Origin of the sequence: Marinoscillum sp., from assembly GCF_040222955.1 — a bacterium.
Lineage (GTDB): Bacteria > Bacteroidota > Bacteroidia > Cytophagales > Cyclobacteriaceae > Marinoscillum.
This window is the reverse complement of sequence record NZ_JAVKCA010000021.1, coordinates 173,015-230,685: the sequence shown is the minus strand read 5'-3', so window position 1 is coordinate 230,685 and position 57,671 is coordinate 173,015. Positions and strand designations below refer to the sequence as shown.

Annotated in this window: 55 protein-coding genes and 1 other RNA gene (1 of these 56 cut by a window edge); 29 read left to right on the top strand and 27 right to left on the bottom strand. The window is 45.7% G+C overall.

The features are described 5' to 3' along the window. The 4 genes in view from RIH33_RS18730 to RIH33_RS18715 are tightly spaced (at most 33 nt apart) and all read right to left on the bottom strand, a layout consistent with a single transcriptional unit that may run on beyond the window. Positions 1-483, bottom strand: partial view of a response regulator gene (locus RIH33_RS18730; RefSeq protein ID WP_406652860.1) — the 5' portion only. It extends 159 nt beyond the left edge of the window; the window shows 483 of its 642 coding nt (coding positions 1-483); its start codon is at positions 481-483; the stop codon falls past the left edge of the window. A 6-nt stretch (positions 484-489) separates the two neighbouring features. Beyond that, a complete protein-coding gene (locus RIH33_RS18725) occupies positions 490-2,235 on the bottom strand; it encodes a PAS domain S-box protein (RefSeq protein WP_406652859.1) in 1,746 nt (581 codons plus the stop codon). Between the two features lie 26 nt (positions 2,236-2,261). Beyond that, positions 2,262-2,711 carry a response regulator gene (locus RIH33_RS18720; RefSeq protein WP_406652857.1) on the bottom strand — a complete coding sequence of 150 codons (450 nt, stop codon included), beginning with the start codon at positions 2,709-2,711 and terminating at the stop codon, positions 2,262-2,264. 33 nt (positions 2,712-2,744) lie between these two features. Continuing rightward, on the bottom strand, positions 2,745-3,917 hold the full coding sequence (locus tag RIH33_RS18715) for an ATP-binding protein (protein ID WP_406652855.1): 1,173 nt from the start codon (positions 3,915-3,917) through the stop codon (positions 2,745-2,747). Between the two features lie 782 nt (positions 3,918-4,699). Here RIH33_RS18715 and RIH33_RS18710 point away from each other — a divergent pair. The 12 genes from RIH33_RS18710 to RIH33_RS18655 all read left to right on the top strand — a co-directional run bounded on the left by RIH33_RS18710 (position 4,700) and on the right by RIH33_RS18655 (position 18,363). Continuing rightward, a complete protein-coding gene (locus RIH33_RS18710) occupies positions 4,700-5,131 on the top strand; it encodes an HYC_CC_PP family protein (RefSeq protein ID WP_406652854.1) in 432 nt (143 codons plus the stop codon). A 79-nt stretch (positions 5,132-5,210) separates the two neighbouring features. Beyond that, positions 5,211-9,080, top strand: coding sequence for an efflux RND transporter permease subunit (locus RIH33_RS18705; RefSeq protein ID WP_406652852.1), 3,870 nt, complete (start codon positions 5,211-5,213; stop codon positions 9,078-9,080). Next, positions 9,077-9,751: an acetolactate decarboxylase gene (locus RIH33_RS18700; protein WP_406652850.1), complete on the top strand. Its 675-nt coding sequence runs from the start codon at positions 9,077-9,079 to the stop codon at positions 9,749-9,751. Before RIH33_RS18705 ends, RIH33_RS18700 begins: the two co-directional genes overlap by 4 nt. 73 nt (positions 9,752-9,824) lie before the next feature. After that, positions 9,825-10,193: a four helix bundle protein gene (locus tag RIH33_RS18695; protein WP_406652848.1), complete on the top strand. Its 369-nt coding sequence runs from the start codon at positions 9,825-9,827 to the stop codon at positions 10,191-10,193. Positions 10,194-10,281: 88 nt separating this feature from the next. Next, the gene (locus RIH33_RS18690; RefSeq protein WP_406652847.1) at positions 10,282-11,502 is read left to right on the top strand and encodes a TolC family protein; all 1,221 of its coding nucleotides are present in this window, start codon (positions 10,282-10,284) and stop codon (positions 11,500-11,502) included. A 12-nt stretch (positions 11,503-11,514) separates the two neighbouring features. After that, positions 11,515-13,314: an efflux RND transporter periplasmic adaptor subunit gene (locus RIH33_RS18685; protein WP_406652845.1), complete on the top strand. Its 1,800-nt coding sequence runs from the start codon at positions 11,515-11,517 to the stop codon at positions 13,312-13,314. A gap of 25 nt (positions 13,315-13,339) precedes the next feature. Continuing rightward, positions 13,340-13,912, top strand: a complete 573-nt coding sequence (locus tag RIH33_RS18680; protein WP_406652844.1) for a DUF3347 domain-containing protein — start codon at positions 13,340-13,342, stop codon at positions 13,910-13,912. Positions 13,913-13,919: 7 nt separating this feature from the next. Continuing rightward, on the top strand, positions 13,920-14,081 hold the full coding sequence (locus RIH33_RS18675; RefSeq protein ID WP_406652842.1) for a hypothetical protein: 162 nt from the start codon (positions 13,920-13,922) through the stop codon (positions 14,079-14,081). A 106-nt stretch (positions 14,082-14,187) separates the two neighbouring features. Then, on the top strand, positions 14,188-16,674 hold the full coding sequence (locus RIH33_RS18670) for a heavy metal translocating P-type ATPase (protein WP_406652841.1): 2,487 nt from the start codon (positions 14,188-14,190) through the stop codon (positions 16,672-16,674). A 46-nt stretch (positions 16,675-16,720) separates the two neighbouring features. Further along, on the top strand, positions 16,721-16,933 hold the full coding sequence (locus RIH33_RS18665) for a GDCCVxC domain-containing (seleno)protein (RefSeq protein WP_406652840.1): 213 nt from the start codon (positions 16,721-16,723) through the stop codon (positions 16,931-16,933). Between the two features lie 606 nt (positions 16,934-17,539). Beyond that, a complete protein-coding gene (locus tag RIH33_RS18660) occupies positions 17,540-17,950 on the top strand; it encodes a DoxX family protein (RefSeq protein ID WP_406652838.1) in 411 nt (136 codons plus the stop codon). Then, positions 17,947-18,363 carry a sulfur reduction protein DsrE gene (locus RIH33_RS18655; protein ID WP_406652837.1) on the top strand — a complete coding sequence of 139 codons (417 nt, stop codon included), beginning with the start codon at positions 17,947-17,949 and terminating at the stop codon, positions 18,361-18,363. Before RIH33_RS18660 ends, RIH33_RS18655 begins: the two co-directional genes overlap by 4 nt. A 207-nt stretch (positions 18,364-18,570) precedes the next feature. Here RIH33_RS18655 and RIH33_RS18650 read toward each other — a convergent pair whose 3' ends face one another. The 4 genes from RIH33_RS18650 to RIH33_RS18635 form a co-directional block, all read right to left on the bottom strand. Then, positions 18,571-19,887 carry a TolC family protein gene (locus tag RIH33_RS18650; RefSeq protein WP_406652835.1) on the bottom strand — a complete coding sequence of 439 codons (1,317 nt, stop codon included), beginning with the start codon at positions 19,885-19,887 and terminating at the stop codon, positions 18,571-18,573. 11 nt (positions 19,888-19,898) lie between these two features. After that, positions 19,899-22,985, bottom strand: a complete 3,087-nt coding sequence (locus tag RIH33_RS18645; protein WP_406652834.1) for an efflux RND transporter permease subunit — start codon at positions 22,983-22,985, stop codon at positions 19,899-19,901. A 7-nt stretch (positions 22,986-22,992) separates the two neighbouring features. Further along, positions 22,993-24,054 carry an efflux RND transporter periplasmic adaptor subunit gene (locus tag RIH33_RS18640; protein WP_406658721.1) on the bottom strand — a complete coding sequence of 354 codons (1,062 nt, stop codon included), beginning with the start codon at positions 24,052-24,054 and terminating at the stop codon, positions 22,993-22,995. Between the two features lie 64 nt (positions 24,055-24,118). Further along, on the bottom strand, positions 24,119-25,537 hold the full coding sequence (locus RIH33_RS18635; protein WP_406652830.1) for an MFS transporter: 1,419 nt from the start codon (positions 25,535-25,537) through the stop codon (positions 24,119-24,121). A gap of 224 nt (positions 25,538-25,761) precedes the next feature. On the opposite strand from RIH33_RS18635, the gene chrA reads away from it, so the two are divergent. The 13 genes from chrA (at position 25,762) to RIH33_RS18570 (ending at position 37,695) form a co-directional block, all read left to right on the top strand. Next, on the top strand, positions 25,762-27,087 hold the full coding sequence (chrA, locus tag RIH33_RS18630; RefSeq protein ID WP_406652829.1) for a chromate efflux transporter: 1,326 nt from the start codon (positions 25,762-25,764) through the stop codon (positions 27,085-27,087). 104 nt (positions 27,088-27,191) lie between these two features. Further along, the gene (locus tag RIH33_RS18625) at positions 27,192-27,779 is read left to right on the top strand and encodes a helix-turn-helix domain-containing protein (protein WP_406652828.1); all 588 of its coding nucleotides are present in this window, start codon (positions 27,192-27,194) and stop codon (positions 27,777-27,779) included. Between the two features lie 75 nt (positions 27,780-27,854). Beyond that, the gene (locus tag RIH33_RS18620) at positions 27,855-28,427 is read left to right on the top strand and encodes a helix-turn-helix domain-containing protein (protein ID WP_406652827.1); all 573 of its coding nucleotides are present in this window, start codon (positions 27,855-27,857) and stop codon (positions 28,425-28,427) included. Positions 28,428-28,454: 27 nt separating this feature from the next. Next, positions 28,455-29,030 (top strand): Crp/Fnr family transcriptional regulator, encoded by a 576-nt coding sequence (locus RIH33_RS18615; protein WP_406652826.1) that lies wholly within the window; start codon positions 28,455-28,457, stop codon positions 29,028-29,030. A gap of 96 nt (positions 29,031-29,126) precedes the next feature. Beyond that, entirely contained in the window at positions 29,127-29,480 is a 354-nt protein-coding gene (locus tag RIH33_RS18610; RefSeq protein WP_406652824.1) for a SnoaL-like domain-containing protein, read from the top strand. An 11-nt stretch (positions 29,481-29,491) separates the two neighbouring features. Then, a complete protein-coding gene (locus RIH33_RS18605) occupies positions 29,492-29,932 on the top strand; it encodes a DoxX family protein (RefSeq protein WP_406652822.1) in 441 nt (146 codons plus the stop codon). Between the two features lie 243 nt (positions 29,933-30,175). Beyond that, complete coding sequence (locus RIH33_RS18600; protein WP_406652821.1) at positions 30,176-32,425, top strand: heavy metal translocating P-type ATPase; 2,250 nt, start codon at positions 30,176-30,178, stop codon at positions 32,423-32,425. Positions 32,426-32,439: 14 nt separating this feature from the next. Beyond that, positions 32,440-33,480, top strand: coding sequence for a 2Fe-2S iron-sulfur cluster-binding protein (locus RIH33_RS18595; protein WP_406652819.1), 1,041 nt, complete (start codon positions 32,440-32,442; stop codon positions 33,478-33,480). 95 nt (positions 33,481-33,575) lie between these two features. Continuing rightward, positions 33,576-33,788: a heavy-metal-associated domain-containing protein gene (locus tag RIH33_RS18590; protein ID WP_406652817.1), complete on the top strand. Its 213-nt coding sequence runs from the start codon at positions 33,576-33,578 to the stop codon at positions 33,786-33,788. Positions 33,789-34,167: 379 nt separating this feature from the next. After that, on the top strand, positions 34,168-34,500 hold the full coding sequence (locus tag RIH33_RS18585; protein ID WP_406652815.1) for a type II toxin-antitoxin system HigB family toxin: 333 nt from the start codon (positions 34,168-34,170) through the stop codon (positions 34,498-34,500). A gap of 1 nt (position 34,501) precedes the next feature. Beyond that, positions 34,502-34,945, top strand: a complete 444-nt coding sequence (locus RIH33_RS18580) for a type II toxin-antitoxin system HigA family antitoxin (protein ID WP_406652814.1) — start codon at positions 34,502-34,504, stop codon at positions 34,943-34,945. A gap of 207 nt (positions 34,946-35,152) precedes the next feature. Continuing rightward, positions 35,153-36,157, top strand: coding sequence for a hypothetical protein (locus RIH33_RS18575; protein WP_406652812.1), 1,005 nt, complete (start codon positions 35,153-35,155; stop codon positions 36,155-36,157). A 5-nt stretch (positions 36,158-36,162) separates the two neighbouring features. Beyond that, positions 36,163-37,695: a hypothetical protein gene (locus RIH33_RS18570; RefSeq protein WP_406652810.1), complete on the top strand. Its 1,533-nt coding sequence runs from the start codon at positions 36,163-36,165 to the stop codon at positions 37,693-37,695. Positions 37,696-37,830: 135 nt separating this feature from the next. Here the strand turns inward: RIH33_RS18570 and ssrA are convergent. The 5 genes from ssrA to RIH33_RS18545 form a co-directional block, all read right to left on the bottom strand. Further along, positions 37,831-38,228, bottom strand: a transfer-messenger RNA (tmRNA) gene (ssrA, locus tag RIH33_RS18565). Positions 38,229-38,301: 73 nt separating this feature from the next. Continuing rightward, positions 38,302-38,439, bottom strand: coding sequence for a hypothetical protein (locus RIH33_RS18560; protein ID WP_406652808.1), 138 nt, complete (start codon positions 38,437-38,439; stop codon positions 38,302-38,304). Then, entirely contained in the window at positions 38,426-39,379 is a 954-nt protein-coding gene (locus RIH33_RS18555; RefSeq protein ID WP_406652806.1) for a mechanosensitive ion channel family protein, read from the bottom strand. Before RIH33_RS18555 ends, RIH33_RS18560 begins: the two co-directional genes overlap by 14 nt. Before the next feature lie 65 nt (positions 39,380-39,444). Further along, positions 39,445-40,584 carry a class I SAM-dependent RNA methyltransferase gene (locus RIH33_RS18550; protein WP_406652804.1) on the bottom strand — a complete coding sequence of 380 codons (1,140 nt, stop codon included), beginning with the start codon at positions 40,582-40,584 and terminating at the stop codon, positions 39,445-39,447. 81 nt (positions 40,585-40,665) lie between these two features. Beyond that, a complete protein-coding gene (locus RIH33_RS18545) occupies positions 40,666-41,280 on the bottom strand; it encodes a DUF1684 domain-containing protein (RefSeq protein WP_406652803.1) in 615 nt (204 codons plus the stop codon). A 58-nt stretch (positions 41,281-41,338) separates the two neighbouring features. On the opposite strand from RIH33_RS18545, the gene RIH33_RS18540 reads away from it, so the two are divergent. Continuing rightward, positions 41,339-42,520 (top strand): thioredoxin family protein, encoded by a 1,182-nt coding sequence (locus RIH33_RS18540; RefSeq protein ID WP_406652801.1) that lies wholly within the window; start codon positions 41,339-41,341, stop codon positions 42,518-42,520. Here RIH33_RS18540 and RIH33_RS18535 read toward each other — a convergent pair whose 3' ends face one another. From RIH33_RS18535 to RIH33_RS18505, 7 genes are all read right to left on the bottom strand, one after another. After that, a complete protein-coding gene (locus tag RIH33_RS18535; RefSeq protein ID WP_406652800.1) occupies positions 42,521-43,798 on the bottom strand; it encodes a chloride channel protein in 1,278 nt (425 codons plus the stop codon). A 121-nt stretch (positions 43,799-43,919) separates the two neighbouring features. Beyond that, positions 43,920-44,372: a hemerythrin domain-containing protein gene (locus RIH33_RS18530; protein WP_406652799.1), complete on the bottom strand. Its 453-nt coding sequence runs from the start codon at positions 44,370-44,372 to the stop codon at positions 43,920-43,922. An 11-nt stretch (positions 44,373-44,383) separates the two neighbouring features. After that, entirely contained in the window at positions 44,384-44,764 is a 381-nt protein-coding gene (locus tag RIH33_RS18525; RefSeq protein ID WP_406652798.1) for a group III truncated hemoglobin, read from the bottom strand. A gap of 39 nt (positions 44,765-44,803) precedes the next feature. Continuing rightward, positions 44,804-45,238, bottom strand: coding sequence for an RrF2 family transcriptional regulator (locus tag RIH33_RS18520; RefSeq protein WP_406652797.1), 435 nt, complete (start codon positions 45,236-45,238; stop codon positions 44,804-44,806). Positions 45,239-45,329: 91 nt separating this feature from the next. Continuing rightward, positions 45,330-45,977, bottom strand: coding sequence for a hypothetical protein (locus RIH33_RS18515; RefSeq protein ID WP_406652795.1), 648 nt, complete (start codon positions 45,975-45,977; stop codon positions 45,330-45,332). A 4-nt stretch (positions 45,978-45,981) separates the two neighbouring features. Next, positions 45,982-46,200, bottom strand: a complete 219-nt coding sequence (locus RIH33_RS18510; protein ID WP_406652793.1) for a hypothetical protein — start codon at positions 46,198-46,200, stop codon at positions 45,982-45,984. A gap of 9 nt (positions 46,201-46,209) precedes the next feature. Next, complete coding sequence (locus tag RIH33_RS18505) at positions 46,210-46,617, bottom strand: GreA/GreB family elongation factor (RefSeq protein WP_406652791.1); 408 nt, start codon at positions 46,615-46,617, stop codon at positions 46,210-46,212. Between the two features lie 200 nt (positions 46,618-46,817). Between RIH33_RS18505 and RIH33_RS18500 the strand changes: the two genes are divergently transcribed. Then, positions 46,818-47,930: a sensor histidine kinase gene (locus RIH33_RS18500; protein ID WP_406652790.1), complete on the top strand. Its 1,113-nt coding sequence runs from the start codon at positions 46,818-46,820 to the stop codon at positions 47,928-47,930. Next, positions 47,927-49,261: a sigma-54-dependent transcriptional regulator gene (locus RIH33_RS18495; RefSeq protein ID WP_406652788.1), complete on the top strand. Its 1,335-nt coding sequence runs from the start codon at positions 47,927-47,929 to the stop codon at positions 49,259-49,261. The genes RIH33_RS18500 and RIH33_RS18495 overlap by 4 nt, the downstream gene beginning before the upstream one ends. 13 nt (positions 49,262-49,274) lie before the next feature. On the opposite strand, the gene RIH33_RS18490 is transcribed toward RIH33_RS18495, so the two are convergent. Then, a complete protein-coding gene (locus RIH33_RS18490; RefSeq protein ID WP_406652786.1) occupies positions 49,275-49,790 on the bottom strand; it encodes an N-acetyltransferase family protein in 516 nt (171 codons plus the stop codon). 115 nt (positions 49,791-49,905) lie between these two features. Here RIH33_RS18490 and RIH33_RS18485 point away from each other — a divergent pair, with 115 nt between their 5' ends. After that, the gene (locus tag RIH33_RS18485) at positions 49,906-50,466 is read left to right on the top strand and encodes a DUF2179 domain-containing protein (RefSeq protein ID WP_406652785.1); all 561 of its coding nucleotides are present in this window, start codon (positions 49,906-49,908) and stop codon (positions 50,464-50,466) included. 3 nt (positions 50,467-50,469) lie between these two features. Here the strand turns inward: RIH33_RS18485 and RIH33_RS18480 are convergent, their stop codons facing one another. The 6 genes from RIH33_RS18480 to RIH33_RS18455 form a co-directional block, all read right to left on the bottom strand. Further along, positions 50,470-50,778, bottom strand: coding sequence for a hypothetical protein (locus RIH33_RS18480; protein WP_406652784.1), 309 nt, complete (start codon positions 50,776-50,778; stop codon positions 50,470-50,472). A 100-nt stretch (positions 50,779-50,878) separates the two neighbouring features. After that, complete coding sequence (locus tag RIH33_RS18475; protein WP_406652782.1) at positions 50,879-51,883, bottom strand: pirin family protein; 1,005 nt, start codon at positions 51,881-51,883, stop codon at positions 50,879-50,881. A gap of 46 nt (positions 51,884-51,929) precedes the next feature. Continuing rightward, positions 51,930-52,808, bottom strand: coding sequence for a cysteine synthase CysM (gene cysM, locus RIH33_RS18470; protein WP_406652781.1), 879 nt, complete (start codon positions 52,806-52,808; stop codon positions 51,930-51,932). A gap of 3 nt (positions 52,809-52,811) precedes the next feature. After that, positions 52,812-53,648: a serine O-acetyltransferase gene (locus tag RIH33_RS18465; protein WP_406652780.1), complete on the bottom strand. Its 837-nt coding sequence runs from the start codon at positions 53,646-53,648 to the stop codon at positions 52,812-52,814. Positions 53,649-53,744: 96 nt separating this feature from the next. Further along, positions 53,745-54,668, bottom strand: a complete 924-nt coding sequence (locus tag RIH33_RS18460; RefSeq protein ID WP_406652778.1) for a polysaccharide deacetylase family protein — start codon at positions 54,666-54,668, stop codon at positions 53,745-53,747. Positions 54,669-54,748: 80 nt separating this feature from the next. Beyond that, the gene (locus tag RIH33_RS18455; RefSeq protein WP_406652777.1) at positions 54,749-57,121 is read right to left on the bottom strand and encodes an ABC transporter permease; all 2,373 of its coding nucleotides are present in this window, start codon (positions 57,119-57,121) and stop codon (positions 54,749-54,751) included. Between the last annotated feature and the right edge of the window lie 550 nt (positions 57,122-57,671).

The following is a 57,671-nucleotide window of genomic DNA, read 5'->3' as shown; positions in this document are numbered from 1 at the left end:
GAGGATCTCCCGCTCTCGTTCTGAAAGAGGTACATCGATGGTAAGCCTTTGCTTGGGGGCTTTGCGGGCGATGCTGTTCACTATGGTCTTATACACCGCGTCAGCGTAGTAGTCTTCACCCTTCATGATCTTATTGAGGGCTTCACGCATTTCCGCTTTAGACGTGTTTTTCAATACGTATCCGGAGGCGCCCAGTGCAATCATCTTGTTGATATAGCTGGCTTCATTGATCATGGAAAGCACGAGTACTTTCAAATCTTTGTGATTTTGGCGGACACTTTCCATCAGCTCTATGCCATTCATTTCCGGCATATTGATGTCAGTTAGCAAAATATCCACTTTTTCAGATTTGAGGATTTCCAGTGCTTCGAGCCCATTCTGGGCCTCATAACATATTTCATAATCGGGATCATCCTTAAAGTAGAACTTTATGGCGTCACGGATCATGTCATGGTCATCTACGAGAAGTATGGTTGTTTTCATTATACGTTATTTGATAGGCAGTTTTATGTCAATGAAGGTTCCCTCATTGATTTTTGAATCTATATGGATCAGTCCGTTACATTTTTTTACTCTTTGCTCCATGTTGCGCAGGCCATTTCCCCTTACTCCTTTGTTCATATCGAAACCCTTGCCATTGTCCCTGATTTTGAGTGTGATCACACTCTGGGCCTGCGCCAGGTCGATCTCTATTTTTTTGGCCGCACTGTGTTTTTGAATGTTATTGATGGCTTCCTGGACGATGCGGAAGGTCTGTGTGCTAACAAACTCAGAGATCGTGCTTTCATCCAGGGAGTAGTGGAGGTCAAATTCAATCGAGAGCGGGATTTGATCCTGAAGCTGCCTGAGCGAATTTTCAAGACCGAGCTGTTTGATTCCACTCAGCGACAGTGTGTTGGAGAGTGACCTGATTTCCGTAAGGGAACTGTTGATCATATTGGCCACTTTGGTCAGCTCAGTATCTTCAGGGTACTTGGTGACCAGGCCGTCCAGAAAGAGTGCCGAGGCACTCATTTTCTGACCTAGATTATCATGCAGCTCCTTCGAGATGTTGCTTCTTTCCTGCTCCTGTATATTGAGGAGGGCCATGTCGTTCTCATAGTCGGAGGTGGTGTCTACAATGGTGCCATAGAAGATGTTATCATCACCGCCGCTATAGTCCGGACTGATGGTGGTGCGGCCGTACCTTATTTGCTTGGAGCCGTTGGGGATGTACCGGTGGTCAATGGTCACAGTCACTTTCTTATCCAGTACCTTGTCTATTTCATCATTAAAGATCTTATGGTCATCTTTATAGATGAGGCCCAGAAACTTCATCAGCGAGATCCTGTTGATATTGCCGGATATGCCCATCATCTTCACAAAATGTGGCGAGCAGTTGAGAATATCCACTTCAGCGTCGTACTGAAAACTTCCTGAATAGGTGAGCTGCTCTGCCTGATTAAGGATGTACTGGTTTTTGGCGTTTTTCTCCTCGAGCATTTTGCGCTCCGTGATGTCTCTGGATGAGCCGACCACACCGGTCACCACATCTCCGTCCATCACGGGGTATTTCACCACTTCCAGAATTCGTCCTACGCCATCTATCCCCATGAAGGAAATTTCGTAGGTAGCTGAACGCTTATTTTTGTGAACGTATTCGTCGGTTTCGTCAGCTTTACGGGCTATATCATGATCGAAGAGATCCCCGTCTTTCATCCCGAGAATTGCTTTTTCAGTGAAGCCAAAAAAACGGGAGAAGGCTTTGTTGACTTTCAGATAGGCGCCGTTGTTATCCTTCAGGAAGACCATGTCCTCAAAGCTGTGAAAGAGGGAGTCGAGAATCAGGTTTTTATTAATGAGCTCCTTTTGAAAGTTTCGACGCTCATCATCGATCATTTTATTTCTGAAAGCCCTTTCGATAATGATGGGTAGTTTCCTCACATTTTTCTTAAGTAGGAAATCACTTGCCCCGTAATGAAGCAAAGAGACCGCCTGCTCTTCACCCACTGTGCCTGAAATCACCACAAAAGGAATCGACTGATCTTTTTCCCGCAGCATTTTCAGGGCGTCGGTACCCGTGAAACCCTGTAGATTGTAATCGGAAATGATAATGTCGTAGGGCAATTCCAGCGCTTTTTGAAACTGTGCCTTGTTTTCGGCGCGATCCAGTGTGAAGTCCAGGCTACTTTTGTCAAGCGAGAGCTTGAGCAACTCAAAGTCACTGATATTATCTTCTAAATAAAGGATCTTCATGCCAACTGATTTTCTTAGTGAGTACATTAGTCCGGTGTCTGGTTGACGAGAAGCCAATAAAGGCTTACGTTTTTGGTGACTTCTATAAATTCTTTATAGTTGATGGGTTTGGTAACAAAACTATTCGCTCCCAGTTCATAGCAGGTTTTGAGGTCTATGGGCTCTTTGGAAGAGGACATGACTACTACCGGTATTGTTTTCAGCTCCTGGTCAGACTTGATTCTTCTGAGCACTTCTATCCCATCCACTTTCGGGAGCTTCAGGTCCAGAAGGATGAGCTTTGGCTTATCGTTTTTTTTGTGGTTTTCAGAGGGTAGCTCACCGAACAGGTATTGAAGGGCAGAGGCCCCATCTTTCAGCCAGACCAGTTCATTCTTCAACTGGAATGAGTTGAGAGACCTCATGGCTAGCTCAGCATCGTCAGGATTATCCTCGATCAGTACTATTGTAATATCCTGGTGTTCATTTTGGCTCATGCGAATGCCTTTGTATTTAAATATAGCTGATAATCATTGACTTCTCTTTGGAAGAGATACATAAAAGGTAGCTCCGTCCCCAATTTTACTTTCTGCCCAAATCTTTCCCTGGTGGCGGCTTACTATTTTTTGACAGATGGCCAGTCCTATACCAGTTCCTTCAAATTCCTGCTCTGAATGCAGCCGTTGGAAAATTTCAAACAATTTGTCGTGATAGGCCATGTCAAACCCTGCGCCATTATCGGATAGGATGATTTCATCAGTATTCTGATGGGAAATTTGCCTGATGTGAATTTTGGGAACACTTTCACGGGATGAATATTTGATGGCATTGGAGATCAGGTTTTGAAGCAGCTGTTCCAGTAGCATTCTGTCTCCATAGATTTCGCTTAACCCTTCAGTGGTGATCTGGTAGTGCTCCGGGGGATTTATTTCCCTCAGCACTGAGGCAATTCTATCCCCCAGATCGAGGGACTGAAAATGCACTTCGGATCGGGAGAGTCTGCTGAAACTCAGCAAAGAATCGATCAACTCACCCATGCGCGTACTGTTGTTGGTGATTCTGGTCAGATAGTGTTGTGCGGTCTCCGGAAGTTCGTTCAGATAGTCCTCCATCAGTGCGTTGGAGAAACCATCAATGGCCCTTAATGGAGCCCTCAGGTCATGCGAAATGGAGTAAGCAAAAGCCTCCAGTTCGGTAATCACCTTTTCTAATTGCTCCGTACGATCCTTCACAGTCTGCTCCAGATTGGCGTTGTACGTGGCCAGTTTGATGTTGGCCTCCTTCAGTTCTTGCTTAGCTTTTTCCTGCTGGGAAATGTCCTCAATCATCACAAGACTGTGCCAGTTTTCATCTTTTTGTCCTTCTATCCGGGTCAGGTTCAATTTCAGATAGCAAGTCTTTCCAGCTTTGGAAATAAATCTTTTCTCTATGGCGTATTGGTCAATGTCATTTTTTGTGAGCTGCTCATACAAATCTGAGTCCTTATCCACGTCCTTAGGATGAGTACACTGATCAAGTGTCGTAGTGGCCAACTCTTCCTCTGAGAAGCCCAGGATCTGGCAGAGCCTTGTATTCACCAGAAGTGGCCGGCCGGAATCCTCCACCAGTGCGATACCCAGCGGGGAGTGATCAAAAATACTCCTGAGGTATCTGAGGGTGTTTTTTTTGGCAAGACGAATCAATTCTGTGTTGGAGTATTCCATATTGACCGTTAGCAGTTAATGCTCGTTGCAGGTGAATGAAACGATAATGAAAGAGTTTGATGTAATAAATTACGAAAAATGAACGTGATTATGTCCTATTGAGTTTTTTAATTTATGAGAGTCGGCTGTCCGTTCCAACCACCCTGACTCAGTCTGTTATTCATGGAGGCCCATTTTCAAGAAAGGTGATGACAATGGTGAGAATGATCATGGCCCCAATCAGGAAGTCGATGACCCTGACGGCCGTGGTTTTGTTAAATCGATTCATCGGCGAATGAATTTTTTGGTGATCCATAAATTTAGATCATTGTGTTATCTGTTATAAGGGGGATATACGCATTGTGAAAAATGCGTGATTCACGTAGTGTAGGTACATTGTCTAAACTCATAGGGCAAATCTTTATGACTGAACAGGGTATTTTCGGATTTTCCATGTTGCAAATAGCAACTTATCTGCACTGTGTGTGTTGGAAAGTCGTTGAGTGCAGGAGAATAAGCGTTGAAAATACTGCTTTGGTCTTTGGGTGCAAAATGGAGAGCCGAGCGCCATCCCGATTGTTCATCCTGTGGCGCTGTTAAATAAACTGTCTTGTCTCTCCAGGGGATGAGATTGGAGGCGGAAAGAAATTGAAATTATTATTAATACTTGTTGATTTTCAGTGGGTTATAGCGGATATTACTTGATTTTAGAAAGAATTGACACTTGTGGACCCTAACAATCATGTAACACTCTCCATGAATTATGTAAACCTCTGTTTCCAGCTTTCCGTATATTTGCTTTGTTGAAAAGTATCATTTCCATATCGCTTATCTTCATTCTGCTGCTGGGGAATCTGGGCATCACCTTTGGTACTCACTTCTGTGGTGGGCATGCAGTAATTAGTGAATTCATGCTCGGAGAGAAGCACCTGGATTGTGGAATGGGTATGATGGATATGCCCGAAAAAAAGGAAGAAAAGGAAGAAAAATTCGATTACCCTCAGTTCTCCGAACTTCCATGCTGTGAAAATAACTACGTGTCAGTGGAGGCAGACGAGCTTTTCAAAAAGGAAATCTCCAATGAAGCAGCTCAGTTTTTTGTAGCAGCAACCATCGCAACTATCCTCTATTCTATAGAATTTGAGGAGCCTTTGGATCACCCTATACCAGTAGACACCTCACCCCGATTTGAGAGGCAGGATTACCAGGTTCTGCATCAGGTATTCCAGATATGATTTGATGATTTGATTCATGTTCCCGGCGCTCGTGGAGTGCTGAGGTAGTCATGTTTATTCAGATCAATCAAATCATAGTATGTTAAATCGAATTATAAAATATTTCCTCGAGAACCGTCTGGTGACGGTGCTCTTGCTGATCATGCTGATAGCATGGGGAATGGTTACCTCGCCATTCAATTGGAATACAGGGTTTCTCCCGAAAGACCCTGTTCCTGTAGATGCTATTCCGGATATCGGTGAAAATCAGCAGATTGTATTTACCCAATGGCCGGGACGTTCCCCTCAGGACATTGAAGATCAGATTTCCTACCCTATGACTACCTACTTGCTAGGTATCCCGGGAGTGAAATCGATCCGAAGTTCGTCTATTTTCGGCTTTTCCATGATCAATATCATCTTTGATGAAGCCATCGAATTTTATTGGTCGCGTTCCAGAATTCTTGAAAAGTTAAATTCAATCCCTTCCGGGTTACTTCCGGACGGTGTCCAACCTACATTAGGGCCAGACGCAACGGCCTTGGGTCAGGTGTACTGGTACACAATCGAAGGTCGGGACAGAGAAGGTAACGTGACCGGGGGTTGGGATCTTCACGAAATCAGAACGGTTCAGGATTTTTATGTGAAGTATGGACTGAATGCGGCCGAGGGTGTTTCTGAAGTAGCTTCCATTGGCGGATTCGTGCAGGAATACCAGATTGATGTAAATCCTGACGCCCTCAAGGCCTACAACATTCCATTAATGAAAGTGATGGATGCTGTTCGCAAATCCAATCGCGATGTGGGCGCCAAGACCATAGAGGTCAATCAGGCTGAGTACCTGGTCAGAGGACTTGGCTACATCAAAAGTGTGGAAGACATTGAAAAGGCCGTGGTGGCGGTTCAGGACAATGTCCCTATCCGGATAAAGGATGTGGCTGTTGTTGCTTTAGGGCCAGCAAGCCGAAGAGGAGCTCTGGACAAAGAAGGTGCAGAGGTGGTTGGTGGGGTTGTGGTAGCCCGATATGGCTCTAACCCCTTAGAGGTCATCGATAATGTGAAAGCCAAGATCGCTGAGATTGCTCCCGGCTTACCAAAGAAAACACTTGCCGATGGTACCGAATCTCAACTGACCATAGTCCCCTTCTACGACCGTACCCAGCTGATACATGAGACCATAGGCACACTCGAGACCGCTTTATCGCATGAGGTACTTATCAGCATCATTGTGGTGTTGGTACTACTGCTCAATCTTCGTGCGTCAATTATAATTTCAAGCCTGCTACCGGTTGGGGTGTTGATGACCTTCATAGTGATGCGCTATACCGGCGTGGATGCCAACGTAGTGGCCCTCTCGGGAATAGCCATTGCCATTGGCGTGATGGTGGATGTGGGAATTGTTTTCGTCGAGAACATCATTCGCCATCTGGAAATGCCTGATAATCACGGGGCGACAGGTAAAGGCTTGCTGAAGGTTATTTATGTAGCCACTAAGGAAGTAGCTTCTGCCATCACTACCGCCCTGGCCACTACAGTGGTCAGCTTCGTTCCTGTCTTTGCCATGGAATCGGCAGAAGGAAAGCTTTTCAAACCTTTGGCATTCACGAAGACCTACGCCCTGTTGGGGTCATTTGTGCTGGGATTGGTAGTGCTTCCCACCCTGGCGTATTTCGTTTTCGGCATTCGGTATGATAAAAAGAGTGTAAGAAACATCTGGAATTTCACCTTCATTTCCGGAGGGATTTTGCTTGCCGTTTACACACAAATGTGGCTTCCGGCAGTCTTGTGCCTTGTTGGTGTCAACAACATGCTGGAAAACAGGTGGTCGAGCCGATTCAGGAAATTCCCTGAGTACATCAATATGGCACTGGCATTATTCATTGCCAGTTTCTTTCTGGCTGAAGAATGGATGCCTTTGGGAGCTCAGACCTCACTGATAGTGAACTATCTATTCGTATTGGCACTCATTGGACTCATTTTGGGCGCACTGTTATCTGTCGTTTATTTTTATGAGCCAATACTCAAATGGTGCCTGGTCAACAAAGGCAAGTTTCTATTGCTTCCGCTTTTCACCATTCTGCTAGGTGTGGTCATCTGGATTGGGTTCGATCAATCCTTCAGCTTTTTGGGAAATGGGATAAAGGAGACGAAGACCTGGAAATCTCTCGATAAAACCTTCCCTGGGATAGGATCGGAATTTATGCCTTCATTGAATGAAGGAAGCTTTCTGCTCATGCCAACCTCTATGCCGCATGCCGGGGTAGCGCACAATCGCACCGTGGTAAGTCAGCTGGACATGTTAGTGGCTCAGATACCGGAAGTAGACGTGGTGGTAGGTAAGCTGGGTCGGGTGGAATCAGCACTTGATCCGGCGCCAGTTTCCATGTACGAAAATGTCATCAACTACAAACCGGAATATGTCATTGATGAGGAAGGTCACAGGGTGCGGTTTAAGGTGGATCGATCCGGGAATTATCTGTTAGAAGCCAGGGATGGGAAGTTAGCAGCGAGTGAGGTTGTGGACAGGGACAAGAAGTGGTATTATAATGGCCAGGACACTCTGGAGATCGCTAATGATTTTCTCCTCCTGTCCTCATTGGAGCAAAGACTCATTGAGGACAAAAGCGGCCAATATTATCGCAACTGGAGAGCGCACGTCAAATCACCTGATGACATATGGGATGAGATCGTGCGGGTGACTAAAATTCCGGGGGTCACTTCAGCGCCAAAATTGCAGCCCATTGAAACCCGTTTGGTCATGCTCCAAACCGGGATGCGGGCACCGATGGGTGTCAAAGTGTATGGGGGCGACCTGAAAACCATTCAGGATTTCGGCTTTCAATTGGAAAACATCCTTAAGGAAGTACCATCGGTGAAATCAGAAGCCGTTTTTGCCGATCGAATAGTGGGTAAACCATACCTGCATCTCAACATCAATCGGGATGAAATTGCCCGGTATGGACTTAGCATTGAGGACGTACAGCAGACCATCGAAACAGCTATTGGTGGAATGAAAATCACCTCTACGGTGGAGGGAAGAGAGCGATTCCCAGTCCGGGTGAGGTACCCGAGAGAATTGCGTGACGATCCGGAGGCATTGGGTAACATATTGGTTCCAACGCCTACTGGCGCTCAAATCCCTATGAAGCAATTGGTGGATTTCGAGTATGTGCAGGGACCACAAATGATCCGCAGTGAAGAAACATTCCTGGTGGGTTATGTGCTGTTCGATAAAAGAGCAGGCTTTGCCGAGGTGGACGTGGTGAATGCCGCTCAGCAAGCCATCAGAGATAAAATTGATACCGGCGAACTGATTGTTCCGGCGGGAATCAGCTATAAGTTCTCAGGATCTTATGAGAATCAGGTACGGGCCATTCAGCGCCTCTCGATTGTGATCCCGATTAGTTTACTGGTGATCTTCCTGCTACTCTATTTTCAGTTCAAAACGGTTATCGCATCATCTATTCACTTCTCAGGGGTGTTTGTGGCCTTTGCGGGTGGGTTCATCATGCTTTGGCTGTATGGACAGGACTGGTTTCTGAATTTCTCCATCTCAGATACCAATATGCGAGACCTTTTCCAGATGCACCCGATCAACCTGAGTGTAGCCGTGTGGGTAGGTTTTATTGCGCTATTCGGAATTGCCACAGATGATGGTGTGATCATGGGCACCTACATTCATCAGGTGTTTGAAGAGCGCAAGCCTGGAACCATAGCAGAAGTAAGATCGGCCGTGTTGGAGGCAGGAAAGAAACGTGTGCGTCCGGCCATGATGACTGCTGCCGTGGCGATAATCGCTTTGCTTCCGGTACTTTCTTCCACAGGCAAAGGTTCGGACATCATGGTTCCTATGGCCATCCCGACATTCGGAGGAATGGCGATTCAGATCATGACCATGTTCGTCGTACCAGTGCTACAAGCATTTTGGCGTGAGACAGTGATTACCAATCAAAACAAGAAACTGCAATGAGGAATTTTATTATACCATTTCTGATACTCGCAGTAGCTGCATGTCAGGTAAAGAAAACTCAAGAAGTGGAAGTGAAAGTCACGGGTGCATTAATGGAAATAATGCATCAGGGCAAAATAGGAGCAACCATTGATACCGATACCCTGTCACATGAAAATCTGTTTGGGTTGGGAGCCGCCGAAGCGCTTTCCGGCGAAATTTTGATCCTTAATGGTGTTGTTTATCATGCTTTCGTCTCTGATTCAATTGCCATGGTAAATCGAATGGAAGCAAAAGCCAGCCTTCTGGTCTATGCACATGTTCAGAAGTGGGACACCTTGAAGGTCAGCGAATTTGAAGATGTTTCGGAATTGATCAAAGAAAAACTGCCAGACGGATCGTTTCCTTTCCTATTGATTGGTAGTCCTGCTTCGGTGAAATACCATGTGATCAATTACGATTCCAAGACCACTGATATCTCAAACCATAAAGAAGGCGCGTTCAGGGGGGAGTTCAACAATGAAGCGGTTACGATCCTTGGCTTCTACTCCACAGAGGCAAAGGGCATTTATACTCACCACGATAGTGATGTGCACATGCATGTGATCACTGCGGAAGGATCGATGATGGGCCATGTGGATGAGTTGGAGACTGGAGATGGCGAGTTTAATCTTTTAATTCCTAGGCAGTAGAGCTGGAGGTTAGAGGATTAGAGGTTAGAAGATTAGAGGATAGAAGATTATAAGGATTAAAGAAAATATCGAAATGATAAAGTCATATAAAGATTTAGAAGTTTATAGCCGTTCGTTTAAGCTGGCAATGGACATTTTTTGGATGTCAAAAGACTTTCCGAAGGAGGAAATTTATTCACTCACTTCTCAGATTGTCAGGTCATCCAGATCGGTTAGTTCAAATATTGTTGAGGGATGGGCCAAGCGGAATTATGAGGCAATTTTTAAGCAACACCTGATCACCTCTTTAGGCTCTAATGCCGAAACGGAGAACTGGTTAACGTTTGCATTGAAATGTCAATATATCAGTCAAGAGGCCTTTGATGCCATGGCCAAAGAAATCGATGAGATAGGAAAAATGTTGACCACACTTCATCAAAACTGGAAGAGTCATGGAAAATAGAGAATTAGAGGTTAGATGGTTGGAGGTTGGAGGATTAGAGGCTAGAGGGCTAGAGGTTAGAAGTTGGAAGTTGAAGATTAGAATTTTTTTGATATTTCTAGTCTCTACCTTCTACCTTCTAACATCTACCACCTTAGAAGCACAGACGCTGGAAGAATATCAGCAATATGCGTTGGAAAACAACCCAGCTCTCCAGGCCAAATACAAGGAATTCGAGGCTGCCATGCAGCGCGTGACTCAGGTGAAAGGCCTTCCCGATCCTACACTTTCGATCAGTGCCTTTGGGCGAATGACAGAAACCAGGGTGGGGCCGCAAGTGGCAAGATTTTCACTCTCTCAGATGTTTCCATGGTTCGGGACCTTGAAGGTGCAAGGTGAAGCCACCACGCTCATGGCGGAGGCTGCTTTCGAACGGTTCATTGACGAGCAAAATAAGCTACGGTTTCAGGTCGCCAGGGCTTACTATCCATTGGTGGAGCTGGAGGAGATTTTGTCGATACAGCGCGAGAACCTGGACATCCTGAAATCATGGAAAACGCTGGCCACCTCGAAATATGAGCATGGTAAAACCAGTCTGGCAGATGTTCTTAGAATTGAACTCATGATTCAGGACATGGAAACGGAGATTTTGCTTCTGGAAGAAATGAAGCGGCCATTGGCATCTTCCTTCAATCAGTTGCTTAATCGACCTGATTCAATGGAGGTTCACATTTCTCCCTTTGATGCTGTGAATGTGCCCGTCTATGCTGAAGAGGTAAGCTGGGATGATCACCCACTTTTGAAGGAGCTGACCCTGAAAAAGCAGTCAAACGAAAAGCAGTTTACAATGATCGAAAAGCAGTCCATGCCCAAGCTTGGTGTCGGGTTGGATTACATCATCGTGGCAGAAAGAAGTGATATGAACGTCCCTGGAAATGGACAGGATGCCATTATGCCCATGGTTTCCATTACTCTCCCGGTTTTCCGCAAGAAGTACCAAGCGGCTTTAAGGGAGAATGAACTTCAGACAGAACGAATCGACCTCATGGCTCAAGGCACAAGAAACGATTTGAATGTTTCCTTCGAAAATGTGAAATATGAGGTGAGGCGTGAAATTGAATTGCTGAATCTATATGAGAGACAAATCGAAGAGACGAAGCGAATTCAGTCGCTACTGGTTGTGGAGTTTGGTAATTCAGGAAAGGATTTGGTGGAGCTGCTGCGCATTCAGCTGCAGCTGCTCAACTACCAGAAACAAGAAATCAAGTCAAAAACGAAGCTATTCACTGCCCTTGCCCAAATGGATTACATCCAGGGCCGGGCTCAATAAAATATACCTGCAATGAAAAAGTTACTTCAAAACAAATATGCACTGATAGGCCTTACATTGGTCATTGGTGCGCTCATCGGGTGGGTGCTGAAGCCATCCGCACCTGCGTCAGAAATGAGTGAAAATCACGAGCATGTGGCTGATGAAAACGGTATATGGACTTGCTCCATGCATCCGCAGATTCGCCAAAACGAGCCTGGCTCATGCCCTATCTGTGGCATGGATTTGATTCCCCTTGAGGCTGATATGGGAATGGAAGATCCCTTGGCCATCACCATGTCCCCAACTGCCCTCAAACTGGCCAATGTGGTTACCCAAAAAGTGGCATCAGGTGAAATCACCAGGACGATTCGGTTAAACGGGAAGGTCATGGAAAATGAGAAGCTGGTGTATACGCAGGCATCACACATTCCCGGACGGGTGGAAACACTGAACGTGAATTTCTCCGGGGAGTTTGTTCAAAAAGGTCAGGTGATAGCCGCCATCTACTCGCCGGAGCTGGTCACTGCCCAGCAGGAATTATTCGAGGCTCAAAAGATCAAAGACAGGCAGCCTGAACTCTTTGCTGCAGCCAAAAGGAAGCTTTACAACTGGAAGCTTACAGAGGCACAAATTAACCAGATTTTGGCCAATGGCACACCCTTAGAGACGCTACCTATCCGGTCTGAGCGATCAGGATATGTAAAGGAAAAACTGGTCATGCTTGGAGATTACATCAAGCAGGGAGCCCCTATCTACATGATCGCCGATCTGTCCAATGTGTGGGTGCTGTTTGATGCCTATGAATCAGATATGGCCTGGGTGAGGGAAGGCGCCCCGGTTTCATTTACCATCAGTTCACTTCCGGGTGAAGAATTTACCGGCAATATCACCTACATCGATCCCACCATCGATCCTAAGACCAGGGTATCCAAACTGCGGGTGGAGGTGAACAACCCTGATTACCAACTAAAGCCGGAAATGTTTGCTTCCGGTGTGCTGAGTGTCGCTGGTCAAGCCAGGAAGGAAGGGCTTATCGTCCCTAAAACCGCTGTGATGTGGACTGGTAAAAGATCTGTGGTCTACGTGAAAACAGCGAGCGATCAGGGTATATCCTTCCGAATGCGCATGGTAACACTGGGCCCATCCCTGGGAGATAGCTATGTGGTGAAGGAAGGTTTGGAAGCTGGAGAAGAGATAGTGGTAAATGGCACCTTCAGTGTGGATGCAGCAGCTCAGTTGGCGGGAAAGCCCAGCATGATGAGTCCCCGGATGGCTAATTCGGAGGGTGGCGTGACAAGTCATAACCATGGCGGTGAGACACACATAGCATCCGGTCAGCAAACCGATCATCCTGAAATCAACACCTCAGGTAGAGTATATGATGCCGACAAAACTTTTCAAAACCAGATCAGGTCGGCTTTTGAGAGCTACCTGCCTGTAAAAGACGCACTTGTCGCCTCAGATCCAGCCCAGGCTTCAGTCACTGCCAGCGCATTACTACAATCACTCGAGAAAGTGGACATGAAGCTGGTCAAAGGAGAAGCCCACACCGAATGGATGAAGGACCTGGCCGTCTTAAAATCAGTGACAAGTGCCATTCAGAAAGGAAACAATCTGGAAACCATGCGCATGATGCTTTCTCCGCTGAGTGATCAGCTTTATCACACGATCAGGAAATTCAACGTTGAAACGAGCGGATTCAGACTGTTTTGCCCCATGGTAATGAACAACAAAGGAGCTTTTTGGTTGAGCGGTTCAGATAAAATCGGGAATCCTTACTTTGGGGATGCCATGCTCACCTGTGGGAATGTAGAAGAAAAACTTAAATGATTTAAACCTCATAAACTTTAGAAAAATGAAAACAACACTTTTAACACTCGGATTTGCATTGGCGATTGCCTCATGTAGCTCTGCAAAAAAGGAAGAACAACCAGCTGACAACACCACAGAGATCGCTGCCAAAGGAGAGCAGACAGCTATCAGTGATCAACAGCCGGAAAATGCATTAACACCAGTTCTTGATGCCTATCTGATGGTGAAAGATGCCCTTGTAAATGACCATCAAGAGGGAGCAGCCAACGCCGGAGCAGCACTGGCAGCAGCTTTGGGGAGTCTGGATCTGACGCAATTTGCATCGGACAAGCAAGCTGAATTGGAGGAGATCGTGGAGGTAGCCAAAAATCACGGTGAGCATATCTCTGAAAGTGAAATTTCTGATCAAAGAGCGCATTTTGAAGCCATGAGCAGTGACATAAAAGATCTGGTGACGATCATAGGCACTGATCGAACCCTTTACCATCAGTATTGCCCAATGTACAGCGGAGGCAAAGGTGGTATGTGGCTAAGCGTCAATCAGGAAATTAGAAACCCTCTTTTTGGAGCCAGGATGCTCAAGTGTGGCAAAGTAGAGGATGTGATCAGCCTGTAGAGCGGTCATGAAAAAGGCCATTGTAATTATTTTGATTTTGGGCATGGGGATACAATTCATTCCTGTGCCCAAAAATCAGAGTGATGAAGTACCAAAAACGGGCTTTTTACAAACCATTGAGGCACCTGTTGCCATTCAGAAGATGATAAACGTGTCTTGCTATGATTAAGACGGCTGTACTAACATGAACTCGGGGAATGATATAAGAGAATCTTAAAATTGTGTAACACGAGCGATAATTTATTTGAGATTTTAGCCTACTAAATACAATCAATATGGAACACACATATAAGATCGCAGGAATGACGTGCTCCGGGTGCAAAAACCATGTACATCAGACGTTGAGCAAAGTATCGGGTGTCACTTCCGTTGCTGTTGATTTGGAGCAAGGTGAAGCCATTATTAAAATGGATCATCACGTTCCATTGGATCAACTCAAACAGGCACTGAAAGAAGACGGAGGTCGCTATGACATTCACCTTCCAGGGTCTCACGAGCATCATCACCATCCCATGCCGGAAATAAAAAAGAAGGACACTGGAGGATCTGGCAAATACTATTGTCCAATGCTATGCGAAGGAGATAAGAAATATGACAAACCAGGTGATTGTCCCAAGTGTGGAATGGATTTAGAAAGGGAAGAAAGTTCGAAAACCATTTACACCTGCCCGATGCACCCGGAAGTAGCGCAGGATCATCCGGGCTCATGCCCTAAATGCGGAATGGACTTGGAACCGATAAAAGCTTCTGCTGATGATGGTTCGGAAGAACATCAAGCCTATAAGAAAATGCTGACCAGGTTCTGGATTTCGGTGGCTTTTACTGTACCTGTCTTCTTCATCGCCATGAGTGAGATGATAGGTGTTTCCTTATCCGGAATCGCAAGCGAAAAGACCTGGGGTTGGGTGCAGTTTGCGTTAAGTACACCGGTGATCTTTTACTCTTGTTGGAATTTCTTTGTGAGAGGGTACAAATCCATCATCAATCGCTCGCCAAACATGTGGACACTCATCACACTGGGAGCCGGCGCAGCTTACCTGTTTAGCATTTTTGCCTTGCTGTTTCCTGATATTTTCCCTGATCAGTTTAAATCTGAGGGAGGGGCTGTTCACTTATATTTTGAAGCTGCGGTTGTCATTCTTACCCTAATATTATTGGGTCAATTATTGGAAGCCAAAGCAAGAAGTCAGACCAATTCTGCCATCAAGGAGCTGCTCAACCTTGTGCCACCTGAAGCAACGGTAATTAGAGATGGCGAGGAGATGACGATTCCGTTAGAGCATGTGAAGCTGGATGACATCATTAAGATCAAACCAGGTGAAAAGATCCCTGTGGATGGAGAGATAACCGAAGGAAAAAGCAGCATCGATGAGTCGATGATCACAGGTGAACCTGTTCCGGTTGAGAAAACGGAAGGAGACCATGTGATTGCCGGTACAATCAATGGTACCAGCTCCTTTCAAATAAAAGCACAGAAAGTGGGGAGTGACACGTTGCTGTCACAAATCATCGAGATGGTCAACAAGGCCAGCCGAACGAAAGCACCTATTCAGAATCTGGCTGATAAAGTGTCGAGCTATTTTGTACCCATCGTGGTAACAATTGCCCTCATTTCCTTTGCCGTTTGGGCCGTTTGGGGGCCTGATCCTAAGTTGGTTTATGCCTTTACCAGTGCCGTAACGGTGCTAATCATTGCCTGTCCATGTGCATTAGGCCTGGCTACTCCCATGTCGATCATGGTTGGAACAGGAAAAGGGGCAAAGCAGGGAATTTTGGTAAAGGATGCTAGTGCCATTGAGGAAATGCACAAAGTGACCACACTGGTCATTGATAAAACAGGAACCATCACACAGGGCAAGCCATCACTTCAGGATGTACAGTCCATCAATGAAAAGTATAGTACGGATGCCATTCTGAAAAATGCTGCTTCACTGGAGTCAAGTAGTGAACATCCATTGGCTCATGCCATTGTGGAAGGTGCTGAAAAGAAAGGATTGAAACCTCAGAAGGTAGACGATTTTAACTCCATTACTGGCAAAGGAATTACCGGCAAAGTGGATGGGCTCCAGATAGCCATTGGCAATAAAAAACTCCTGGAGGAATTTGATTTAACACTGGAGCAAGAGCATGATAAAGAGGTGAAGCAACGACAGCTGGAAGGGCAAACGGTCATGTTTGTTGTGATTGATAAGGAAGTGGCTGGGTTCATCAGCGTAGCTGACCCCATCAAAGAATCATCGGCTGATGCTATCAAGGATTTACAAGACCAGGGACTTGAGGTAATTATGCTCACAGGTGACAATAAGCATACAGCCAAAGCGGTTGCAGATAAGCTTGGATTAGATGGATATGAAGCGGACCTCTTGCCGGAAAACAAATACGAGAAAGTCAAAGCGCTCCAGAAAAAGGGGAAAATTGTAGCTATGGCAGGAGATGGAATCAATGATGCCCCGGCACTTGCCCAGGCCAATGTAGGAATTGCCATGGGAACAGGTACTGATGTAGCTATTGAGAGTGCAAGTCTTACGTTGGTTAAAGGGGAGCTGGATGGAATTGTGAGAGCTCGGAAGTTGAGTACAGATGTGATGAGAAACATTAAGCAGAACCTGTTCTTTGCTTTCGTTTACAATATGCTCGGTGTGCCGATTGCCGCAGGAGTACTGTTCCCGGTTTTTGGCCTTTTGTTGAGCCCGATGCTTGCGGCATTGGCCATGAGCCTCAGCTCCGTTTCTGTCATTGGGAATAGTTTGAGGTTGAGGTGATAGGGACTTTCAGGCATTCTAGTTGAGAAGCCAAATGATCAATAGCATGGAGAAAGGAATAGCGTTAGAATCCACCATTACCTGTCCTAACTGCGGACATCGGAAGGAAGAAACCATGCCTATGGATGCATGCCAGTACTTCTATGAATGTGAAAATTGCCACCAGGTGCTGAAGCCCAAATCAGGTGATTGCTGCGTGTATTGCAGTTATGGAACTAAGAAGTGTCCACCGGTACAAAATGGAAGTTGTAACTGTTAGTCGTCTTAGGTGCTCATTACAGCAATTGTCGCTATCCTAATCACTTCCTCAACGGTTGTAACTTTAATCTATGGAAGTCAATGAAGGTTCCGATTCCGGAAATCCGTCAATACACACCCTCTTCAAACTTTCTAAATTTTTATTCGTTATTCAAATCAAATGTCATTCAAAGCCTCATTACATAATTCCCCATTCTACGTATTAGGCTTAAGCTTACTTTTATTAATAGCCCCATGCCAGGTACGAAATTTCATTCAAGCCCAACTTGATGTACCTCAAACGGAGGTGGTTAATAAGAGTAAAGCAACAATTTCTAGTTTTAGCTGCCACGAAATTGAGGAAAGTGTTCTCAGTGAAGCAAAAATTGGATCGTCTGAAAATGTGAATCATCACTTGCCTTTTGATGGCAGCAATTTAGTTCTGTCTCTGTCCATCAAAACCCCGACAAAGTATGACACATTCACTTCGTCATCTGCTAATGCGGCATCGGTCGCTTTATATATTTTGTACTCAAGGTTGAAAATTTGTTTTTAGCTGATTGAATCAGGAACAGTGATGTAAAAGTCCATTCAGGACTGATATTCAATCAATTAAAACAAATTCAAAATGAAATTTCAAGATTCAAAACTTGAAGTGAACTATCTGTCTGTAGTCACACTTCGCATAATGCTTAGCCTCATATTTATCGTGGCGAGCGCAAATCATTTTCTCAACACGGATAAGGTAATCGCTCGTATAGAAAGTGCCAATTTTGGGACTATCGGTTATCTATTGGGATCTCCCCAGGTTTCAGTGATTCTATCAGGCATTATAATGTTGGTAGCCGGAGGAGCTTTATTATTTGGCTATAAAACCCGGTATTCAGCTTTAGTATTGGTGACAGTTTTGATTCCAATTACTCTCACAATTCAGGTTGGGCAATTGGCCACATTAGGTCCTCTTTTTAAGAACATAGCGATCATGGGAGGGCTTCTTTTCTTCAGTATCAATGATAATTTCAAAAAACTAGAGCAATGAGAAATTTAATAATAGCAACAGCAATACTATTCATGGCAGGTGCAGAAATAGTAAATGCGCAAAGTATCCAAGAGGGCAAAGACAACTACCTGGTAATTTCTAAGAATATTCAGCAGCTAAAACCCATTATCCTTACTGCCCGGGATTTGGGAAAAAGTGAGGAGCAGTCACTCGGAGAATTTCATGTTTTAATCTGCGGTAAAACGGTAAAGGACATAAGCGGAAATGAGGCATTTAAGGAGTTGCTGGAAGAAGCGCGCAAGCAAAGGATACAAGTGCTGGTCTGCGGTCTGTCTCTTTCAAAGTTTGATATTGGCATTGATCAGCTACCGGATGATCTTACCATTGTTGACAATGGAATACTCCATGCTTTACAGCTTAAAAAGAAAGGATTTATAACGTTGACTATATAAGTGTGCTACTGTTGAAATTAGAACTTTCGTTCTGCTCAGTAGGATAAAAAGTCATAGTCAGGTTAAACTGCTTAACCTGACTATTTTAAAACCTTTACTTTTAATGATGCTCCACAAAACCTTGAAGATAGAGATACCAAAAAAAGAGCCAGGATACTTATTCTGGCCCTTTTTTTTGCTTAACTAAACTGAATAGCAATTAATCACTTACAATAAGCCTACTGCCTTCTGTAATTCCAGTTGTGCAACATTCACCTCGTATGCGGATCGAAGAACGCTGAGTTTGGCTTGAGACAACGCCAGCTCAGCATCAGTAAATTCCAATCGACTGCTTAGTCCCTCTTGATACCTCTGCATCACCATAGTGTAATGAAGTTCGGCGGCATGAAGTGTTCGCTTGTGCATATCCATTCGATCCTTAGCTCCTTGTAACCGAACCTGGATACTTTGTACTTCGATAGCTACTTTCTCCTCCAGGTCCTGCAAGGCCGTTTTAGCTTGTTGCAATTTCAATTTAGCCTGGGCTGTCTGCTGGTTCGTTCTGCCTCCAGTGAATACCGGCACATTTAATTGCATTCCAACATAGCTAGTCGTTGGCCAGGCATATTTCGAGAATGACAAATCATCAGCCTGAGCCTGCAACTGATAACTTCCTACCAATGAAAGCACTGGTAATCGTTGGGCCTGGGACTTTTCCAGACCGTTCTTGCTCAATTCAACAAACCAGTATTGCTGCCTTAAATCTGGTCTGTAATTCACCTGCTCTTCGATCGGGAAATTGACTTCACTTTCTGAAACCAATCGATCAGTAAGTACCAGATCATATTGATCGGAAAAGCCCAGTTTATATTTAAACTGAATCAATGCAATTTGATAGAGGTTTTCCAGGTACGCGATATCGGCGATCAGATTATCTATAGCTATAGCACTGCGCACGGTATCAATCTTTAGTCCCTTGCCTTGCTCATAAAGTTGCTTAGCATCTTTCAGCGCATAGATATTTCGCTCAAGGCTCTGACGATTCAGGAGTATGGTCTCCTCAATCAAAAGAACTTCATAGTACGTTTTGGCAACGTCCAATACCAGGATGGTTTCCATATCTTTTGATTGTTCTTGCTCTACCAGGGCATTCAATTTGGCTGATTTAATCTGCCTTCTTGCTACCTCAGAAAGGATCGGTTGATTCAGGTTGATAGCGGCATTCCATGCATTCCTACCACCAACCGCCACGTCCACTACAGGCGACTCACTGCCCACAAATGATCCGGGCATGAAAATGACTGCACGGTCGATAAAATGGGTATATGATCCACCGGCAGAAATTGTTGGCAGCAAGTGACCCTTGCTTTCCTTTATTGCCTGTTCAGCCAGGTCATTTTCCAGCTTCTGCACCATGAATGCCTTGTTGTTTTTCTTGGCCAGGTCAATGGCCTCATTCAGGTTCAATTCGAGCCTTTGGGCCTTACCGGAATAACACAGCCCAAGCAGGAGCAGTCCGGTTAATATGTTATGTATATTTTTCATGAAATATGTCGTTAATGGTTCACGGATTCCGATTCATCCACCACTTCAGTAGCGAATTTTGAAGAAGACAAATAGGAATAAATAGCAGGTATAATAAATAGGGTCAGAATACCTGCGAAGATCAATCCCCCAACGATTACGATCCCCAGTGACTGACGGCTATTGGTGGTCAGTGCAATCGGAAGCGCACCGAAAATCATAGCCAGAGAAGTCATTAAAATAGGTCTGAATCGTTGCTCAGCGGCTACTTTAGCTGCTTCAAATTTGGAAAGCCCCGTGCTCTTTAAATGATTGGCAAACTCGACGATCAGAATACCATTTTTGGTGATCAATCCAATCAGGGTAATAATTCCTATCTGACTAAAAACGTTTAAGCTTTGGTCAAACCATTCCAGGCTCAGCAATGCACCAGCAATGGCCATAGGTACGGTGAGCATGATGATGAGTGGATCTCTTAAACTTTCAAATTGAGCTGCGAGGATCATATAGATCATCACCAGAGCCAATATCAATGTAAAAGCAAGACTACCCTTACTTTCCATATAGTCGCGTGATTGTCCTGCCAATGAGCTTGTGAAATTCTTCCCCAATACTTCAGCTTTAATGCGCTCCATTTCCTGAATCCCTTCATCCAGGCTCACCCCAGGGGCCAGACCGGCGGAGATTGTCGCAGAGGTATACTGATCATAGCGGTAGATAGCTGCAGGGCTGATTCCTTCCTCGATGGTCACGAGATTGTCTATGGGTATCATCTGACCACTGCTAGATCTGACATTGATGGCCCGGATGTCACTGATGTCATTTCTGTTGACGTGCTCCACCTGACCTATTACTTCATACTGTCGGTCATTCATCAGGAAATAGCCATATCGCTGACCTGAAAATGCCAACTGAAGAGCCCGTGCTACTTCCTGAATGGAAACCCCCATCATTGCAGCCTTGTCCCGATCAATATTGATCATTAGTTCGGGCTTATTGATCTTGAGATCACTGTCCACAAACATAAGTTTGTTGCTCTGCCTTGCTGCAGCCAAAAATTTGGGAAGTACACTCGAAATACTGTCAAGATTTGATGCTTGAAGCACATACTGGATCGGTTGACCACCGCCATATTTCGTTCCGATAGTTGGAGGCATGTAAGGGAACAAAAGGATGTTTCTGAATTGACCTGAAGCTGCTCCGTACTGATAATACAATTCCTGAGCTGACATCTTTCGCTCCTTTGGATCCTTAAGGTAGATACTTTGCACAGCCACATTTACAGGAGCAGGAGCCGGAATAAAGGAGATGGCCACCATAGAATAGGTCTGATACAATCCGTCTGTGTTGTCATTGACATAATGTCCTACTTCCTCCATGTTCTTTTTCATGAAATCATAGGAAACTCCCTCAGGCGCTATGGCTATGAGCATCATGTTAGACCGGTCTTCAAGTGGTGCTAATTCTGAAGGCAGTTTACCTCCCAAAAAGTAGATCAGGGCCCCGGTAAGGGGCAGGAAGATCCAGGCCAAAAATCGGTATCGCATAAATGAATGGAGTAATTTTCCATACCCATTATTTAGGCCTACAAAGAATGGCTCAGTCACTCGATACAACCAGGTTGGCTTATTGTGCTTTTTTAATAAATAAGCGCTCAGCATGGGAGATAATGAAAGCGCTACAAAGGCAGAGACCAGTACAGATCCGGATACTACGATAGCAAATTCCTTAAAGAGTTGCCCACTGATGCCTCCCATGAATATGATGGGCAAGAACACCGCAGCAAGTGTTATGGTAGTAGAGATTACGGCAAAGTAAATTTCTTTAGACCCTGCAAATGCGGCCTGAACCGGATTCATCCCGTCCTCTACTTTTTTATAGATATTCTCCAGAACCACAATCGCATCGTCAACGACCAGACCAATGGCCAGTACTAATCCAAGCAGTGTTAACACATTGATGGAGAATCCGGCGACGTACATGATAAAGAAGGCAGACAGGATAGATACAGGAATGGCAAGGACTGGAATAATGGTAGAGCGCCAATCTCTGAGAAACAGGAAGATGATAATTACTACCAATCCAAAAGCAATGAGCAACGTCTCTTCCACTTCTTTCACAGATTCACGTACGGGCTTTGTGAAGTCAAATCCAACGATCAGTTTGTATTCTGAAGAAACTTCTGTTCTTAGTTGATCCAGCCGTCTGTAGAATTCGTCCACTACTTCAATCGCATTGGCTCCCCTTTGAATTTGAATGGCCACACCCACGCCTATACGGTCTGCTTTATCTGTTCCATTAATGATGGCGTTTCTTTCATTCACCTCACCCAGCTCAGCAAAACCAATGTCCTTCAATTTGATGGCGGTAGTGGGCGTTTGCTTGATAATCATTTCATTGAAATCTTCAGCGGTCGTAAGGCGACCCAGCGTACGAACACTCAGTTCATTGCTTTGGCCTTCAATCCTTCCGGCAGGCAAGTCAATATTTTCTCGCATCAAAGCCACTCTGATATCCTCAGGAGTCAGCTGATAGGCAGTGAGTTTGATTGGATCGAAACGCAATCGCATCGCATATTTGTGCTCACCTACAATACTGACTCGTTGAATACCCGGGATGGATTGAATTCGCTCCTTGATGGTTGTTGAGGCCAAATGACTTACTTCCTTGATGTCTTTGGTTTCACTTTCCACTTCCAGAAAAGCCACCAGGTTATCAGGTGAACTGGATTTCTCCACAATCGGAGGATCCAGGTCTGACGGCAATTGGTTTTTTGCCTTAGCAACTTTGTCGCGCACATCGTTAAGTGCATCTTCCAGATCAATATTTCGATTGAATTCGATGGAGATAATGCCAACCTGCTCTCTGGACTCAGATGATATGGTTCGGACTCCATTTGCTTCTGCAATGGATTCTTCCAACGGTTTGGTAATTTTGGATGCGATTACATCGGGGCTTGCGCCCGGATAGAATGATATGACAGAAATCACCGGAGGCTCAGTAAGTGGAAATTCTCTGATTCCCAAATACTTCCATCCAACCAAACCCATGATGACAATTACGGCGGAAAATACGCCTGCCAGTACTGGTTTTCTTATACTTAATGAAGGTAAACTCATGACCGTATTATTTTGAAGTAACTATTTGTACAGGTGTACCTTCACCAGTTCGTAAGAGATTGGAAATCATTACTGTGTCGCCATGGGCAAGTCCCTGAGAAATCAATGCCTCAGACTCGCTTCGGTTGCTTAGTTTGACGGAGGTAGATTTAGCCACACCGCCCTTAACCACAAACACAGAATATCCACCAGCACCAGGTATAAGTGCTTCAGTGGGCAACTTGATCCCCAGTTGGTTGGCAGAAGAAGTTGGGTAATAAACGCGTACTGACATGCCCGGCTTCAGGTTTCCGGCCTTATTATCGGTGGTTGCATGAACTGTGAGCGCTCTTGTTTGAGCATTGATTTCTGATTCAATAGCTGAAACTTTTGCGTCGATTTTCTCCTCTGAATCAGGCAGGGTAAATGAAATCTTCATGCCTGTATTAATCGCAGACAAATATTTTTCAGGAACCGAAAACTCGATCTTGAGCGGATTAACTTCCTGCAATTTCACAAGGATCATCCCAGGGTTGGCCAGCGCGCCGGTAAATGCTTTGGTCATACCTGCAACACCCGAAAAAGGAGCAGTGATCTGCGTCTTCTGAAGTTCAACTTGCAGAAGGTCTTTTGATGACTGGAGAGCAATCAATCGAGCAGTTGCTATGTCAAACTCCTCCTGGCTTACTGCGTCGTTTTTCAATAAAGCGGAGATCCTGTTTTTGTTGACGATGGCCAACTGAAGATCAGCTTCAACCTGCTTAAGGCGAGCCATAAGGTCAGCATCATCAAGCTTATATAGAAGTTGGCCTTTGGTGACATAGCTGCCATCATTAAAAGCCACAGCCACTATTTTTCGAGATACTTCACTGACTACTGATATTTCCCTGTTGGAAACAACAGAGCCGGAAACTACTTCGAATTGGTTAATCGATGTGGTAGAAACTACCTTCACGTCTACAGGTAGCTTAAAAGGCTCAGGCGCAGCAGCATTGCTTGCTTCGTCACCTGCACTTGAACAACTCTGAATAGCCATGACGATCACTGCCAGCAGTAGGTTCAAATAGATTTTAGTGCTTAAATTTTTCATAAGTTTTAATTTTTTTCAGAGAAAGGGCCCATGTAAAAACAGGACCCTTCGTTTAGATTTTTTTTTATTTAGGCGTTTTAATACCTACTAAAGCAACCAAGGTCCCCAGCACACCGATGACGGCCGCTGTTCGGAAGGCACCCTGAAATCCCTCAGTTAATGCTTCTTTAGTTACCGCCCCATCCAGGGACAATCCGTTGGTAATGGAAATGGCAATAGCCACAACAATGGCTAAACCAATCGCTGATCCCACCTGATAAGTGGTGTTCACCAGGCCGGAAGCCAATCCGGTTTCTTCAGGCTTTGCACCCGACATAGCGGCCATGGTTCCGGGGATATACGCCAGGGACATACCGATGGCTCCCAACAGAGAAGCACCCAATACATCCACAAGGAAATTTCCATCTACTGAAACCGTAGAGAACCATACTAGTGAAGCAGTGAGCGCCAGCAGTCCGGCCACCAGGTTATTCTTCACACCGAAGCGCTCAATCATTTTGCCACTCACCCCAACCATGAGGATCATGATCGCAATGGTCATAGGCAACAGGGCCACTCCTGACCAGAAAGCGGAATAACCAAGAGTTTGCTGTAAGTACAGGTTCAAGTAAAACCACATGGGGATCCATGCACCTGCCATCAACGCCATGACAAGATTGGCTGCAGATAGATTAGGAGCCTTGAAGATGCTCAATGGAAGCAATGGAGACCTGGAGTTCTTCTGGATTGCAATGAACACGATTAACAGTACCAGTGCAATTGCAAAAAAGCTAATGGTAGTCAGGGACGTCCATCCATTTTGTTCTACCATCACCAGTGTATACACTATCAACATGGTGGCAGCTGTGACCAAAATGGCGCTGAGGTAATCGATTTTACCCCGAACTTTACTTCCATTCATCAGTAGAGAAGCACCGAACAGCATCACTAGTATTCCCATCGGAATGTTGATGAAAAACACCCATCTCCAGGACATATACTCAGTAAGCACACCCCCAAGGAAAACACCAGCAGAACCACCGGCCGCAGCAGAAGCACCCCAGAACCCGAATGCTTTTCCTAGCTCTTTTGGATCTGTGAAGATGCTCATGAGGAGGTTCAGAGCCGCAGGAGCAATGAGCGCAGAACCCAGTCCTTGCAGTGCTCGTCCGGCATTCATAGACACCTCTGACCAGGCCAACCCGGTGAGCAAAGAAGCCAGAGTGAGTATTGCAAAACCCCAAAGAAAAATGTTCTTTGAGCCATACAGGTCGGAAAGTTTTCCGCCCAGAAGCAACATCCCACCAAGCACGATCACATAGGCATTGAAGATCCATTGTAATCCTGACGGGGTGTAGTTCAGCGCACTTTGAATGGCAGGCAAGGCCACCCCGATGATGGAGGTATCCATGATTACCATAAACTGTGCGGTACACAGAACCGCTAAAGCTGCCCAACGTTTCTCGTAGAGCGAGCTTGTGTTTAATGACATTGAAGTTGACATAATTGTGAAATTTTATTTTCACAAAATTCCGCCGCTTGCTAATCTGCTACTTTACACAATTGCCTCTATTGATTGCACAATTGTGTCGCGGATAAGGAGATTTCTTTTTTCATTTGGTGAAATGCTCAATAACTCCACCCAATACAACACGGTTTATTTACTTTGGCAGTAAAACAATAGGGACGTGGCTATTAAGGGTAAATAGCCATCATTAATTACTAGCAATGGGTGATCTTACAAAACCGTCGTTTAAAGAAGCATGCTTGTTCTGGCTGAAACTTGGATTTATCAGTTTTGGTGGCCCGGCGGGTCAGATTGCCATTATGCACGAGTTTCTGGTCGAAAAGAAAAAATGGATTTCAGAAAGTCGTTTTCTCCATGCGCTAAATTATACAATGATATTGCCCGGACCTGAAGCTCAGCAACTTGCCACTTACACAGGTTGGCTGCTGCACGGTACTAAAGGAGGGCTGGTAGCGGGTGTATTTTTTGTACTTCCTTCCATGTTCATCTTATGTGGACTATCGGCTTTGTATGTAACATATGGCAATATTCCCTGGGTAAATGCCATGTTTAGCGGATTGAAGCCCGCTGTAATGGCAATTGTCATTCTGGCACTGATAAAAATCGGGACTAAATCATTGCATACCACATTTCACTTTATGGTGGCCGGCACAGCCTTTGTGCTAATGTTCTTTTTTAATACCCCCTTTCCATATATCATTATTGGGGCTTTGCTATTGTCTTTTGTGGCACGCAGAATGCTTCCATCACTGTTTAAGCAGACCTCTTCCGCACAAGAGCAACTGGCAAAGGATGAGGAGCAGTACTTTATCAACCGCAATCATTTTCTGCCTGATGCCGGTTTTAAAGTTAGAAGGTTGGTTGGGCAGGTGTTCGCAGCTGCTTTGCTATGGGTGATTCCCATCGGACTATTTTATCTGTTCAGTAATGATTTTACTTTCTGGAAGCAGCTCTCACTCTTTTTCACACAGGCTGCATTCGTCACTTTTGGAGGAGCTTATGCCGTATTGCCCTATGTAGCTCAGGTGAGTGTGGAGCAGCTTAATTGGCTGACCGAACTTCAAATGATTGATGGTCTGGCACTTGGTGAAACCACGCCGGGCCCGTTGGTTATGGTGCTGGTGTTTGTTGGTTTTATGGCGGGATACAACCACTTTGACGGCTCTGTGTTGATGGGGGCATTGGGGTTGGTTGCCACCACCTTTTACACATTTGTTCCATGCTTCCTTTTCGTCTTTGCCGGGGCGCCCATTATCGAAAAAACACGCGAAAATGAAAAGATCAAACAAGCATTGACACTGGTGACAGCAGCAGTTGTAGGAGTGATCCTTAACCTGACCATTTATCTGGGTAAGGCCATTGTGTTCCCCGAAGAAATGACTTTGGGAGGAATTGATTACCCGACTCTGGGATGGGTAGTGGTTTCATTTGTGGCGATGTACCGATTTAAACTGAACATGATCACCTGGATAGTGATCAGCTCAATATTCGGACTGGTGAATCATTTTATAACTCAGCTGTTTTAATCCAAAGACTGGAAATAGTTATTGGAGATTTTGTTGCTATGATGAAGTGAGCTGTCTCTATAGCAATCTTCCTCCTATTTATTTACCTTAACTGTGCAATTTGAATGACCTTGGAAATCACTCAGCTACATATTAAAAACATGGTTTGTCCCCGCTGTGTCATGGTGGTCAAACAAGCCTTTGATCAGATTGGCGTAGCGCCGCTATCAGTTGAGCTGGGGGAAGTGAAGCTGAAAAACGAATTGACTGCCGATCAGCAGGAGCGGCTGGACGACTTTCTTCAAAAAAATGGTTTTGAGCGGATCGATAACCGGAAGGCTCAGCTGCTGGAGAAAATCAAGACCCTGGTCATAGATACCATCCATCATCGCGATCCATACGATACCCACATCCAATGGTCGGCCTACCTGTCGGATCAGCTCCACTATGACTATAACTACCTGAGCGGACTTTTTTCGTCCATGGCGGGGATCACACTGGAGCAATACATCATTCGTCAGAAAATGGAAAAAGTGAAAGAGTTTCTGTTTTATGATGAATTGTCTGTGAAAGAGATTGCGTACAAAATGGGCTTCAGCAGTGTGGCTCACCTCTCCAACCAGTTCAAAAAGATCATCGGTATGTCTCCAACCGACTTTAAGAAGAGCATCCAAAACACCCAATCCAGAAAGTCTCTGGATCAGATCATATAATCTTGTAAGCCTTCCTGGCGATTTTATAACATTTTGGAGGTTGATCCTGCGCAATTTTGAGTAAAAATTGGAGCGATGGACAGCACTCAGATCAATATCAAAGGGATGGTTTGCAGCAGATGCATCTTTACCATCAGAGAGCGCCTGCAAACGGCGGGCATGTTTATCCGGGATATTTCACTCGGCAAAGTCACCTTTTGCAAGCCTATTGACGACCCGCAAAAATCAACCGTTCAGGCCATTCTTTCCGGCCTTGGGTTTGAGTTGGTTTCTGATAAAAAGGAAAAGCGGCTGGATGAGATCAAAACATTCATCCATACCTGGATTGATGAGGGCAGCGGCAGAAATTCAGCAATGACTCTTTCTGAAAGTCTGGCTAATCATTTGATGACCCACTATGATTCTCTGGGGGAGCTATTCTCACAGATGGAAGGTAAGTCCATTGAAAAGTATCACATTGAAAAGCGTATAGAAGTCGTCAAGGAAGCGTTGGTGTATACCGATAAATCACTCTCGCAGATTGCATACGAAAGGGGATACAGCAGTCCACATCACCTTTCTGCCCAATTCAAAAAAGTCACCGGATTGAACCCATCGGAGGTAAGGAGAGTTAAACAAGATAAATCTTATCTTCAGGGAAATTTTTAGCCATCCTTCTACAGAATCCAAGAAATCATGGAATCCTTATTTGCCCATATCGAAAAGGTTGTAGCACTCAATGAGGAAGAGAGGGATCTGATTTCAAAACATTTCAACCCTAGAAAGTACCTGAAAGGTCAGTTTATTGTACAGCAGGGTGACGTTTGCCGTTTTGAAAATTTTGTGGTGAAGGGTTGCCTCAAGACCTTCCATATCAGTGCCAGTGGGCAGGAGCATGTGGTGATGTTTGCCATTGAGAATTGGTGGACATCTGATCTTGGAAGTTTTCTCATGCAGACACCAGCCGCCTATAATGTGCAATGCCTTGAGCCTACAGAGGTTTTGCAGATATCATTGGAAGCACTGAATCGATTATATCAGGAAGTCCCCAAAATGGATCGGTTTTTTAGAATTATAATTCAGAATGCTTATGTGGCCTCAGATCAGAGAATCATCCAAAATTTCAGTATTCCTGCCAAAGAAAGATACCTTGCCTTCAGGAGACGATACCCTGAAATAGAACAGCGTGTACCTCAATATCTGATCGCTTCATACCTTGGGATCACCAAGGAATTTCTCAGTAAAATCAGGAATCAGCTGATCTACGAGTGATAAAAGTTAAACTGGTTTAACCTCATTTTGTAATCTGGTTTATCGTACAGGCTTCAATTCTCCCGGAGCTTTGCCATAGTATTTAAACGAAAAGAAATGGCAAAATTATTAGAAAAAATCAGTGAATTGAATGACCTCATCCTGGAAGGAAAGGCATTGGAGGCATTTGAAAAGTATTATCACCATGACGTGATGATGCAGGAAAACGACAATGAACCTACAGTAGGCAAAGAAGCAAATCGAATTCGGGAAATTGAATTCTTCGATTCTATTGTTGAATTCCGCTTTGCAAAACCACTCAAGGTGGCAGTCGGGGAAAACTTCACCATGGTTCAGTGGCATTATGACTATACGCATAAAGACTGGGGGGTTAGAAATTACCAGCAGATATCTATCCAGGAGTGGAAGGATGGCCAAATCATTTTGGAACAGTTTATTTATAGTAATTAAAAGATTCAGTGATGAAAAAGATACTTTTTAATACTTCAGAATCTGCCTCTCCGCTATTACTTAGAATATTCCTGGCACTGGTGATCTTTCCGCATGGGGCGCAGAAACTCCTTGGTTGGTTTGGTGGATTTGGTTACACCGGTACCATGTCTTACTTCACTGATCACGTGGGATTGCCTTACGTGATTGGTTTTCTTATCATTCTGTTGGAATCCATAGGGGCCATCTTGTTATTGACAGGTTTTGCGACACGTTTCCTTGCAGGATTTTTCCTTGTATTGGCTGTCGGAATTATTGTAACCAGTCACTGGGAGAATGGATTTTTTATGAACTGGTATGGGAATCAAGCGGGGGAAGGATATGAATATTTCCTCCTTTGGATCGGTATGGCTCTGGCACTCGTTTACTCCGGGGCTGGCAGGTATTCATTTGACAGGCTTTTGTCCAGGTAAGCCGATGTTGATTAACAGAGCGTAAAGCCGGATAAATAGGGAGTTAGTGAGGGATCCAAAGTTCCCTCACTAACTCCTTTTGTTATTTAAATCAGGCGACTCATCAGATGAACTAAATATCATTTCTCTGCCTAAAAAAGAACAGGTCTCCATAATGATGGAAAAGGTGTAACCCATATCCGAAATTGTGTAACACCCAATTACCAATGCTTCCTCAATTTTGCATAGTAAACTCAAAATGAAATGGAAAAGGTAATAGAAAAATCAATGGATGCGCCTCACCAGGTAATCAGGGAAAGCTTCCCGGTGACAGGGATGACCTGTGCCGCGTGTGCCTCCAGTGTGGAATCCATGATCGGTAACACCCCCGGGGTGAAAAATGCGAGTGTCAACTTCGCCACCAATTCGGTATGGGTAGAATATGAAAGTTCGATCACCCAGGATACCTTGCGTCAGGCTGTACAATCCCTCGGATATGACCTCATCGTAGGGGAGGACGACCCTGCTGCAAAGCAGCAGGAGCTTCAGCAAAAACATTATCAGGAGGTAAAGGAGCGAACCATCTGGTCTGCCTTGCTCACACTGCCGGTATTCATCATTGGGATGTTCTTCATGGAGTGGAGTGAGGGGAGGTGGATCTCATTGGTGCTCACCATACCTACTTTATTCTGGTTCGGCAGAAACTTCTTTATCAACGCCTTCAAGCAGGCCAGACACGGAAAAGCCAACATGGACACTTTGGTGGCTCTGAGTACCGGAATAGCGTTTATTTATAGTTTGTTCAACACCCTGTTTCCCGAATTCTGGCACAGCAGGGGCATCCATCCGCATGTCTATTATGAAGCGGCGGTCGTGATTATCACCTTTATTTCGCTCGGAAAACTGCTTGAGGAAAAAGCAAAATCCAACACCTCGTCGGCCATTAAAAAACTGATGGGTCTTCAGCCCAAAACGCTCAAAGCCCTGATCGATGGTGAAGAGTTGGAGATTCCTATTTCATCCGTTCAGGTAGGCTATACCATCATTGTAAGACCCGGTGAAAAAATCCCGGTAGATGGCCAGGTGATCAAAGGCGAATCCTTTGTGGATGAGAGCATGATTACCGGTGAGCCCATCGCCGTTTCCAAAGCGAAGGGAGACAAAGTGTTTGCCGGCACCATCAACCAAAAAAGTTCATTTCAGTTCAGGGCTGAGAAGGTGGGGGGCGAGACCCTGCTCTCCCAAATCATCAGGATGGTGCAGGAAGCCCAGGGCAGCAAGGCTCCTGTGCAGAAGCTGGTAGATAAAATAGCAGGCATCTTTGTGCCCATAGTGGTGGGGATCTCCATCATCACATTCATCACCTGGATGATGGTGGGCGGCGATGACGCCTTTACCCATGCCCTGCTGACGTCCGTTGCCGTGTTGGTGATCGCCTGTCCGTGTGCACTGGGCCTGGCCACTCCCACAGCCATTATGGTCGGTGTGGGCAAAGGAGCAGAGAATAACATCCTGATAAAGGATGCCGAAAGCCTGGAGCTGGCACATAAAGTAAACGCCGTGATCCTGGACAAAACGGGAACCATCACAGAAGGCCGGCCGGTAGTCACCGACATGATCTGGGGGAGCCACGAAAACCCTGTGGATCGATCCATGCAAATTTTGCTCGGTTTGGAGGCTGTTTCGGAGCACCCACTGGCAGAGGCTGTGGTGAATAAACTCAAAGCCGATAACATTGTGCCTGTTGAGATAGAGGCCTTTGAAAGCATCACTGGTCGGGGTGTCCGCGCAGTAGCGGGGGATGTCTTGTATTTTGTGGGAAACCGAAAACTCCTATCGGAGAATAATATTAGCATCAGTCTTCCGCTCAACCAGGCAGCAGGCAAATTACAACAAGAGGCCAAAACGGTCATTTACTTCGCGGATGAAGCGCAGGTGCTGGCTGTGGTGGCCATTGCGGATCAGGTGAAGGCCAGCTCCAGACAGGCCATCCAGACACTGCAGCACCGGGGTGTGGAGGTCTATATGCTTACTGGCGACAACCACCAGACGGCCGCAGCTGTGGCACAGCAGGTTGGATTAAAGCATTTCAAAGCGGAGGTAATGCCCTCTGATAAAGCTGATTTTGTGAAAAAGCTGCAGTCCCAGGGCAAGGTGGTGGCCATGGTGGGTGACGGCATCAACGACTCCCATGCCCTGGCTCAGGCGGATGTCAGCATTGCCATGGGCAAAGGCTCCGACATAGCCATGGATGTGGCCAAGATGACCCTGATCACTTCAGATCTCATGTCCATACCCAAGGCCCTGAAGCTCTCCAGCAAGACCGTCATGGGCATTCGCCAGAATCTTTTCTGGGCTTTCATTTACAACCTCATCGGTATTCCGGTGGCGGCTGGTGTGCTGTATCCATTCAATGGTTTCCTGTTGGATCCCATGATTGCCGGGGCGGCCATGGCATTCAGTTCTGTATCCGTAGTGGCCAACAGCCTCAGGCTGAAGGCATCAAAAATTTAAATTCCATCAGAGTGATGAAAACGCGAGTCAAAATTGAAAAAGTCATTAGGGAAACCAGCGATGCATTCACGCTGGTGCTGGAAAATGCGCCTTCGATAGGATCATATCTTCCAGGCCAGTTTTTGAATTTTTTCCTGGATATCAATGGCGAGGAGGTGGTCAGACAATATTCCTTTTCCTCTTCTGCGTTGATCGGTGAGCCACCCGCTGTTACCATCAAAAAGGTGGCGGGTGGATTGGCATCCAATTTCCTGGGGGAGCACCTTCGGGCGGGCGATGAGGTCTCGGTGAGTACACCCAGTGGGCGGTTTACCACCACCTACGGGGAGCGAAGAAGGGTGCTGATGGTGGCCGGGGGTAGTGGCATCACACCCCTGTATTCCATGATGAAATCCATACTGGCCCGTGAACCCGAAAGCCAGGTGACACTGCTCTATGCCAATCGCAGTTCAGAATCGATCATTTTCAAGGCCGGGCTGGATTACCTGGAGCAAAAGTACCACGGAAGGCTTGAGGTGAAGCACTTCCTGTCCGCAGAGGATGCGGGCCCGGAGAAGCAGGAAAACACAGTATTCCGCAAACTCAACCGTTTTGATTTTCAAAAGTACGTGGATGCCTATTGGAAAGAAAGCCCCGAAGTATTCATCTGCGGGCCAGACTCCCTCATGGACCTCTCGGTGGTATCCTTATCAGACCTGGGTTTGTCTGACGATCGCATCAGGGTGGAAGCTTTTACAGGTACCGGAGGTGTGGAAAATACGAATGACGCCTCTGAGGCCTGCACTCAGGTGGAGATCAGGGATTTCAACGGCGGCCCGGTGGCCTTCAGGGCGGACAGAAACCAGCCGGTCTTAAAATCCGCCCTGGATGCCGGCATCCGCCTGCCACATTCCTGCAAGGAGTCAATGTGTGGAGCTTGTAAGGTGAAGCTGATATCCGGTCAGCTGCATATGAAAACCAACTATGCCCTGCCGGATGATGAGCTGGAGCAGGGGTATGTATTGTTATGCTCAGGCTTTCCCCAATCTGAAAAGCTGGCACTGCAATACGGGTGAAAATGATGTAACCCAAAGCAGTGAAAGTGTAAAATATAAGAGCGCTGACAGAGCGAACTTTAAATCAAGTTTTAAACAATCAAAATAAAAGAACAATGAGTACTTTAAAATTCAAAACAACGATTAAGTGCAGTGGCTGCCTGGCCAATGTGACGCCTCATCTGGATGCTGCCGAGGGCATTGCTAAGTGGGAGGTGGACATCATGAATCCGAATAAAATCCTGACGGTAGAGACAGCCGGCGCCACAGAATCAGAGGTGATCGCAGTGGTAGAAAAGGCAGGCTACACGGCAGAGAAGGTGAACTAACCAAAAGTTGACCCGGTCAATGAAAGCACCTGATAGGTGCCAAAAAACCTCCATACCAACTGTGTGGAGGTTTTTTGGTGTAGGGGGTAGGCACTGCTACCGAGCCATGCTTGATGCTATTGTAAGAAGCTCCGCCATCTCCTGAAAAAAGATGGCGGTCTTTTTGAAAAACATGGCCATCTTTTCGGAAAACCTCACCGTCTTTTAAGAAAAGATGGCCATCTTTTTTGGATTCATCGATAGGATAAGATCCTGGAGGGAGACCTAACCATTGGTGGTTATATTGAATATGCTATTTTAGTTGCTGAAATTAGATTTATTCCAGGTAAATAAAGTTCACTTTTTGTGAACTATTTTTGCATTATACTTGTAAATTTACATGCAGGTTCATCTTATTAAAGAGAAGACAATACTTGATTTTACAGAAAAGTATGCTGGCAGTAAAGCCGCATTTGACCAGTGGCTTCAGAAATTAGAATGGGCAGATTGGGACGAACCTGGAGACATTAAATCCACTTATAATTCGGCAGATCTGCTAGGTCAGGGAACAAATAGAGTGGTGTTTAATATTGGAGGAAACAATTACCGATTAATTGGTCAGTATTCATTTGGTAGGAGAATGGCCCACTTATTCGTTTGTTGGATTGGAACTCATGCCGAGTACGATAAGATCTGTAAGAAAAACGAGCAGTACACAATTAGCATCTATTGACATGGAGACTTTAAAGTATAAAATCATAAAAAACCGAGCGCAATACAATGAGTATTGTGAAATACTTCAGCAATTGGTCGATCCAAGTGGATCTGAGGAGTCAGAAGATGAAATAGAATTACTCACCCTGCTGATCAGAAAGTATGATGAAGAGACGAATAGACTGAAGCATGTAGAGCCCGTGCCGCTTTTGATTTCACTCATGGAGGAGCATAGTTTGAAAGCAAAGAATTTAGCGGATTTGCTGGGTGTGTCAAAGGGACTGATCTCGGATATTTTGAATTACAAGAAAGGCCTATCTAAAGAAGTGATCCGTAAGCTATCTGAACATTTCAAGATGAAGCAAGAGGCATTCAATCGCCCTTATGAACTTAAGATTACCTCATCTCCTAAAATGAGAGATGCTAAAGTGATGAATACCACCAAACAATTGCAGGAGACTTAGTTATTTTGCCAAATACATGAAGCCTTCGCAACATACTACTCCATGCGTAAGGTTCAGTTGAGTGACTCTCGCATAATTCAAACTCATCTTTACCGAGTTTGAACCGTTGTGTTTGTTGCCATACAATGCCATTCGATTGATAAAAGACGCTAATTAGCAATATTTTCCTTACTTTAGATTGTTTTCAAACAGTTTACCGTAACCATTATGAATATACTTAACACCTCGATTCATAAGATTGACCATTTTAACTCCAAAGTTGAATTATTAGAAGAAATAGAAGGTAAGGATATTACCGAATATATTACCAAATTATTTGACGATATAAGTCGCGATAAATCAAAAAGAAGGTTTGTATTTAGGAGTGATACTACGGAAGTTAGGAGCCAATTAAAAGAGATGCTCAATGGTCATTTTAATAAAGCTGCCAACATTATAGCAAATAGGCTGCTTCCGATTGAAATTAATGCTCAAAAAGAAATTGAACACTTAAACGTAGAAATTCAAAGGGGTAGCTTCATTCAGATAGTAGTTGAAGATCATGAATTTATCAAAGTAATTTTATCAAAAGCTGACCATTCTGAATTTCTTGATGAAACTGATAAGTATCGGCTACATTCAGGTTTACCAAAGAAGAAAAAGGTATATAAAGCTATACTCATTAATTTCAAGAAGGATTTTTCAACAGAACAGTTGTATGTGTATGATACAAATGCCTCTATTTCTAAATACTGGTGGGATTCGTTTCTTGAGCTAAATGAGGTATATACAGATGAAGAAAATACTCGAAAGTCCTTCACAGCTATTGATAGTGCAATATTTAGTAAGATTAAGAAGAACTATCCTGCAGATCACACTTACCTTAGAAATGCTGCCATAACCTATTACAGAAATCGGAATGAGTTTGATCTCGAAGATTTTCTGAGTACCACTTTTCGAGAGTATAAACCTCATGATCCCAATTTTCCAGTAGACGAATTGATTCGGAAGGTTGAAGAGTTGCCGGAAAAAAAAGGATTTGATTTGAGATTTGGAATTAAGGTTGAGGAGATAAGGGCAAGGATTATTAACAAGATTATGTTACAACCTGGAATGGAACTTCATCTGAAGGATGTGGATAATATTGAGCGGGTTGTTCAAGCTGGGCTTGAAGACGATCAAAGAAAGTTTATTAAAATCTATTCAGATTCAGGATACGAACACTTTAAATAAGTGAAATGATTGGTGATAGTCTTGTCTCATTTTTTGGTCTTAATGTAGAGCAGTGTGCTAAATCAGAGTCCATTGATTCATTTATTTTAAAATCGGGCAAAACGGATTCTTTTGATATACCAAGTGCTGAAAAAATGGATTTGGTATACAAAGAGGTCGGTCCTGATAAATTGGAGCTACGTTTGTTTAGTAACATTAGGGAAGATGTTCAATTTGATTTAAAAGAGGTCTCCGTATTTCTCAATTCTATTGATGAGTACTATGGTGATAAAGATGAGGGGGAGTCATTTTCACTGGAATTTATTATCTGGAAAACACTTGATAGTGAAAATTTCACAATCAGAGATGAATCCTCCTTTATACAATACCTGGCTTCACTAGACTTTAAGGGAGCCATGTATGTTTTTCAGAAATTGTTGGATAGTAATATTGATCATGTCACTATCGACAATTCAGAACTTTCCTTTGAGACCGAAAGCATTGCATTTAATAGATCAAAACATTCAATTTCATTTGATAGGAAGGACAAACTGAATAAAGTCAATTCAATTTGTCATAGGTCAATTGCTGGCCAGTATTCACTTTTACCTGAAGATTTTACTTTGTCCTCGGAAATTAGGAATAAAGACCTTCAATCTTTTTTTGAGCGTATTGAGCTAATGCTAACTCTGTCTTCCATTTGGGATATTTCCATATTTGATCTAGATGCTGATACTGCTGAAATAAAACTAAATGGCTACAAATCTATCCAGCGTGCTATATCTATTAGTGCCTTAACCGTTAAGCCAATTGTAGAGTATAGACAAATATATCAGTGGATCTATGCTGGAGGAAATTTATCTGACCGCATAGGGTTAGCAAGAAATATTATTTCTCTGCATCTTACCCCTGATGATAAATCTGCAGTTATTGCTGGTAACGTTTTCCAGTCAATTAGATCAAGTTTTGAGGTTTATTTGAAGGATAACATTTCTCGATACGTGGAAATCAGAAATAAAATTAATGATCAACTGACAGGTCTAACTAAGGACTCTTCTGATATCGTAAGTAAATTCACTGCGGACTTCCAAAAGAGTATTTTCTCATTTGTCTCATTCTTTATTTCTGTTGTAATACTTCGATTCGTTAGCAAATCAGATTTTGACAATATAATGGGGTTTGATTTGACGGTGATTTCATTTGGATTTCTTGGGTTAGCAATTCTGTATCTTCTGTATTCACTTTTCGAACTAAACAAAAGGAAGAAGAGATTTGAAACGAACTATGCACTTCTAAAAAATCGGTTTTCTGATCTTCTTCTTAAAGATGATATTAATAGAATTCTCAATAAGGATGAACAATTCGATTCCGATCTAAAGTTTATTAGACAATCAAGGAAGTCCTATGTTTGGGCGTGGGTAATCCTCCTAGTAATATTTCTTCTGATAATACTTTTCACCAGTGAATTATTCTCAGTAAAGGATCGAATACTTGAGTTATTAAATTCAGACGTATCCAGCCCAGTATCTGATTTGAATAATCATTGTATTGATGAATAAAAGATGAAACAATTTGACCCTAGAAATAAAATCCTCATGGTCTCAACGATAAATTGAGGCCGTATTAACAGATTATTCATTGAACTCCATTCTTTTAAACACAAAAAGCCCAGGCAATTCACCTGGGCTTTTTTTAAGTGGAGTCGGAGGGATTCGAACCCTCGTCCAGCAAAGGAAACAATAGACCCTCTACATGCTTAGTTATTCGTTTGATCTCGCAGGCCAGCCGGTGAATAACAACCTACCGAACCTGCCAGCCACTGGAGTTTCGCATGGGCTTAGTAGCCTCACCCACACTAGTCCTAAAGTTCGACACCCCTTATTCCAGCCTAAAGGACAGAGACTTGGAGGGATGTGGCAGGGGGAGGCTTAGGCCTCAACCCTGGTAAATCATCACATTTAAGTAATGATTAGGCTGCCATGGCGTAATTAGATTCGCCAAATGTGTTTTGGAACTATTGATCAAGGCGCTCATCCCATGCGCCTGCATGCAAGCATATCATTTACACTCCCTGTCGATTCCGGTCGACCCCAAAGTGCAAAACCCATTCTCTAACTGAATGGTCGGCAAAGATAATAACATATTACTCCCCTCAAATGATTCCTTCAGATGGTTTTTTTGGAGAGAACCCCCTTCACCCGAACCGCCCATATTCGGGCTGTCCGCACAGGCCCGGCACTGCCCACCATCCCGTCTAGCCTGCCAGCGGATTCCTTCCATAGCCAATGCCTAACTCGGCGCATTTCCTGTATTCAGCTGCATGGCGGAGAGCTTCTCCCCACCTTTGATCCCAAAGTCCAGCGTACGGATAGGGAACGGTATCGTGATGTTATGTTGATCAAAGGCACTTTTAATGGCTTTGATGGCCTTACTCAGCATGGTCAGGTAGCCCGGCTGATCCGGATACAGTATCCAAAACTTGATTTCAAAATTGATGGAGCTGTCTCCAAAAGCCGTATAGGTGAAAATCATGTCTTCCTGCCGTATCACCCCATCCAGATTGCCGATGGTCTCCGTGACGAGCCTTTCCACCTGCTCCAGGTCATCCCCATATGATACGCCCACGGCCAGGTCTATCCTGCGCTCACCAAGTATGGTGAAGTTTTCTATCGGACTCTGCAGCACATCTTTGTTGGGGATGTATACTTCCTGGCCCTGGAAAGTCCTGATCACTGACACCCGCAGGTTGGTGCGACTGATGGCACCCATGTAGTCACCTATTTTCACAATATCCCCGACGTGAAAGGGTGTTCTGAAGGCCAGAATCACCCCTGATACAAAATTAGCGGCTATGTCCTGAAAGGCAAAGCCAAGGGCCAGCCCTACCACACCCACCCCTGCCAGTAGGGAGGTGACAGCCTTGTCCAGCTGAAGTACACCCAAAATGATGAAAAGCCCGGTACCCAGCACGATGTAGTAGACAATCGTACCAAAGAGGTTTTCTAAAGCTTTGTTCTCAGAGCTTTTTCTGAAAAGCTTCAAAAATACTTTCTGAATGGCTTTGGCAGCGATCAGAAAGATAATGAAGAGGACCAACGCCACAGCCATGTTGGGCAGCATAGACAGGAAAGCATCCAGCCAGCTGTCTACCTTCCCGGTAATGTGTTCCACGGGTGCTTTCATTTCAGCTTGTAGTTCCCGGGCTGCTTTTTTGGTGGCCTGGGCGAGAGAGTCGGCTTGCATAGGGTATTTGTTGGTTTACCCCTCAATAACCCATTTCCGGAAGTAGTGTTTGGATTTGTATAGGATTACTTAGTCTCTTCCTTACTTCCTCTGTACATTTCGTACTTCTGAAACTTACACTCCAGCGGGCCATTGAAGAGCACAATCTTCTTGGAAGCCCGAAGTTTAATGTGTTTGAATGCCTCCATGTTAGAGCTCATCAGCCACGCATCGAACCCTGCAAAGTTGTTTTTGAGTACATTGCCTATGGCCTTGTAGAAATCGTTGGTATTTTCACGACCTATCCGCTCCCCGTAGGGTGGGTTGCAGATGATCATTCCGTCGGGGGTTTTTGGTCGGTGGTCCCGCACATCCTGGCGGGTCACAGTCACTGAGTCGCTCAGTTTGAATTTTCGCAGAGATTTATTCACCATCAGCACTGCATCTCCATCTATGTCTCCGCCGGTGATGTTCAGCTGGGCCTTCCGAATGCCGGCTTTGCCCTCAGAGACCACCTGATTCCATACCGTAGGGTGGAAGTTGCTCCAGTTTTTAAACCCAAAATCATGTCGGTTGATTTGTGGGGGAATGTTTTGGCCCATCATGGCCGCTTCTATCAGGATGGTACCCGTACCACACATGGGGTCTATCAGTGGGATGGACTTGTTCCATCCGGCGAGGTAGAGCAGGCCGGCGCCCAGCACTTCATTGAGGGGGGCTTCATGGCCCGGCTCACGGTAGCCACGTCGGTTGAGCGTATCGCCAGAGCTATCCAGCGAGATGGTAAACTGATCTTTGAAGCCGTACAGGTCAAACTGAATGTCCGGCGCTTTGATGTCCACGGAGGGGCGCTTGCCGGTGCGGTTTCTGAACTGATCCACGATGGCATCTTTGGTCTTCAGGGCGGCGTATTGTGAGTGTCTGAAAAACTCAGAAAACACCGTGTTGTCAATGGCGAAAGTCTGGTTATTGTTCAGATACCTGGACCAGTCATGTTTCATCACCTGGTCGTAAAGCTGCTGTTCGGTGCGGGCCGTAAAGTGGTACACGGGTACCAGCACTTTAAGTGCTGTGCGTAGGTTCAGGTTGGCACTGTAGAGAAAGTGCATGTCACCCTCGCAGGAGACAGACCGCTTCTGTACCTCTACATTTTGTCCGCCTATTTTTCTGACTTCTTCTGCCAGTATCTCCTCCAGCCCAAAAAGTGTTTTTATGTGTATTTTCATCAATTGCCCCTGTTGTACCTAAAAATCCGAGACTGCAATGATACGAACTCTTCACATGAGTAAGTCGGGGTAGCGCAATGTTTAGTGCTCTTCCCAGGCCTTCACCCCGGCTTTTACTTCCAGGGTCAGGTCATTTTCACGAGGAGGAATGGGGCAGTTGTAATTAGGGCTGTACGCGCAGCTGGGATTATACGCTTTGTTGAAGTCGATAATGAGCGTATCGCCCTCAGGAATCCTCAGGTCCATATACCGGCCTCCGCCATAGGTTTCAAATCCATTGGTTTCGTCAGTAAAAGGCGCAAACAGATAGTCCTGATACTCTTCGGACTGCTGCAGTTGCAGGCTCTGGTAGAGCGGAAACTCAAACGCCTGGCCGAGCAGTTCAAATCGGGCGATGGCATACTTTACAAACACCTTCTGCTGCTGTGAGCTTGTGGGGATGGTGAAGGGCTGCTCGTTTTGAAGGATTTCCAGCTTGGCTTCTACACGGTAGGCCTCATTGATGGGGTAAAACTCCAGGCCTTTGAATTTCTTGATTTCTTTGGCTGTCAATGGAGAGGAGTCAGGATCAGAAAACTCCTCATTGAGCTCTTTTTGCCATTGGCTGATCTCAGCTTCGTAGGCAGTCTGGGCCAGGGCGGTGATGCCACAGCATAGAAAAAGCGTGCAGATCAGATATTTTATGTTCGTGTACATTGCGTGTGAGAGCTATCTTTATTTCACTTATTTTTAGGTTCAAATTACACACTTTCTTATGAGTAAATCACATTTTTTGTCTGCATTTGTCCTTTTGACTGCTCTGTACGGCTCAGCTCAGGAGGGTGTAAAATTCAATGACCTGTCCTGGTCTGAAGCACTGGAGTTGTCTGAAAAGTCGGGCAAACTGATATTTCTGGAGGGGTACGTCAACTGGAGCCAGCCTTGTGCCATTTTGGAGAAATACACTTTTACCGATAGTGAATCAGGCACCTTCTTCAATACCAATTTCATCAACATCCGGATGGACATGGAAGACATTGCAGGGGCTGTGCTGGCTGAGGAGTATGAGGTGAGCTCCTTTCCGGTTTTGCTGTTTTTGGATAGCCGTGGAGAAGTGGTGCACAGGGGATGTGGGGCCGTGGAGACGGATGAGCTGATCACCCTTGGTAAGGCTGCTCTTGGGGCGGGTAACCTTTCGGAGATGCAACAGCATTTTGAGGAGGGTGAGCGTTCATTGGATTTTCTGGTGGACTATTCGCTCATGCTGGCCGATGCCTGCATGGATCCGTCAGCACTGGTGGAGGCTTATTTCACGGGGCTGCCACATTCTAAATGGATGGAGGAGAGCGCCTGGGCCATGATCAACCTGAATGTGACTGATCCTTTTAGTGAGCCTTTTCAGTACCTGATGGCTTACCACGACATGTATGGCCTCAGGTATGGAAAAGATACTGTAGATCAGAAAATACATGATGTGATGCTGGATCAGCTCATTGCCATCTATGAGGGTGAGGACCTTACTTTGTTTGCCACGCAGGCCCTTCGGCAGCTCCTGAATGATGTGGATTTTGATCAGAAAAACGAGTTGCTATCGCTGGTGAACCTGAAAACGGCTGACCTCAAGGCCAACTGGCCGGCGTATGCTGAGAATGCTGTGAAAGTGGTGGCAGAGCAGCAGGTGGAGGATCCGGATCAGCTAAATGAATTTGCCTGGAAATTTTATCTGTTTGTAGACGATGAGGGCCATCTGAATGCAGCCAAAAACTGGATGCGTGGGGTGCTGGACAACTATCCCAGTGCGACCTATTACGATAGTTATGCCTCACTGCTCTTCAAGCTGGGGGAGAAGAAGGAGGCTGTGAAATACAGTGAGAAAGCACTACAGGCAGCGGAGGTCGAACTGGAGGACCTGATGTATTACCAGAATCAATTGAAGTTTTTCACTGAAGGGCAATAACTATTTGCCTGATTCTTCCTTTAGTTGTGAAGCGATGAATGGTTCTTTGGGAGCCAAAAAATAACCGGTAAGACTGGCAAACAGGATAGGAATGAAATAAGAAAACCCTGTGAGCGTGGCCAGCAGGATGGTTGTGCTCAGTGGTGTGCGGGTGACGCACACATTGATGGCGGCCATACAACTGATTACGGCCAGTGAAATACTCACCTCAGGCATGAAGTGGTGGATAATTAAGCCGAGCGTAGCACCGGTGAAAAAAAGTGGAATGATAAATCCACCACGCCACCCGGAGGTCACCGTTACAGAAATAGCCAGCACTTTGAACAGTAAGAGGAGTACCAAAAACACCAGCGTATGCTGGCCTTCCAGGAGGTGGTTTGTTTGCTCGTGTCCAAAATACCTGGTCAGCGGGAAGTAATAGGCGATGACCCCAAGGATGATCCCTCCGAGAAGGGTGTTTATATAGATCGGAAAGGCTGTTTTTTGAAATGCCGTTTTCAACAGTTTGGTCAAAAAAATAAAACCCCAGCCCAGCGCCGTGGCAAACAAGGCAAAGAATACCGCCAGTGCAAAATCGAACTTGTCGGCTATTTCATACGCGGGGAGGTCCCAGATGGGCCCGAATCCCAGGTGAACCACGAAAGCGAAGATGACATAGCTGAAGCAACTGGCCACAAACGCAGGGATGATGGCCTGGTAATGCTCCACTACATGCTTGTGATGAAGAATCTCCAGGGAAAAGAGGCTGCCGCCCAGCGGTGCCCCAAAGAGTGCAGTGAATCCGGAGGCCATACCGGCAATGCTGAGTGAGCGTAACTCTTCTCCTTTCAGGCGCAACATTTTTCCCAGCCACGAGCCCGTGGATCCTGTGACCTGTACCAGGGGCGCCTCAGGTCCCAGACTGCCGCCGGATGCCACACACAGGAGTGACGAGAGAATCATTGAGGGGTTGTTTTTAGGGTCAAGTTTTCCTTTGTTGAACCGGATGTTATTGACAATGAGCTGAATCTCCCCTGGATCTCCTATGAAGTGGATAATGAGTCCGGCAAGCAATCCTGCGCCAGCCATGAGCGGGATGACCTGCCAACCCTGAAATGCAGAAAGCTGGTGTGTGAGAAACTCAAGGGTAATCCAGTATATGCCTGCAATGAGCCCACCCACCAGGCCCAGAAATGCCCAAAGTAGAAACATGCGACTGAATACAAATGGATTGGATGGGCTGGCACCCTCCAGAATGCTCACCTTATCCAATAGCTTTCTTTTTCCTTTTACTTCCACTTTACTAATGATTAGTAAGTAATCTGTACTTCTGTTTGAAAGGCAAAAGTGAGAAAAATGAAGTGATTGGATGGGTTTTGTAGGGAGAAATCTTGCAAAGGGGTAGCGCAGACCCGGTTTTTTATTCCCAAAAAGGATCACTCATATTTTCCTCATATGGCAATTCCCTATGAAGGATTTCCGGCAGTTCTGTTTGGCTTTTGGAAATCTGCGCCTGAATCTCCTGAAAGAGTACCCGCTCCTCAAACCGGATGTGACTTTCGAGTTCATCTTCTATCCGGCTCAGATTCCTTTTGAATTCATATTCATCAGTGAATAACCGCTTAAGCCTGCGATGCTGTGCCATCGCTCTTTTTACCAGGGGGTGGTCTTCACCCAAAATGGGGAAGAGGTGCTGTTCTTCCAGGGAGAAGTGTGGTTGAATGTGATGATGGAAATACCAGTCTGTATAGCGCTTGATCCGGTTCAGGTCTATCTGCTTCCGAAAACCCATTCTTATTTTCCAGCAGAGGAGCAGACTGTGGTGATGATTATGACTCAGGGGTTGCAGGGCTTTGTGTCGTTTCAGGGGCATGTATGAGAGGGTTAGGTTAAGCCATGTTGCTGACGATAGGCCATTTTCAGTTGAAACATTTCGGCCATCTTGCCGGCCCGCCATTTGGCCTCTTCGGCCTTTTCACCTTCGAAGAGCCCGTCGATGGTTGTATAGAAAAGCTGAAGCCAGCGCTCGAAATGAGTATGATCCACGGGTAAATTAGCATGAGGAGCAAAAGGGCTTCCCAGATAGGTATGCTCACCCAGCAAAACCGTCTGCCAGAAACGATACATTTTCTCCATGTGCTCCGGCCATTTGTCGGCTATGCGCCCGTGGAATACGGGGGCAAGCAGCTCATCCTCCTGCACCTTTCCGTAGAAACTGTCTACCAGTAATTTGATGTCTTCTAGTTGTATGATTTGTGCGCTCATGGTATTGTCATCTAAATAACTACTGCTGACTGGCCTTTTTCAGCGTTTCAAAAACGTACTTCCGGTTTCCAGTTCGGTGGCCAGTCCCAGGAGGCTTGTGCTTTCGAGCATTTCCCGCAGATCGGCACGCACCCTGGCGAATTTGTCATGAACCGGGCAGGGCTTAGACTCATCGCATTGCTTCATGCCCAGCCCACAGCCCTTGTAGATGGAGTCTCCATCTATGGCGTCCACTACCTGGCTGAGTTTTAGACTGTCCAGTTTTTGCTGGTCGATTTCAAATCCTCCGGTAGGCCCCATAACTGACTGCATCAGGCCTTTTCGGACCAGATCCTGTAATATTTTGGCTGTAAATGCCACTGGGGATTCTATCTCAGCCGCAATGCTTTTAAGGCTTGCCCGCTTTCCTTCAAGGGATTGCACAGCCACATAGATGGTGGCTCTGATTCCATATTCACACGCTTTTGAAAACATAGTCGTTGCAGGTGTCAAATATAGGTGTTTTTCTATGTAGGACAATTTTATCCTAGTTAAATTTAAACTCATGAATGGGTAGGATTAGGTGTTAGTTGAGGTTGTCGAAATAGGAATACCTGGGAGCCGGCGGTCTGGCCGCAAAGATGATGTGCGTCATGAGTCCGAGAATGATCAGCAGGCCCACTTCCAGGCGTGTGGTCACATTGCTGGACGCGGCTATCCGGTGAGACTGATCAATCAGTTTTTGACCCTCATGGAGTTGGAGCATGGCCAATCCTTCCAGGTCTGTCAGTATTACTTCGTATTGGGCCCTGAGTTGTGGGTTCAGTAGGTTTCGGTGTTCGGCCGAGCTACTGTAGACAAACTGATTTTCGAACAGCTCCGCTTTTCCCAGACTGATCTTAAGTTTTTTGAGTTGAAATGCTTCTTCCATGGTAAGCTTCGTCTCTTCATAGTCGGCTATCAGCAGGTTAATAGAATCATTGATATGCACCCGGCTGATCAGGAGTCTGTCCCCATTCCGATCGAGTAGGATCTTTTTCTCATAAATTTTCTTTGTGAGATTGAAAATGTGGTTCTCCGCCATCAGTCTGTCATCATAGATGGTGGTGAGGGAGTACTCCAGGTCCAGCACATGCCTTTTGTTCATGATGCTGATGACCAGCACCATGATGAACACTGAAACCATCGCCAGACCTGCGCTTTGTTGCTTGTTGAGAATGTTTTTCCACTTCATAGTTTTATTGGATTTTGGTGTTTTCCGGTGCTTTTCGCAGCCATTCCTTCAGTCTGTCCTGCTCTGAGGGCTTTAAGTACCTGAAGGTTTTGCGGTATTCTTTTCTGAATAGCCTGGAATTGAAACTGAGTTTGTGCAGGAGGATTTTGAAGTACTCAAGCATGGTTGTTGTATGCTGATCACCTTTTTTGCGTGTGTTTGATTTTATGCTCTGATCTTCCATGTGTGATTATTATAGATTGAAATGACCAACAGCCTCGGGCTGGTAGAGGACTTCCAGTATTTCGAAATGGGCTTCTCTGCCCTTTATTTTCCATGAAACATGATCGCTTACAAGTTTTCCCAACAGAGCGGTTCCGATTTCTGAAAACACGGAGACCTTACGTTCCAGGGCATTGGCATCCCGCGGATAAGTGATCGTCAAATCTATTTGCCTGCCCGAATACAGTTCGCGTAAAAGAATTCTGGAGTTCATGGTGATGGCATTCTCAGAAATATACCCTGGCTTGAGCATGTGGGCATGCATCAGTTCGGTGTAGAGTTTCCGCACATTTTCTGAAGTCTCAGTGGTCAGGAGTGCCAGCTCTTTGAGGGCAAGTAACCGTTCGTAATCAATGATGGTAATCAATCTTCTGTTCATCTAACGAGTATTTAATACTGCTGAGGTATACATGAAGTGTGCCAGGATAAAAGTGCGATTGCAGGGACTGAGGGTGGTTTTTTATTTGGGTATATGAGTAATATTTACTCTATGGGTAAAAATTACCCACCTGGGTAGAAATTTTTGCTAAAATGTACCGCGGGTTTCTTGCAAGTCACTGTAGCTTTGTCTGTCAAACTATGAAAGAAAACTCCACGGAATTTCAGCTCAGGGAGCGGGTTAAAGAATTGAATTGTCTTTATGAACTTTCCAAAATTGCCTGGGAAGAGGAAAATGATTTGAAAGCCATAATCGCCAAAACCCTGTTGATTTTACCAAAGGCCATGCAGTACCCGGATCTGGCCGAAGTGAGCATCACCATCCATAAAAAAGTATACGCTACCCCTCATTTCTCCGATTGCAAATGGGACATCTCCACTCAGCTCACAGTAGGTGAGAGAAAATACGGAACCATCAAAATTGGATACCGCCAGTCAGGAGATTTAGATAGTAAAACATCCCCTTTCCTGCAGGAAGAAAAGAACCTGATCAGGATTGTGGGCCGGGAGCTTTCGCTCTTCATCAGGCGAGCTACTGTGGAGGAGGACAAGCAAAAACTAAAAGCCCAGCTCCAGCATGCCGAGCGGCTGGCTTTTGTAGGGGAACTTTCGGCGGGTATTGCCCATGAGCTGAACGAACCACTTGGGAAAATACTTGGGTTTTCGCAACTCCTTAAAAAGGGAGGGGAACTCAATTTTCAGCAGGAGGAAGACATAGAGCGAATCATCAAAGCGTCTCTATATACACGTGAGATCATTAAGAAACTCATGATTTTCTCCAGACAGATGCCACAGCAAATAGTGCCTGTCAACCTCAATACCATTGTTTCGAGCACGCTGTATTTCATTGATGTTCGCTTTCAGAGTCAGGGTATCAACATAGTAGAGCGTCTGGATCCTGGCCTGCCATTGATTCAGGCGGATTCGGTGCAGATGAGTCAGGTGCTCGTCAATCTGATTACCAATGCCATCCATGCATTGCCTGAGGGTGGACAGGTGACCGTCAGCACCAGACAAAAGGATAATACCGTAATACTGACTGTAAAGGATACAGGTACGGGCATGGCTCCAACCGTGCGCAGGAAGATTTTCGAGCCCTTTTTCACCACCAAGCCGGTTGGCCAGGGCACGGGATTAGGGCTGTCTGTGGTGCAGGGAATTGTAGATTCTCATGACGGGAGTATCCATGTGACGAGCACAAAAGGTAAGGGCTCAAAATTTGAAATCAGCCTCCCAATCAAACACGCCCAATGATGAAAGCAAAAGATTCAGTCCCCCATGAAGTGCTGGTAGTGGATGACTCGTTCGAAACGGTAGAGTTGATCAAAAGAAACCTTGAATCTGTGGGTTATCAGGTCTACACAGCCAATAATGTTCAATCAGCCATCAAACTACTGGAGACCATCAATATCGATCTGCTGATCACAGACCTGAAAATGCCTGGAGAAAACGGGCTGGCTCTGGTGCGGCATGTCTCAGAAAATTTTAAGTGGGTGGCCATTTTGGTGATTACCGGGTTTCCTTCCATCCAAGGGGCTGTGGAGTCCATTAAGATCGGTGCAGAGGAGTATCTGGTGAAGTCTTTTACAGACGAGGAACTTTTCAGGGCAGTGCAGAGTGCCCTCAATAAGACCAACCGCAAGAAAAAGGCAGGGCAGAACCTCTCCCTGCAAAACTTTGGAATCATAGGGGCATCAGATGGAATGATGGGAGTTTTTAATACCATCGCCAAAGCCCGAAGCACCAATGCCACGGTGTTGATACAGGGCGAAAGTGGCACGGGAAAGGAGCTGGTAGCCCGGGCATTACACTATGGAGGCAGTGACTCTGCTACGCCGTTTGTGCCTGTAAACTGCGGTGGCATCCCCGATGCATTGCTTGAGAGTGAGTTGTTTGGGTACGTCAAAGGGGCATTTACGGGCGCAAGTGAAACCCGGGCGGGCTTTTTTCAAACAGCTGATAAGGGGACGATCTTTCTGGATGAAATCAGTAATACCAGTCTGGCTATGCAGGCTAAGCTACTGCGTGTCCTGCAGGAAAAGGAGTTTTACATGGTAGGCTCTAAAAAATCACAGAAAGTCAACCTAAGGGTGGTGGCTGCTACCAATGTGGACCTGATGCAGTTGGTTAAGAAGGGACTGTTTCGGGAGGATTTGTACTACAGGCTCAACATCATTAGCATTGACCTGCCGCCATTGCGGGAGCGTGGAAATGACATCATTCAGCTGGTGGAGTTTTTCCTGGCTAAGTACATCCAGGAGCTGGATAAATCCGTCATGAGGTTTTCTCCAAAGGCCATCAATGCCCTGAAGGAATACGCCTGGCCTGGCAACGTGAGGGAACTGCAGAACCTCGTTCACAGACTCGTGATTCTGGCCGATGACACCACCATTGACATTCCTGATTTGCCTGAGGCTTTCCGGTTTTCTGCGTCTCAGTCTAAAGGGCTTGACAGGAAGCTGGAGGAGGTGATTCAGGAGTATATCGGAGATGTGCTGGCGGCCAACCAGAATAATATATCCCAGGCCGCTAAGGTATTGGGCATAGACCGAAAGACACTACGTGAGAAAATCAAAAAAGCCTGATGGGAAGCGGAGCTCATAGCATGAGCTTCATGATGATGTCTGTCTGTGCATCGTCACCAAGCTGAAATACATGGGTGCCGATTTCCTCAAAGCCCATTTTCTCATAAAAACGGATCGCTTCCGGGTTTTCCTGCCACACACCCAGCCACAGGTAATGGAGCCCTTTGGCCTTCGCCTGAGCCTTGGCATGATCGACCATTTTCCTGCCAATTCCCTTTCCTTTTTGCACAGCGCTTACATAGATTCGTTCGATTTCGGCACTTTCAGGGTAGTCAGGTTCAGTCTGTGCCTCGGCATAGTTGATTTTGTAATAACCAACCATCTCTTCATTCAGCTGGCACTTGTAGAAGACCGAATTGTGATTGAGAAGTTCTTTTTTGAAGGCCTGGGGTTCAAAAGCCTCCTGGATGTAGTGATGAATATTTTCCGGCGTATTTCGGTGGGCGTAGGTGTGAAGAAAATTCTCTTTAGCGAATGCCAATAATTCTTGCTGGTCCTCTCGTCCGGCTTTTACGATCTCCAGATGCATTGATGCTTTTTTTGCGGACAAAAATAAGGAACATTTAAAAACTGTCCCTTCCGGTGCGGGAAAGGAAAAGGACTAGTTTTGCCTTATGGGGCAATCAATTTCAGAATTCCTGGGGATGGATCAATCAACGTATCAGCTGGTATTGCTGCCCATCTTGATTTTCCTGTCCAGAATCATGGATGTGTCGATCAATACCATTCGGATCATCTTTATGCTTCAAAGCAAAAAGGCCATCTCTACTTTCCTGGGCTTTTTCGAATCCCTGATTTGGATATTGGCGATCAGCCAGATTTTCCAGAATATTACCAGCTGGCCTACCTACCTGGCTTATGCCTCAGGGTTTGCATCCGGGATTTTTGTAGGGATGATCATAGAGGAGAAGCTGGCCATTGGCAGGGTGGTGGTGCGGGTGATCACCCGGCAGCCCGCCAGGGAGCTCATTGAGTATTTCAGAGAAAAGTCTTTTCGTTTTTCCAGCGTGGATGCTACCTCAGAGGAGGGAGCAGTGAATATTATCTTCACTGTGATCAAAAGAGAAGCCCTCCCCAGCACTATTAAAGTCATTAAAACTTATAACCCCAAGGCCTTCTACACGGTGGAGGGGGTCAAAAAAGTAAGTGATGATGAGATACTGGATGAGCGCAGCTTTACCACCAGACGGATATTCAGGCGCTAAAAATCACCACGAAACGGTCTCAAACCTTCCGATCAATACCTCTTTTTCATACAGTGCCTTAAACTGTTCACAAAGCCGGTCATACTCCGCCTTGTTCTCGGCAATGTGACCTTCATAGGAAGCTCTTGAGATCCACTTATCAGTAAGAATGTAGTGCCCCGTTTCTATGTTTTTGGCCAGATCCTGTCCGAGAAAGTCATCACAGGGTTCGAAGAATTTGAACCAGGCTCCATTTTGGGCGTATTCTTTTTCAAATTCCGCGGCTGTTTCCGGTTTGCACTCATAGCTCCAGATCAACTGATATATTTTCATGGGTATAGCGTTTGTCTAAAGCTAATTTTTTTTTCTGCTAACGTCAATTCGATTTGGATTTTTTGCAGGAGAAATGTTATTAATCCACTAAAACCGGAGGTTACATCTCCTCCAGTCGGCCGTCTGCATGTTGAGCAAAGCGTCCGCTCTCACGTGGGTGCACATGATCATTTTTTGGCCAGGGCCACCCACCAAACTGCGTGCGTTGATAATCCTGAAGTGCTTGTCTGATTTCATCCTGAGTGTTCATCACAAAGGGGCCATATTTGGCTACCAGCTCACCGATGGGTTTGCCCTGGAGCATCAGAATTCTGGTTTCTGATGTACCACTTTTCAGAGAAACCGATTCTGACGGATTCAGCTCTATGCACTGATGAGACTGCAGGATCTCATCATTTACAGCCAGAGATTCTCCATTGTAGAAATAGATGGAGCGGTTTACTCCTGCATTGGCTGTGGGCAACTCCCATTCGGCATTGGCTTCCATTTGGATGGTCCAGATGGCCACCTCGTTGGCCGGATCAGCGGCCCAGGAATCAGGGGCCGGAGCCGGGGCTTTCACCTCACCGATATTTCCCGCCACCACGGTCACCGCGGTTTTTCCATCTCCAGACTTATACACCGGTATTTTTTCATTCCATAGCATCGCAAAATGAGGTTCCACGAACTTGCTTTTAGCGGGTAGGTTGAGCCAAATCTGAAAGAGGAGCAACGGGTTTTCTTCATCCTGCTTCAGTAAGGGGAACATTTCGCAGTGATTCACGCCTTTACCGGCCGTCATCCACTGTACGTCACCATTACCAAACCGACCAGCAGCACCCAACGAATCGGAGTGATCTACCAGTCCCCTGGGGACTACCGTTACTGTCTCAAATCCACGATGCGGATGCTGCGGAAAGCCCGGCACAGTATCTCCATGATACATTCTCCAGCCATTGGAGGGATCAAAGTCCTGGCCAAGATTACGACCTGCCAGGGAGGCTGCAGGGCCCATCTGTGCGTTACCCTTTGGATAGTCATCTTTGTGATAAACACAAAAAAGGAAGGGATCCTGAGTTTCCCAGGGGAAGCCAAGTGGTTTTATGTTTTTGATTGCTTTGCTCATCGTTTTTGGAAATTTAGGTTAGAACTGTCAGAGGTAGACTTTAGTTTCAATCAAACAACCCTGAGCTCAGATACCTTTCGCCTATATCACAAACAATAAATACGATCAGTCCGGTCTCTATCTCTTCTGCTACTTCGAGTGCGGCCGTGAGTGCTCCACCGCTACTCATGCCTGAGAGAATCGCTTCTTCTTTGGCGAGTCTTCTGGCCATGCTTCTGGCGGCATCTTCGCTCACATCAATCACTCTGTCTACCCGGCTGGGATCAAATATTTTCGGAAGAAATTCAGGTGACCATCTCCTGATACCAGGGATGGAGGAGCCTTCGGTGGGTTGTGTTCCCACGATCTGAATGTTGGGGTTTTGCTCTTTCAGGTACCTGGAAACTCCCATAATGGTGCCTGTGGTACCCATGGCAGAGACAAAATGGGTCACCTGGCCCTCGGTATCTCTCCAGATTTCTGGGCCGGTGGTTTTGTAGTGCATGCCATAGTTGTCCGGATTGGCAAACTGATTGAGCATAAAATAGCCCTCTTTGGTGGCTTTTTCTTCAGCGAGCTCTCTTGAGTATTCTATGGTTCGTTCGGCAGGGGTGAGAATCACCTCCGCACCATAGGCCCGCATGGCCTGGATGCGCTCCACGGTGCTGTTTTCGGGCATCAGCAGGGTCATGTGCAGGCCTGCCGACTGTGCAATCATGGCTAGGGCTATGCCGGTGTTGCCGCTGGTCGCTTCTATCAGTCGGTCACCCTTTTTGATGTCACCCCGTTTGAGGGCCTCGCTGATCATCCCGAAAGCGGCCCGGTCTTTTACACTGCCACCCGGATTTTGCCCCTCCAGTTTACCGAAGATCTTTACTCCGGGTTTTTGATTGATTTTGGTAATCTCCACCAGGGGAGTATTTCCTATCAGGTCTAGTAAGTTCATGGATCAGGCTTGCTTTACGATGATCAGGTCTGGTTTGGATTCATTGTCTTCGTGCATCAGGGCCTGGTAGTACACCCGAGAATTGGCCGGGATGCTTTTGGTGAGCCATACATTGCCACCAATAATAGATTGCCTGCCTATTCGGGTTTTTCCACCCAAAATAGTAGCACCGGCATAGATCACCACATGGTCCTCAATGGTGGGGTGACGTTTTACCTTGGCGTCTTTTTTGTCTACACTGAGCGCTCCCAGAGTCACTCCCTGGTAGATTTTGACGTGCTTGCCAATCACCGTGGTTTCCCCGATGACGATCCCTGTCCCATGGTCAATGCAAAAGTGCTCACCGATGATGGCATTGGGGTGAATGTCTATTCCGGTTTTGCTGTGCGCATGCTCGGTAATGATCCTCGGGATGTTTTTTACCCCCAGCAGAGCCAGCTCATGGGCCAGCCGGTAGGAGGCAATGGCATAAAACCCCGGGTAGGAGCGAATGATTTCTGAATGATCTGAGGCGGCCGGATCCCCTTGAAACATCGCTTCAATGTCCAGGGCCAGTCGGTCATATAGCACAGGAAGGCTGGTGAAAAAGGCCTCGATGATTTCCTGCTTATTGTCTCCGGATAATGAAATATTATTGGTGAGAATGCTCTTAAGTTTGGTTTGGAGCTGTTCGAGGATCTGTCCTACCTGCTCTTCAGATTTGGCCGGGTGACTGGAAAAATCGGGGAAGAGTACGCCAAGCAGGTCATTGAAAAATCCAATAATGGATGATGTAGCCGGAATTTTGGTGTATTCCTGATGCGCGTGAAATATTTTATGAATGAAATTTTGGTCCATCATTGGTCTTTGGTTACATAATTAAAATTCGAACGTGGGGTGATGGATTAATGTTTGTTTCAAAAAGTCGTGCCGGGCACATTTGCGGGGTTTTCAGCACTATCGATTGTTATACAAGGATAAAATTTCCTGATCAATTTCAGGCTCTATTTTCAGCCATTCTGTAGATTTTTCCTTGTCCCATCGGTAAAGCCAGCTAATTCCCCATTTGCCTATATAGTGATCTTCACTTTGGTAGGCCGCATCCTGCAGCACTTCTTTCAAGGAGGTAAACTCATAACCACGCTGCTTTAGTTCCTGATAGAGGAGGCCCATATAATCTGCATTGATGGCGTTGGCATGGCACAGATAAATGTGGGCAATGTTCCTGCCTATAACCTCTTTGGCTACATGCTCCATAAAATCAAACATCCTAAGGGTGTGAGCCACATAAGCAGCGCCAGTGCGCTGCATGAGCGCCGTATCTCCCGACTTCAGGGCATCTACATACACCGTATTGAATATGTAATCTGACCCATCCACCGTAACCGGAGCTACCTCGTAGCCCAGTGAGGTTATAAAAGACTCAAAAGAGGCCTTGGTGACGCTATCCGGACCGGTGTGGAGATATGGGTGTCTGAAGTATTTGAGGATTTGGCCGTGTGCTTTCATTAATGGCCTGGTGATTTCTTCACCTTTCAGGACATCCTTTTGGTAATCTGCCAGGGGAGTCTTTGATAAGGACGGGTGACTAAAAGTATGATTGCCAAGCTCCAGGCCCGCGTCCAGCCAGGATTTTAAAATGTTAATTCTGGCATCCTCTTCATTGGCTACATAGAGCTTTTTTTCATTGACAAAACCCACGGCCGGTACACCAAACATTTCACAATCAGCGATGATTTGCTGATTGACGGCTATGGTATGTTCAAGTGAAATGAACGGCCCATTGAGCACCAGGTCATCATAAGTGATAGCCACCTGTTTTTGAGCCTCTAAAGACAGGAACCCAAAGGTGGTCAGGAGAATCGCAAAAGCTTGTTTCATGCGATAAAGCTAGTGACAAAAAATAAAGTGAAGCCGGAAAGTGTTCGTCACCTCCGGCTTCACTTTATGCTGGTGGTTACTTATTCGTATTTCAGGTTCTCAGCCGGATTGCTGCTGGCCGCCCTGAGGGCGTGGTATCCGGTAGTGATCACCGTGATGGCTGAGATGATGGTGAGCACCAGGAGATAGAGCACATAATTCATCTCTACGTGGTATTCAAAGGTGTCCAGCCATTCTCCCATGAAATAGTAAGCAAACCCAAAAGCTGGTAAAGCCCCCAGGGCTACCAGGATGATGAAATCTTTGACCAGGAGTGTGACCAGTCCCGATACATTGGCTCCCAGCACCTTTCTGATGCTGATTTCTTTGGTGCGCTGTTCCGCAATGAAGGAGGCCAGTCCGAGCAGTCCCAGGCATGCTATGAAAATCATCATCACTGAAAAACCGAGGAACAGGCGCCCTCTTAGCTGGTCGGTTTCGTACTGCTCCATAAAGTCTTCGTCCAAAAAGCTGTATTCGAATGGCATATTGGGAAAGACATCATTCCAGATGGATTCTATGCTTCGAATGGAGGCATTTAAGTCACCACCGATTTTCACCAGCACATTGGAGTTATTAAGACTTGGTATAAATAATAATGCTTCTATGGGGTCATACAGCGATCGCTGGTGGAAGTCTTTGACGACTCCCACTACCTTGTGAAATTTCGTACTGTCCCTGTCAAATTGAAACTTTTTGCCGATGGGATCTGACCACCCCATCCGTGAAACCATGGCCTCATTGATCAGCACCGCTGAGGCGGTGTCCGTTGGATATTTGGAGGAAATATTTCGTCCGGCAGACACATCAATCCCCAGCACAGGCAAATAGTCATAGTCGATTCCGTAAGAATCAACACCGTACTGCTCCATGGTGCCATCGTTGGTCTCTACGCTCATTACGTTTTTCCCAAATCCACGTCCCGGAGAGGTAGTGGAGGTGGTGGCTCCCCGGATGTTGGGATTTTCAAGTAGCTTATTTTTGAGTACCGGCCATTTTTCACGCGCAGCGTCATTGTCAAGCACCATTCTGAGTACCTGATCTTTATCAAATCCCAGGTCTTTGTGTCGGAGATATTGCATCTGATCGTAGATAATGAGCGTGCCCACCAGCATGAAGATGGAAATGGCAAACTGAATACCCACAAGGATGCTTCTGAGTACTTTATTTCCGGCACGGCCTCCTTTTCCTTTAAGTACTGCAATGGGTTTGAAGGCTGAAAGGTAAAACGCAGGATAGCTTCCGCTAAGGACTCCGGTGATTAAAAACATCGCCCCAATAGCAAGCAGTACTCCTGGTGCCAGCAGGTTACTGATGTTGAGGTTGGTTTGTAGCTGATTGTTCAGCAGGGGTACCAGGAGAAGCAGGAGCAGCAGGCTGATGAAAAGGGCAAAGACCGTGAGCAGAATGGACTCGGTCATGAACTGACGGATGAGCATGCCTCGCTGGGCACCCATGACCTTTCGGATACCCACCTCCAGGGCACGTTTCATCGACCGGGCGGTGGAGAGGTTCATGTAGTTGATGCTGGCAATGAGAATAAGGAAGATGGCCACCGCACCAAAAATGTAGATGTATTTGATGTTGCCAAGGGGTTCGGGTTCTCCCTGAAAGGTGGAGTAAAGGTGGATATCAGCAATATTGATCATCTCGTATCGAATTTTAATACCGAACTGATCAAAGATGACGGCCACATACTTTTCAATGATGTCGTTGAGTTTGGCTTCCACAGCTGCAGGATCGGCACCTTCGTTGAGTAGTACGTAGGTGTAGATGCCAAATCCACCCCAGTTTTGAGAATTGTTTCGGTCCGCCGTGCTGGCCGAGATCATGGCATTGGGGCGGATGTGTGCATTTTTGGGTACGTCAGCGAATACTCCTGTGATTTCCAGACTATTGTGATCTGTTTTCAGCAGCTGTCCGATGGGGTTCTCCCCTTTGAATATTTTGTCTGCCATACTCCGGCTGATCACTATGGAGTTAGGGCCCTCCAGTGCGGTTTGAGGGTCTCCGGAGGTGAGGTTGAAGTCAAAAACATTGAACACGGTGCTGTCTACCATAAAGATATTTTCTTCATAGTAGCTGATGTCGTTTTTCGAAAATCGGGTTCGGCCGTTTCCGATAAACCTCACGTATTGTTCCACTTCGGAAAATTCACTTTTCACCGTTCTGCCAAGCGGGAGCTGGGTCACGGCCCATCTGAAAGCATTGTCTGGCTCTTTGATGTCTGATGAAATCCGGTAAATGCGATCAGCTTTGGTGTGTTGCTGGTCAAAACTGACCTCATGATAGAGGTAGAGTACAATGAGGAGGCTGGACACAATGCCGACGGTGAGCCCCAAGATATTCAGTGCTGCATAGCCCGGCTGCCTCAATAAGTGTCGGAGGGTGATTTTCAGGTAGTTCTTGATCATGACCTTTAGGTTTGGTGTTGAATTTAACCGGGTGTACCACCATAAAGGTTAGGAAGTTACATGAGTGGCAATGGGTTTAGGCTTTTTTAACAAAACCGCGAGATTGTGGATAAGACTGTGTAAAAGTATGGTATAACCAGGGTATAGGACTGTATAAAACTGGTGGAAAACATTGATAATCAAAACTTTGTGATTGTAAATATTGATGCTACCTTAGAATTACCAAACGAGGGATAGGAAGCTGAAACGTCAGTTTCTTGATCGTAAGAGCAAAAGTTAGGTGAACGCTAAGGCATCACTTAGCGTGGCTCAGGGGTCAGTTTTGAAGAAAATTTCGGGATTCCCCGGAATAAACTTTGGAGGGCATCCGAACAGTAGTTTGGCATTTGATAGGGGCTACGGTGCCTATGAAATGGGAAGGGTAAGTTTCGCAAGAGGCTTGCCCTTTTTGTTTTACCACTCCTCATTTTCCTGGCCCGGTCTGGCAGAAAATCAATTTCCTGTCTTACCTTTCTTCCTGATCTTAATTAAAGGGCACTTATCCCACCAT

Excerpts from the sequence above, each read along its gene's own strand:
- RIH33_RS18725 (WP_406652859.1), bottom strand. The coding sequence starts at position 2,235 with ATGAAGATCCTTTATTTAGAAGATAATATCAGTGACTTTGAGTTGCTC.
- RIH33_RS18720 (WP_406652857.1), bottom strand. The coding sequence starts at position 2,711 with ATGAGCCAAAATGAACACCAGGATATTACAATAGTACTGATCGAGGAT.
- RIH33_RS18715 (WP_406652855.1), bottom strand. The coding sequence starts at position 3,917 with ATGGAATACTCCAACACAGAATTGATTCGTCTTGCCAAAAAAAACACC.
- RIH33_RS18705 (WP_406652852.1), top strand. The coding sequence starts at position 5,211 with ATGTTAAATCGAATTATAAAATATTTCCTCGAGAACCGTCTGGTGACG.
- RIH33_RS18700 (WP_406652850.1), top strand. The coding sequence starts at position 9,077 with ATGAGGAATTTTATTATACCATTTCTGATACTCGCAGTAGCTGCATGT.
- RIH33_RS18695 (WP_406652848.1), top strand. The coding sequence starts at position 9,825 with ATGATAAAGTCATATAAAGATTTAGAAGTTTATAGCCGTTCGTTTAAG.
- RIH33_RS18685 (WP_406652845.1), top strand. The coding sequence starts at position 11,515 with ATGAAAAAGTTACTTCAAAACAAATATGCACTGATAGGCCTTACATTG.
- RIH33_RS18680 (WP_406652844.1), top strand. The coding sequence starts at position 13,340 with ATGAAAACAACACTTTTAACACTCGGATTTGCATTGGCGATTGCCTCA.
- RIH33_RS18675 (WP_406652842.1), top strand. The coding sequence starts at position 13,920 with ATGAAAAAGGCCATTGTAATTATTTTGATTTTGGGCATGGGGATACAA.
- RIH33_RS18670 (WP_406652841.1), top strand. The coding sequence starts at position 14,188 with ATGGAACACACATATAAGATCGCAGGAATGACGTGCTCCGGGTGCAAA.
- RIH33_RS18665 (WP_406652840.1), top strand. The coding sequence starts at position 16,721 with ATGGAGAAAGGAATAGCGTTAGAATCCACCATTACCTGTCCTAACTGC.
- RIH33_RS18660 (WP_406652838.1), top strand. The coding sequence starts at position 17,540 with ATGAAATTTCAAGATTCAAAACTTGAAGTGAACTATCTGTCTGTAGTC.
- RIH33_RS18655 (WP_406652837.1), top strand. The coding sequence starts at position 17,947 with ATGAGAAATTTAATAATAGCAACAGCAATACTATTCATGGCAGGTGCA.
- RIH33_RS18650 (WP_406652835.1), bottom strand. The coding sequence starts at position 19,887 with ATGAAAAATATACATAACATATTAACCGGACTGCTCCTGCTTGGGCTG.
- RIH33_RS18645 (WP_406652834.1), bottom strand. The coding sequence starts at position 22,985 with ATGAGTTTACCTTCATTAAGTATAAGAAAACCAGTACTGGCAGGCGTA.
- RIH33_RS18640 (WP_406658721.1), bottom strand. The coding sequence starts at position 24,054 with ATGAAAAATTTAAGCACTAAAATCTATTTGAACCTACTGCTGGCAGTG.
- RIH33_RS18635 (WP_406652830.1), bottom strand. The coding sequence starts at position 25,537 with ATGTCAACTTCAATGTCATTAAACACAAGCTCGCTCTACGAGAAACGT.
- chrA (WP_406652829.1), top strand. The coding sequence starts at position 25,762 with ATGGGTGATCTTACAAAACCGTCGTTTAAAGAAGCATGCTTGTTCTGG.
- RIH33_RS18625 (WP_406652828.1), top strand. The coding sequence starts at position 27,192 with ATGACCTTGGAAATCACTCAGCTACATATTAAAAACATGGTTTGTCCC.
- RIH33_RS18620 (WP_406652827.1), top strand. The coding sequence starts at position 27,855 with ATGGACAGCACTCAGATCAATATCAAAGGGATGGTTTGCAGCAGATGC.
- RIH33_RS18615 (WP_406652826.1), top strand. The coding sequence starts at position 28,455 with ATGGAATCCTTATTTGCCCATATCGAAAAGGTTGTAGCACTCAATGAG.
- RIH33_RS18610 (WP_406652824.1), top strand. The coding sequence starts at position 29,127 with ATGGCAAAATTATTAGAAAAAATCAGTGAATTGAATGACCTCATCCTG.
- RIH33_RS18605 (WP_406652822.1), top strand. The coding sequence starts at position 29,492 with ATGAAAAAGATACTTTTTAATACTTCAGAATCTGCCTCTCCGCTATTA.
- RIH33_RS18600 (WP_406652821.1), top strand. The coding sequence starts at position 30,176 with ATGGAAAAGGTAATAGAAAAATCAATGGATGCGCCTCACCAGGTAATC.
- RIH33_RS18595 (WP_406652819.1), top strand. The coding sequence starts at position 32,440 with ATGAAAACGCGAGTCAAAATTGAAAAAGTCATTAGGGAAACCAGCGAT.
- RIH33_RS18590 (WP_406652817.1), top strand. The coding sequence starts at position 33,576 with ATGAGTACTTTAAAATTCAAAACAACGATTAAGTGCAGTGGCTGCCTG.
- RIH33_RS18585 (WP_406652815.1), top strand. The coding sequence starts at position 34,168 with ATGCAGGTTCATCTTATTAAAGAGAAGACAATACTTGATTTTACAGAA.
- RIH33_RS18580 (WP_406652814.1), top strand. The coding sequence starts at position 34,502 with ATGGAGACTTTAAAGTATAAAATCATAAAAAACCGAGCGCAATACAAT.
- RIH33_RS18575 (WP_406652812.1), top strand. The coding sequence starts at position 35,153 with ATGAATATACTTAACACCTCGATTCATAAGATTGACCATTTTAACTCC.
- RIH33_RS18570 (WP_406652810.1), top strand. The coding sequence starts at position 36,163 with ATGATTGGTGATAGTCTTGTCTCATTTTTTGGTCTTAATGTAGAGCAG.
- RIH33_RS18560 (WP_406652808.1), bottom strand. The coding sequence starts at position 38,439 with ATGCGCCGAGTTAGGCATTGGCTATGGAAGGAATCCGCTGGCAGGCTA.
- RIH33_RS18555 (WP_406652806.1), bottom strand. The coding sequence starts at position 39,379 with ATGCAAGCCGACTCTCTCGCCCAGGCCACCAAAAAAGCAGCCCGGGAA.
- RIH33_RS18550 (WP_406652804.1), bottom strand. The coding sequence starts at position 40,584 with ATGAAAATACACATAAAAACACTTTTTGGGCTGGAGGAGATACTGGCA.
- RIH33_RS18545 (WP_406652803.1), bottom strand. The coding sequence starts at position 41,280 with ATGTACACGAACATAAAATATCTGATCTGCACGCTTTTTCTATGCTGT.
- RIH33_RS18540 (WP_406652801.1), top strand. The coding sequence starts at position 41,339 with ATGAGTAAATCACATTTTTTGTCTGCATTTGTCCTTTTGACTGCTCTG.
- RIH33_RS18530 (WP_406652799.1), bottom strand. The coding sequence starts at position 44,372 with ATGCCCCTGAAACGACACAAAGCCCTGCAACCCCTGAGTCATAATCAT.
- RIH33_RS18525 (WP_406652798.1), bottom strand. The coding sequence starts at position 44,764 with ATGAGCGCACAAATCATACAACTAGAAGACATCAAATTACTGGTAGAC.
- RIH33_RS18520 (WP_406652797.1), bottom strand. The coding sequence starts at position 45,238 with ATGTTTTCAAAAGCGTGTGAATATGGAATCAGAGCCACCATCTATGTG.
- RIH33_RS18515 (WP_406652795.1), bottom strand. The coding sequence starts at position 45,977 with ATGAAGTGGAAAAACATTCTCAACAAGCAACAAAGCGCAGGTCTGGCG.
- RIH33_RS18510 (WP_406652793.1), bottom strand. The coding sequence starts at position 46,200 with ATGGAAGATCAGAGCATAAAATCAAACACACGCAAAAAAGGTGATCAG.
- RIH33_RS18505 (WP_406652791.1), bottom strand. The coding sequence starts at position 46,617 with ATGAACAGAAGATTGATTACCATCATTGATTACGAACGGTTACTTGCC.
- RIH33_RS18500 (WP_406652790.1), top strand. The coding sequence starts at position 46,818 with ATGAAAGAAAACTCCACGGAATTTCAGCTCAGGGAGCGGGTTAAAGAA.
- RIH33_RS18495 (WP_406652788.1), top strand. The coding sequence starts at position 47,927 with ATGATGAAAGCAAAAGATTCAGTCCCCCATGAAGTGCTGGTAGTGGAT.
- RIH33_RS18490 (WP_406652786.1), bottom strand. The coding sequence starts at position 49,790 with ATGCATCTGGAGATCGTAAAAGCCGGACGAGAGGACCAGCAAGAATTA.
- RIH33_RS18485 (WP_406652785.1), top strand. The coding sequence starts at position 49,906 with ATGGATCAATCAACGTATCAGCTGGTATTGCTGCCCATCTTGATTTTC.
- RIH33_RS18480 (WP_406652784.1), bottom strand. The coding sequence starts at position 50,778 with ATGAAAATATATCAGTTGATCTGGAGCTATGAGTGCAAACCGGAAACA.
- RIH33_RS18475 (WP_406652782.1), bottom strand. The coding sequence starts at position 51,883 with ATGAGCAAAGCAATCAAAAACATAAAACCACTTGGCTTCCCCTGGGAA.
- cysM (WP_406652781.1), bottom strand. The coding sequence starts at position 52,808 with ATGAACTTACTAGACCTGATAGGAAATACTCCCCTGGTGGAGATTACC.
- RIH33_RS18465 (WP_406652780.1), bottom strand. The coding sequence starts at position 53,648 with ATGATGGACCAAAATTTCATTCATAAAATATTTCACGCGCATCAGGAA.
- RIH33_RS18460 (WP_406652778.1), bottom strand. The coding sequence starts at position 54,668 with ATGAAACAAGCTTTTGCGATTCTCCTGACCACCTTTGGGTTCCTGTCT.
- RIH33_RS18455 (WP_406652777.1), bottom strand. The coding sequence starts at position 57,121 with ATGATCAAGAACTACCTGAAAATCACCCTCCGACACTTATTGAGGCAG.